Source organism: Gluconobacter roseus (assembly GCF_046058915.1).
GTDB classification, from domain to species: domain Bacteria; phylum Pseudomonadota; class Alphaproteobacteria; order Acetobacterales; family Acetobacteraceae; genus Gluconobacter; species Gluconobacter roseus_A.
This window is the reverse complement of sequence record NZ_CP175538.1, coordinates 1,030,316-1,086,482: the sequence shown is the minus strand read 5'-3', so window position 1 is coordinate 1,086,482 and position 56,167 is coordinate 1,030,316. Positions and strand designations below refer to the sequence as shown.

Sequence of the window (56,167 nt, the reverse complement as noted above, 5' to 3'; positions counted from 1 at the left end):
CTCCACTTCCAGCTTCCGTTCACCTTGAGGGACAGCAGGTCGTAGGTCAGCGGGGTCTTGAAGCCGAGTTCATTGGCCGCGTAGCCGGAGAAGGCGTTGCCATAGGCACGGCCGAAGCCGAACAGTGTCGGATCGGGGCTTTCGTCCAGACCGTCGGCCGCGGGGTCGGCGATGGACTGGGTGAAGTCGTACAGTCCGTACAGGCGGCCGTCGCGGGACATGATGTCATGCGAGCCGATGGCCGGGATGCCGTGCTGGCGGGCGATCACATCCTGCGGCAGGCCGGTCCGCTGGGCGATTTCGGCATAGAGCGCCTGACCTTCGGTGCCGGACGGGAGCTTGCCGGCGATTTTCGGCAAATAGGTGTTCAGGGACCACTGATAGGCGTCTTCGGCGGTTTTTTCCGTCACGTTCGGACTCTGATGCGACGTGATCAGGCTCGGCATCATGAGGGCGGCGGAGAGCGGGTTCTCGTCCGTGTCGAGCAGGGGCATCTCGATGGCCGGGGAGATCATCACGATGCCGTTGAGCAGGATGCCCTGTTCCATCTGCAGCGCATTGGCGACCTGGATGGAGCGGATGCCGCCATAGCTTTCGCCCACGAGATAGTGCGGCGAGGCTTCACGACCGTTTGCCGACGTCCACAGGCCGATGGCTTTGGCGAAGGCGCTGGCGTCCTGCTTGACGCCGTAGAACTGGTCTCCGGCCTTCGCCGTGTCGGCGGGGCGGGAATAGCCCGTGCCGACGGCGTCGATGAAGACCATGTCCGTGACGGGGAGCCAGCTGTCAGGGTTGTCACCCATCGTGGCATGCGTGCCGTCCGTCGGGTCCTTGGCGGGCATGGTCAGGGCCTTGGGGCCGGCAGCGCCTAGGTTCAGATAGGCCGTGGCCGCACCCGGACCGCCATTGAAGAAATACGAGACCGGGCGTGTGCCGGCCGGGACGCCGTCTTTGGTGTAGGACACGTAGAACATGCGGGCGGTGGGTTTGCCGTCATGGTCGCGCAGGATGAGCGTGCCGGCATGGGCGGTATAGGCGATGCCGCCAAGATGATGATGCGTAACGGAATCCGCGGGAAGGAGCGCTGCTTCGCCGGTCAGGGTATCGGACGGCTTGGCGGTTTCGGTCTTGGGAGCGTCGGCCGCCGCGGCCGTACAGACGGGGGAGAGGAGCGTTAAAGCGAGCAGGGCTGCGCGGCGGGTCATCATCTGACAGGCATCTCCGGGAAAAGAAACAGGAATATTCCGCCGTATCAGTCCTGAGACGCAACGGCTACCGCTGCTGCATGAAGTTTTCGTCATGCAGCAGCGTTTTATGGGCCGGAAGCGCGATCAGCCTTTGGGCGGCGTGATGTTGGGACGCAGCATCAGGCGCGGATCGGCGAAGTGGTCGTATTCTTCCGATGTCATGAAGCCGAGTTCCAGCGCGGCTTCACGCGGGCTCAGCCCCTTTTCCATGGCGTGATGCGCGACTTTCGAGGCGCGGTCATAGCCGATGGCGGGGGACAGGGCCGTGACGAGGACGAGCGAGCGTTCCAGATTTTGCTTCAGCTTGTCGGTATCGGCCTTTGTGCCTTCGACGAGGAAGCGGCGGAAGTTCTCCGATCCATCATGCAGAAGGGTGATGCCCTGCATGATGTTGTGGATCATGAGCGGCTTATAGACATTCATGTCCAGCATGCCGGCCGCACCGCCAAGGCCTACCGCGACATCGTTGCTCATGACCTGAAGAGCCAGCATGGCCAGCGCTTCCGCCTGCGTCGGATTGATCTTGCCCGGCATGATGGAGGAGCCTGGCTCGTTTTCCGGCAGGTGCAGTTCGCCCAGACCGGCGCGCGGGCCGCAGGCGAGCAGTCGGATGTCATTGGCGATCTTGAACAGGCTGCCCGCTGTCGTCCGCAGTGCGCCGGACAGATGCACGAGCGCGTCATGCGCGCCCTGAAGCGCGAACTTGTTCTCGCCTGCCGTAAAGCCGAGGCCGGTCAGGCGGGCGATTTCAGCGCAGGCACGGCGGTCGAAGCCTTCATCCGTACTGACGCCGGTGCCGAGTGCCGTACCACCGAGGGCGAGGGGGAAGAGGCCATCGCGGGCCTGTTCCAGCCGGGCGATATTGTCCGTCAGCATCCCGGCATAGCCGTGCCATTCCTGACCCAGCGTGATGGGAACGGCGTCCTGAAGATGCGTGCGACCCACTTTGACCAGATCGCGCCATTCCTCGGCCTTGGCCGCCATGGCGTCACGCAGACGCGTCAGGGCGGGGATGAGGCGGCGATGCGTGCCGAGAACGGCCGCGATGTGCATGGCGGTCGGGAAGTTGCAGTTGGTGGACTGCGACATGTTGACGTGATCGTTCGGGTGCAGCGGTGTCTTGCTGCCGAGCGGATTGCCAGTGATCTGGCAGCCGCGGTTCGCGATGACCTCGTTGACGTTCATGTTGAACTGCGTGCCCGAGCCCGTCATCCAGACATGAAGCGGGAACATCCGGTCATGCTCGCCCTTCGTGATTTCGTCACAGACGGTGTGGATCAGATCCGCGCGCTCCTGCGACAGGCGGCCGCTCGCGGCATTGGCCGTGGCACAGGCGCGCTTCATGATCGCATAGGCCTCGATCATTTCACGTGGCATCAGTTCGCGGCCAATGCTGAAATATTTCAGGGAGCGCTGGGTCTGCGCGCCCCACAGCACATCGTCAGCAACTTCGATCGGGCCCATGCCATCGGTTTCGGTACGGCTCATTGTCTGTTTTCGGCTTTCCTGCGGGTGATCCGGCTCATTCCACGGGGGAAATTATCGCACAATCGCCGCGGGACAAAGGAAGACAGCCATAGAAAATCCGGATGCCGTCACAGGGACAATGCCGTTCAAGATTCGACGGTCTGGGCGACGGGATGGCGTCCGTAGGTGTTGGTCAGGATCACGCCCGCCATCACGATCGCCCCGCCGAGCAGGGTGCGCAGGGACGGAACTTCACTGGTAAGGATATAGGCCAGAACCATTGTGACGGGCGGCAGAAGATAGAGCAGGGCGGCTCCTCGGGACGCGCCAAGATGTCCGATGACGAAGCCCCAGGCGGCATAGCCGAATGCGGCCGGGAAGATGCCGAGTTCGAGCACGGAAACCTGTCCCTGCCATGAGGCGTGCGCGAAGCTCTCCAGTCCCTGTGGAAGCCAGGGCGCAAGAAAGACCGCGCCTGAAATCAGGACATAGGCAATCGTGGGGAGTGCGCCGTAACGGTGGATCAGGCGTTTTTGCAGAATCGTGTAGAACGCCGCACAGACGGCGGCGCCGAAGACCAAGGTTGCACCCGAACCAAAGGCCAGGCCGCCGCTCTGTCCCATGGCGATCAGGGCAACTCCGCTGAAACTCAGGAGTGATCCGACCCAGCCCCAAGGCGACATACGCTCTCCGAGAAACACCATCGCCAGAAGCCCGGCCATCAATGGCGCGGCACTGATGACGAAGCTGGCAGCAGCGGAGGAAACAGTCATTTCGCCGCAGTTGAAAAGGATATTGTAGAGCGTGATCCCGAGGATGCCGCAGGCGAGGATCTGCGGAATATCCCGGGTCTGCGGTCGTTGCGGGCGTTTCCAGCACAGCCAGAGAGCTGCCATGACTGCTGCCACCGCGTAGCGCAGCGCTGCCAAGGGGATGGGCGCCAGATCATGCAGTGCAATCCGGACGACAGGGTAGGCGCTCGCCCATGACAGGATGGCCACGGCGACGAAGAACGGCAGGAAACGCCCGGAAGAATGTGTCATGATTGCCCATTATCAGGAATATTTCCCGAACGGGAGACGGAGTTTATGTGGGGCCTCAGAATGTATGTTCGAAGGCCAGCGTTCCGATGACCTGACGGGTTGTGTCGCGCCCTGAAAGGGTCAGACCGACACCGCCGAGAATGGAAGTACTGGCATTCCAGTTATATTCGATGGCCGGTGCGGCGAACCAGTCGTCTTCCGCGGGCGTGTTGAATGACAGGTTCTGGGCGGCTGGTGCTGTCTGGAGGGTCTGGTGTCCCTGCACATGGGAGCCGCTGGACCAGTCCCGGATCATGTCCAGAGCGAGGCCGAAATGGTCATTCAGGGAAAACTCGACGGATCCGCCGAAATTGCCGAATGCCTCGGCATGGGCGCGGCCGGAAAATCCCGTGCTGGTTCCGTAGACGCTCTGTCCGGTCAGGGATGCCGATGTGACGGGCTGGATTCCGGTGGCCCAGAGGCGGACGCGAAAGGGGCGCATGGAACCGAATTTGAATCCTGTCTGGTCGATCAGGCCATAGCGGAAGGAATAAACGCCCGATCCGCTGCCATCCTGTGGCCGCGACAGCCGGTCGTAGCTTCCTGTTGGAAAATTCATGCCGAGATCGACGGTCAGAGTCGTGTGCTGCCAGCTTCCAGGCCAGAGCCTGCTCTGACGATCCAGCGCCACGCCTTGCAGGACAAAGGGCAGATCCGTGAATTTCAGGCCGGATGGTGTTGCGGATCGCTGCCAGGAATACTGGACCTGCGGCGTGATGTAGACCGAGATGCGGTTGGTGATGCCGTATTTCAGGATGACGAGTGAACTGACGGAGCGCTGGACGCCGGGCAGGGGATGATAGTCTCCCTGTGAGCCGAACTGTCCGATGGGCGAGCCAACATAGAGATAAGGCTCGACATAGAACGCGCCGGCTTTTGGCAGTGGCGTGGGCGGCGAGAACAGGGAGCCTGAATAGGCCTGTTCATCTCCCGGAACGGCATGGGCACGGGACGTGGGAATCAATATGGCCGCGAGAATGGACAAACACGGGACAAGATCCAGCGGAAAGCGCACGGCTTCACAGACTTCCAGACAGTGAGGGATAAAACGGAAACGATCGTTTTCCCTTTCGGGTTCACGGAACCTGATCGTCTGTTTCTGTCTGGAAGTTTGTCTCAGCCCTTGATCCGGGGCTGACGGAAGGCTATTTTAGCCAGCGATCGCCGCTGAAACGGTTGTGGGAGAACAGGAAACCGGCCACGAGCCCGATGGCGGCGAACAGGATGGTCCACAGCGAGATCGGCAACAGCAGGGTCGAGATCGCTGCAAGCAGGACCATGCCGGCGAAGGCGCAGACGAAGGATTCAATGATCCGCGGGCCGTAATGACGTTCGGCGCCGCAGTTCGGGCATTTTTCCGATGTCGGACGCATGGGCTGGCGGCAGACGGGGCACAGCGCGATGGCGTTGGCTTCGGGTTTTCTCACTGGCCGTTATTCTCCTGATGTTCGCCAATGGCGATACGCGCTTCCACAGCCATGCGCCAGGGCGCGTCGGCTGGTGCCGCAGCCAGGGCACGGCGATAGAGGTCAAGGCTTTCACCAGAGATATGGCTGCCGTTCTGACTTTCAAGCTCGGCAAGGCGAATAGCAAGCTCAGGCTCGAAATGGGCGCTCAGGGCGGTCTTCCAGTCCCGGATCGCAGCATCCGTCATGCCGGATTTTGCTTCGACCTGTCCCAGCAGGAAATGTCCGGTCGCATAGGTCTGCGATCCGGGAGGGATGGTGGCCACTTCGGTCTGGAGCTTGTGGATCATCTGCAGGCCCTTCGCGTCCGGCCCGGCCTGACGCTGGCTCAGGGGCTGGGGCGGCAGAGACGGATGACCGTTGACGATATAGAGCGCAAAGGCGAGCACCGGGATACCAAGCCCAACGGCTGCGACCGGCAGAACGCGGTTGCGCTTTGGGGGCTCTGCGTTCAGATCCTCGACGGCGGCTTCGCCATCGGTTGCCAGCAGGCGGCGCTGAACTTCCAGACGGGCGGCCTTGTATTCTTCGTCGTTGATCAGAGCGAGGGCGTGGTCGCGCTCCAGATCGCCGAGCTGTCCACGATACAGGGTGAGGGCGGAGTCACGGGCGTTCACACGCCGACGGAGGGTGCGCAGCCCCAGAAATGCGGGACACAGGGCCACCGCCGCGATTATCAGGATTCCCAACCAGAACAAAAAGTCTACTCCCGGCCCGAAAGGGCATCCAGACGCGCGCGCTCGTCATCCGTGAGCGGCGCAGGCGTGACGACGGTGCGGCGTCTCGTCGCACGCCATGCAATGACAAGTCCGGCCACCAGAGCGAGCGCCGGCATCAGCCAGAGCAGGGCGGTGGACCATGAAAACTGTGGGGCCAGACGGATGAACTCGCCGTAGCGCTCGGTCATCCAGTTCATGATCTGCTGATCGGACTTGCCAGCCGAAACCTGCTCGCGCACGACCTTGCGCAGATCGCGCGCGAGGGGCGCGCTGCTGTCCTCGATGCTCTCGTTCTGACAGACAAGGCAGCGCAGATGCGCGCCGATGGCTTCGGCCCGCTTTTCCTGCGCCGGGTTCGGCAGCATCTCGGCGGGATCGTCCACGGCGAGGGCTACGCCGCCGCCGATCAGACCAGCGGCGAGCAGCAGGGCCGGAAAGCGTCTGGACGCCTTCATAGTCCGGCCAGCCTCGGGCGGATTTCTGCCTCGTAGATCTGGGGATCGAGGGCGGCGCTCCCGTGCCAGATGATCCGGCCACCCGGTGCAACCAGAAAGCTTTCGGGCACGCCGGTTACGCCCCAGTCGATCGCGACACGGCCGTGACGGTCAGAGGCGACGCGGGCATAGGGGGAGCCGTCACGTTGGATGAAGGCGCTGGCGTTCTCGGGCTTGTCCTCATAGGCGATGCCCCAGATCGGCATGTTGCGCGAAATGGCACGCAGGCCGGGCATTTCCGCCACGCAGGGGATGCACCATGAGGCAAAGAAATTGACCAGAACTGGCCGGTGCTGGGCCTTGAGTTCCGCATCGGTGAAGCCGTCGCCGAGGCCGGGGAGGCCCGGCATGGCAAAGCTCGGAATGGGCTTGCCAACATTGGGATTTTTGATGGCGCGCGGGTCGAAGGCGCCGCTGCGCATGTCGCTCAGCATCCGCCAGAAGCCGACGCCGAGGACGCCTGCGCCGATGATGGGAACGGCCGTGAGGATGCCGCGTCGTGTTGCGTTCATGTCCCTCTCTCCTCAGGCACGGGCCATGTTGCGGGCGGCGGCGCGCTTGGGGGCGCCGATCCGCATCCGGCGGTCAGACAGCGAGAACGCGCCGCCGATCGCCATGACCAGTCCGCCCAGCCACATCCAGGGCGCGAGCGGATTGCGGTGCAGGCGCAGAACATAGGTCGTGTCCTTGCCCGTGCCATGCCGGTCACCGACCACGCCGTACAGATCGGTGATGAAGTTGGTGTGGATGGCGACTTCGGTCGTGGTCTGGCTCTGCGTCGTGAAGTCGCGCTTTTCGGGATGCAGGATCGTCACGAGCTTGCCGTTGTGGCGGATGGCGATGTCGGCCTGCATGGCCTTGTAGTTCGGGCCGATATAGTCGTGCACGTCCAGCAGGGTCCAGTCGTCGCCGGCCAGCGAGCGCGTCTCGCCGATATGGACTTCGACGATGGCGTGCTGTGCCTGCGACATGCCGCACAGGCCGAGCACGGTGATGCCTGCGCCGATATGGGCGAGGGCCGCGCCCCAGCTTGAGCGCGGCAGGTGCTTCATGCGCTCCCACACGCCCTGTGCGGATGTGTGGCCAATGCCGATCCGGCGCAGAACGTCGGAAGCGGAAGCTGCGATGACCCAGATGGCCAGCGCGCCGCAGGCGATAGGCAGGACACCGGAAAGCTTCCAGAAGCACAGGACCAGACCGATCGCGGCGATGCCGGCAGCGGCATAGAGATGCGAGAAGGTCCGGGCGAGCTGCGCGCGTTTCCACGGAAGGGCGGTGCCAACGCCCATGGCCAGCAGGAGCGGCAGGGTCAGCGGGATCGTAGCGGCGTCGAAGAACGGCTTGCCAACGGAAATGGTGCGCCCGGCCAGAAGCTGCATGAAGGGCGGATACATCGTGCCCGTCACGACGACGGCGCAGATCGAGCACAACAGGATGTTGTTCAGGACCAGTGAGCCTTCACGCGAGATCGGCGAGAACAGGCCGGTCGAGGTGAGGGAGGGTGCGCGCCAAGCGAACAGGGCGAGCGAGCCGCCGATGACGATGGCAAGCAGGGCCAGAATGAACACGCCGCGGGCGGGATCGTTGGCGAAGGCGTGGACCGAATTCAGGATACCCGAGCGGACGAGGAACGTGCCGGACAGCGAGAACGAGAAGGTCGCGATGGCAAGCAGGACTGTCCAGATTTTCAGGCCTTCACGCTTTTCCACGACAATGGCGGAATGCACGAGCGCCGTGCCCGTCAGCCAGGGAATCAGGGAGGCGTTTTCCACTGGATCCCAGAACCAGTATCCGCCCCAGCCCAGCACGTAATAGGACCACCAGGAGCCCAGCGCGATGCCGCAGGTCAGGAAGCACCAGGCGGCCACGGCCCAGGGACGGACCCAGCGGCCCCATGCCGCATCGACGCGGCCTTCAATCAGGGCGGCGACGGCGAAGGCGAAGGGGACGGCGAAACCGACATAGCCGGTGTAGAGAATGGGGGGGTGGAAGGCGAGGCCCGGATCCTGAAGGAGCGGGTTCATGCCCTGACCGTCCATCGGAGCCGGAAAGACGCGGTCGAACGGGTCGGAGGTCAGGAGGCAGAACATCTGGAAGCCGGCCGAGACACCGCCAAGGATGGCCAGAACGCGTCCGCGCAGGATGTCCGGCAGGTTGCGGCCGAACAGCGAGACCGCACCGCCGCAGATGGCGAGAATCAGCGTCCAGAGCAGGACGGAGCCTTCATGGTTTCCCCAGACACCGGTGATCTTATACAGCAGCGGCTTGGAGACGGCGGAGTTCGCCGCGACGTTCTGGACCGAGAAATCGTCGCTGACGGCGCACATGACGAGGCACAGGAACGAATAGCCCAGTGCAATAAGCTGCGAGACCGCGAGATAGGGGGCAAGCCCCACGAGACGGGCATCGCGGCGGTTTGCACCCCAGAGCGGGACGGCGAACTGCACGAGGGCGAGCACGCAGGCGAGAGCCAGGGCGAAATGGCCCTGTTCAGGTCCGAACATCAGGCGGTCAGCCCCCTGCTTTCTTTGCGGTCATGGTGTCCCAGCTCGATGCGTCCGGAGCCTTGCCGAAGCGTGGGTCCCATTTGCCGGTGCGCTTGAGTTCGTCCGCGACTTCCTTGGGCATGTAGGTCTCGTCATGCTTGGCGAGGACTTCGCTGGCCGTGAAGCCGCCATTCTTCTGGACGGTGCCTAGGGCGACGACGCTCTGCCCTTCGCGGAACAGATCAGGGAGGATACCGGTGTAATGGACCTCGACCGCGGCCTGCCCGTCCGTGACTTCGAAGGCGTTCACGGGAGTGCCGTTCTCGTTGATGCGGTGCAGGCTGCCGGCCATGACCATGCCGCCGAGGCGAATGGTGCGGTCAGGCGAAGGCGGGTTGGCCTTCACCTGCGAGGGGGCCATGAAGAACACGATATTGGACGAGAACGCTCGCAGCGTCAGGGCGGCGGCGGAGCCGACACAGGCCAGACAGGCGATGACGATCCAGAGGCGACGGGTCTTGCGGGTCATGATGCTGACCTTTCACGACGGCGGGCATGGCCTTCAACGGCGGCCAGACGGGCCTTGGATTTCCGCAGACGCAGAGCCGCGCCGACACCAAGGACGAGCGAGCAGCCCAGCGTCAGGCCGTATGAGGCCGCGATGTAGGGCCAGTGGTTCGGGAGATGCATCATGCGACTTGGCTGTCCCTGCGGTCGAGGCGCGAACGGGCCAGAAGCTGGCGCGCGCGGCTTTCATGGATGGCGGCGCTGAGCCGGGTGAAGATGACGGCCGCGACACCGAGCGTGAAGCCGATCGTGCAGATCAGCAGCGGCCAGAGCATCATCATGGACATGGTGGGGGCGCCAGTCAGGGTGATGCTGTCGGGCTGGTGCAGGGTGTTCCACCACTGGACGCTGAACTTGATGATCGGCAGGTCGATCACGCCGGCCAGGGCAAGGATCGCGGCGGCGCGCTGGCCACGGGCGGGTTCATCGAAGGCGCGGATCAGGGCGATATGGCCCAAATACAGGAAGAACAGCACCAGCATGGAGGTCAGGCGGGCGTCCCACACCCACCATGTGCCCCACATCGGCTCACCCCAGAGCGAACCGGTGATGAGGCACAGGGCGGCGGCGCAGGCGCCGACCGGGCCGATCTCGATAGCGGCAAGATCCGCCAGCGGATGACGCCAGACCAGCGAGAGCACACCGCAGATCGCAAGGCCGAGGTAGCAGGACGAGGCCAGCCAGGCCATCGGGACATGGACATACATGATGCGGACGGTGTCGCCCTGCTGCCAGTCGGCCGGGGCGATGAACAGGCCCCAGATGACGCCGACGACCAGAAAAAGGATGGCGCCGCTGCTCAGCCAGGGCAGGAGCGCATGCGCCAGACGCAGGAACTGCCCCGGATTGGCATAGCGATGGAGCAGGTTGGGGGTAGGGCGCACAGGGACACGGACCTCGGCAGATTGGTAACGCGGCGATTAGTTCCCTATTGAAATAGTCCGAAGCAATCATATTCGGAAGAGGCGCGTTGTCCCATTGTTCCGATCACTGTTATCACGTTTCACGGAATTGAGCGTTAAATGCCCATGCGGCAGGAGTGGACCGTGGCGTACTGGCTGGTGAAATCGGAGCCCGAAGCGTTTTCGTGGGCGGAGCAGGTCCGGAACGGCGTCGAGCCCTGGACCGGGGTGCGCAACTATCAGGCGCGCAACAATCTCTCGGCCATGAAGACCGGCGATCTGGCGCTTTTCTACCATTCGGTGAGTGAGAAACGCATCGTGGGCGTGGTGGAGGTTGTGCGGGAAGCCTATCCGGACCCGACGGCGGACGATCCGCGCTGGGTCTGTGTGGATGTAAAGGCCAAGGGGGCGTTTGCCCATCCGGTGAGCCTTGCCGACATCAAGGCTGATCCGGCTCTGGCGGAAATGGCGCTGCTGAAACAGTCCCGACTGTCCGTGGCGCCGGTGACGAATGCGGAGTTCCGCCACCTGACAGGGATCGGGGGCTGGACGCGCGCCTGAAAACGCGTGTCGTCAGTGAATGGCGGAGGAGTCGCCGTTCACGAGCATGTTGGTCTGGCCGTTGACCGGATGGCCGGCATAGCTCGTCGGGGAGTCTTCGTCTTCATAGGGTGACTGGACCGGGGCGTTGAACTTCACCGGCATGCCGAAGATCGAGAAATGGGACGGCAGATTGTTGGGGCCGTTGGTTTTCTGCTGGGCGTTGGTGCCGGGCATGCCGACCGGGAGATGGGTGCGGACGCGGTCGCTGTAGCTGGCGAGGGCGGCTTCCGAGTCTTCCACTTCCGTATAGCCATGTGGCGGAGGCGGTGCGCCTTCGTCGGGCAGGGCTGCCTGTTGTGCCGGAGTCAGGGGTTTGGCGGGTGCGCCGACGATCTGACCTGCGCTCGGCCCCATCTGCGGAAGATTGGCCGTGCCATGCGATGCGTGATGGCGGGTATGGGTCGTGGCGGCATGGGCCGAAAAACCGGCCGGGATGAGGAGGCTGGCTGCCAGCGGAGCAGACAGGATCCAGCGCGATAATACGGTCATTGTTGTAATTCTCCTCACCCTACCAGTGGCCTCATGGAGCCGATATCCCCATGATGGCGCCATGTTAGGATATGAAACCTGCTATCCGGTAAACGGTTTCGGGTCTTACGAACAGGAGTTTTGATCGTCATGACCGCAGTGAATGACACGCAGCTTCCGACCAGCGAATTCGCTTCGATGGCGCTGGACGGGGATTCCCTTGCCCAGCTTCAGTCGGTTCTCGAAAAGGTGGAACAGGGCCGCGGCGTGCTCGTGCGTCTTGCAGACCTGATGGGCGGCGCCGTCGGACAGGCCACGCAACTCGGTATGCAGGGGCTGGGACTTGCGCCGTCGGTTCAGGAGAAGTTCCACAAGACGGCGGAAGTCGCGATCGAACGCGCTTTCAAGGTCGCCATTCTGGGGATCGATAATGATGCGCCTGCCGTCCGCGATCCGTTGCGCGAGAATATGGGGCAGGCTGCCGTGGCCGTCTCCGGTGCGCTGGGTGGCTTTGGAGGGATCTTCGGTCTGGCGCCGGATGTCGGCTTCACCACGCTGACGATCATGCGCGAAATTGCGCGCATTGCCCGTGAGGAAGGCGAGGACCTTCGGAACGAAGATACGCGTCGGGCCTGTCTGGAAGTCTTTGCGCTGCGCAGTTTCCCGGCACGTCAGAATGATGACGAGGGTGAACTCGGGTTCTTCTCGGCGCGGGCGCTGCTGCGGGGACGGCCGATCGTGATGCTGATGGCTGAAGTCGCCTCGCATTACGGGATCGGGCTGTCGCGCAAATTCGCGCTGCAAATGGTGCCGGTGGCGGGTGCGCTGTGTGGGGCGTCGCTCAATGCGGCGTTCCTTGCACATTATCGTGCGCTGGCGCGGGCACATTTCACGATCCGCCGTCTGGAACGCACGCATGGACTGGCCGTTAAGGAAGCGGCCGCCGACCTGCGTGCAGGGGGAACGGGCACATCTGAAACATTTTCCTGATTTTCAGGAACTTCCGGGGAAAAGCCCATGCCGATCGGTCTTGTCTGGCTTGGATGGACACTGGTGCTGGCAGTCGTCCAGCTTTTCCTGACCGCCGCGGCCTGCCGCCAGCAGGACGGTCTGCAATGGGCGAGCAGCAACCGCGACGGCGATCCGCCACGCTATACGGGAATGGCGGCGCGTCTGAAGCGTGCGCAGGCCAATCTGGCAGAGACGCTGCCGATCTTTATCGGCGCCGTGCTTCTGGCCTGGGTGTCGGGCCATTACAGCCCGCTGACAGGCTGGGGTGCGGGGATCTACTTCCTGGCCCGCGCCATCTATATTCCGGCCTATGCGTTCGGCTGGGGGCCCATCCGCAGCCTGATCTGGGGCATCTCGATGGCCGGGCTTCTGCTGGTGCTGATCAGTCTGCTGTAAACGAGGCCTCTGTCATGGAGGGGGGCTCGCTTCCTTCGCGCATCATCCACAGATCCACGAGTGCCGAGATCACGAGACAGGTGGCGCTGATCTTGGCCAGGATCATCAGCAGGCCATGTGCTTCCGGCATCGCAAGGCGCAGGACGCCAAGGATGGCGAGAATAATGACGTAAATGAAGGCTAGCGGCACTGGCGGTCTCCCTGTCGATGGTCCACGTCTATCATGTCCGCTGCCAGTGCGGCCATGTTTTCCCCTGCGGTTTCGCATCAGGCTCCACGTAAAGACTGTACCATCATGGACGAGATAACCCCGGATCTTCTGCTTCAGGCCTATGCCGCGGGGATCTTTCCCATGGCGCCCGATGCCGAAAGCACGGAGCTGGCCTGGTATCTGCCGGAAGAGCGCGGGATCATGCCGCTCGACGGGATGCATGTCCCGAAGAAGCTGATGCGGCTGGTCATGTCGGGGCGGATGACAGTGGCGGCGGACCAGGGTTTTGATGAGGTCATGCTGGCCTGTGCCGAGCCTGCGCCGGGTCGGGAGACGACCTGGATCAGCGAGCGGATCCGCAGGCTTTACGGCGCGCTTCACCGGCAGGGAAACGCCCATTCCATCGAGGTCCGGGAAGGCGGAAAGCTGGTTGGCGGGGTGTATGGCGTGTCCCTGCGGGGGGCTTTTTTCGGCGAGAGCATGTTTTCGCGCGAACGTGATGCTTCTAAGGTGGCGCTGGTCCATCTTGTCGCGGGGTTGCGCAAGGGACGGTACACGCTACTGGATACACAATACACGACGCCCCATCTGACGGGGCTGGGCGGTATCGGGATTCCGGCGGCGAACTATCAGTCCCTGCTTCATCAGGCGCTGACCGTGCGCGCGGTCTGGCCTGAGGATTTCAGCCTTCAGGCCCTGCGTGAGTCCATTGCGTCACTGCGCGCGCCTGCCGGAGATCCGCCATGACTGTTTTCTCGCGCCCCGCTTTCCTACATGCCGCGCTTGCCGCGCCACTGGCCGCGGGGCTGTGGGCGGGGGCTTTGCCGGAACAGGCTTATGCGGACGATCATCCGCGCCTGACGCCGACGCGGGATGTCACGGTTGTCTATCAGCTTTCTACACCGTCGAGCACGACCAAGGGTGGTCCCGATACGGTAAAGGTCGCGTTCTCGGGCGCGGGTGATCTGCTGCGGATCGACTCGCAGGATGGCAATGGCGTGACCATTCTCGATCGTCCGGCGCAGCAGGTGACGCTCGTGATGATGAAACGGCAGGTCTATACGCGTCTGCACCCCAACCACGGGCTGCACAATCCGTTCATGCTCGATCTGGACATGCAGTACACGGCGGCAGGTCATGAAACCGTGGCGGGCGTGGCCTGCGAACGCTGGAACATCGAGAGCAGCCATGGCAAGGCGACCGCCTGCGTGACGGATGACGGCGTCATTCTGGCAGAAAACGGGGTTGATGCGGATGGTGTCGAAGGCTCCATCAAGGCCGTTTCGGTGACCTATCAGGACATCCCGGCCTCAACGTTCGAGCCGCCGGCAGGCTTCCATGTGCTGGAGCCCAAAGGCCGTCCTGCGCATCAGAGCGAAGCAGGCAGTGCAACGCCGTCTCCGGTGCCGGAGGCTTCAAGCAGCGATACGAAGACGACAACGCCTGAGTCGACATCTCCTGACAATTCGGACTCCGATAATTCTGTCATCGGCAGTCACGACACGCCAGCACCCGAAACAGCAATGCCGGGTTCTGCCGCGCCTCTGCCGGGCCAGCCTGTGCAGCCCGATACGACGCAGCCTTCCGTTCCGAACAACTCTTCGGGCGATGGGTCTGTATCTGCCCCGGATCAGCCGCCCAGCGGCCCTGCGGATGGAAACCGGAAGTGAAGATGCCATCCGTGCGTGTCGTTGGTGGTGCGGTCTGTGTTCTGCTGGGCGCCGTCTGTGGATCCGCGGCGAAAGCGGACGTGCCGTCCGTGACGCCGCCTCCGGTCCAGGCTCCGCTCGTAACGCCACTGCATGACGCCGATATTGTCTATGTTCTGACGGGGCCGAACGGGCAGCATCTGCATCAGCGGATGCGCTGGACGTCTGCGCTGTGGCGTCAGCGGGTTGAGCCGGAGGGTTCGGCGACGATCATGCTGACGGATTATCGCACGCATACCCTTATGGTGCTGGACAGTACGAACCACACGGCGACCGTTACATCCGCACCGGGCAGCGACAGCTTCGCGACACCCGGCACACCTGCGGCCGGGTTCTGGCGCAATCTGGAGCAAGGCAGGATTGCGGGGGAGCCCTGCACGATCTGGGAAAGCGCGGACAGCGACAGCCAGACGACTGCTTTCTGTTACACGGATGACGGGCTGATGCTGGGTGCGACGCATGGTGGCCGACCGGTCCTGGAGGCAGTGTCCGTCAGCCGCGCGCCGCAGCCCGTCGAGATTTTCGATCCGCCGCCGGGCTATCACCGGGTCGATCCGCCACGCTGAAACCGGCGGGCAGGAGTGTTACAGGGCGCTGTTACAATTTGTCCGCCTCCTGCCATGATTGACGCCTCTTGCTGCCATTTTCAGCGGGCATGATCTTTCTCATGGACGAAGGGAGTTCCTGTTCGCGGGGGCTTTTGGTCCATGTGTTTTGAGGAGAAAGATGCCATGCGTCGCATCACACGTGCAGTTCTTATGGCCGCTCCCCTGCTGATCGGCTCCGCCATTGTCCCGAACGCGATTGTGCCGCAGGCACAGGCGCACTGGCATGGTGGCGGGCGTGGTCCGGGATATGGATATGGCGGTCCGCGCGGAGGCTGGCATGGTGGGTACCGCGATCATTCCGGCGCGATTGTCGGCGGGATTCTCGGTGGGCTGGCGCTCGGGGCCGTGGGCGGTGCGCTTCTGACGCAGCCTTATGGTCCTCCGCCGCCGCCTCCGCAGGTGGTTTATGCCCCGCCACCTGTTGTTTATGCCCCGCCACCTGTTGTTTATGCGCCCCAGCCGCGGGTCGTTTACGGCCCCCCGCAGCCGGTTCCGGCCTATCCGGGCATGTATCCGGGATATTGATCTCGGGATACTGAACGGTTTCCGTCCGGTTTGCCTTGATCGTGCCGGACGGGTCAGGCAATCATGCCGCTCATGACAGCCACTTCCCAGCCTTCCGGCCTTCAGCCGGGCGATCGCGCGCCAGATTTCACGCTTCCAGCTTCGGGTGGCCGCACTGTCAGCAGCGCGGGGCTGAGCGGAAAGCCCTATCTGCTGTATTTCTATCCGAAGGCAGATACGCCGGGCAGCACTTCCTGCAGGCCTGCGGGCTGCAGGAAGTGCTGCCGAAGTTCGAGGCTGAGGGTCTGGCCATTATCGGTGTCAGCCCCGATCCGGTGGCGAAGATCGAGAAATTCGCCACGAAATACGGTCTGGAGTTTCCGCTGGCTTCGGACGAGGATCATGCCGTGGCCGAGGCTTACGGAACATGGGTTGAGAAATCCATGTACGGGCGGACCTATATGGGCATGGAGCGCAGTTCGTTCCTGGTCGATGGCAAGGGGATCATCCGGCATGTGTGGCGCAAGGTGAAGCCTGCGACCCATGCCGAACTGGTGGCTGAAGCCTTCCGGGATCTCTCTTCAAAAGCCTGACGGCTTCATCTGAAAACTTTTTACGAGGGAGACTGGCCGGAAACGCGCCGATGACCGTCTATGGCCGTCCCCGACTTCCCGCGCCCTCCTCACAGGCGTTTCCGTCCGTTCCGGCCGGGGCCTCATATGCCCCGGCATTTCCATATCGCGCGCTGGGTTGCGCTGGTCTGCATGACGCCTGTTGCACTCGCGGCGGCTGCGGGCAGCGTGTTCCTGTGGGAGCTGGCGCATGGTCCGGTGGATATCACCCGCGTCTCCCGCCTTGTGGAGCCTGTGGCCATCGCGGCGGGCAAGCGTCCGGGGCATCCGGCCGGTCGGCTGAGCTGGGAGACGCTGCGCATCCAGTGGCAGCCTTCGGCCGGAGGCGTTCCTGCCGGACTGGTGCTGATGGCGCGCGGGCTGAAAGTCACCCGGTTTGATAACCTGATTGCAGAGCGGGCTGACGAGGCCGATGCTGTCCTGTCGCTGAGCGCCCTGTTCAAGGGCGTGATCGCGCCCCGGACCCTGCGGCTTGAGAATGCCACGCTGGCCCTGCGACGCCTGCCCGATGGCGATGTGGACATGGACCTGCCGGAGCAGAAGCGCGGTGGGCGTGGTGTTCCGACACGGCTCGATCGTCTCCGTGCCGTTGATGTTCATAACGTCGCCATCACGCTTGCCGGTCTGCCACAGGACCGGACTGCCGTGATTGGACCTGTGGAAATGCATGCGCGCCGCCTGCGTATGACGCCGCATGGGCAGGATTTCGTCTGGACCGGAACGGGGCAGGCCGGAATTATGCTCGACGGTTTCCAGACCACGCTGACGGCGCAGGCGCGGCAGGCCGGAAAACTCGGCGAGCTGCATCTGAACAGCACGCCGTTCGAGCCCGCACAGCTTGGCGCGTTCAATCCGCTGGCTGCGGACTGGCATGTTCCGGTGGCGCTCGACGCACGGGCGATATTCGTGCCCCAGGGTATGGATGAGCAGCCTTCGGACCTCGTGCTGAAGCTGTCGCTGGGTGAGGGGCAGGTTTTCCAGAAAACCGCCGATCCGATCCATCTGCATGCGGGGCAAGCGACCGTGCATCTGCGGATGGACCGTCCGGGCGTGCAGGGTGGTGCTACGGTCGAAGTACCGTCCGCCGGGCTTGATGTGGCCGATAGCGGGGGGGCGCTGACGCATGTTCATGCCTCGGCCAGTCTGAGGCTGGATGATCTGCAGAAGCCCAAGGTCATGGACGGGGATGCCGAGGCCGGGTTGGATGGCATCCGCTTTGCCACGTTGGGCTCCATCTGGCCGGCCGCCATCGTCAAGGGTGGCCGGCGCTGGATTTCGAAAAACATCACGGACGGGACCGGGCGCGATCTTGAGGTCAAGGCCCATCTGCACAGTGATAAGGGTCCGGATAAAATCATGCCGGTCTCGGTTCAGGGGCAGCTGAGCGGGCATGGCCTGACGGCGCACTGGCTGCGGCCCGTTCCACCTGCGACAGGGCTGGAGGCATCGCTGCATTTCGATGGGCCGGACACGCTGGTTATTGATCTTGGCAAGGGTGTGCAGTCCACGGGTGTGAAGGAAAACGTGCTGCTGCCGGATGGGGAGATCCGGATCGGGGATCTGTATGCCAAGGACCAGACCGGGGATATTTCCACGCATCTGACCGGACCGTTACAGGGGTTCATGTCTGCACTGGCCCATCCGCGGCTACATCTTCTGGCGCGGCATCCGCTGCCGTTTACGCAGCCTTCGGGGATGGTGGACGCGCATGTCCGCATGACGCTGCCACTGGTCGCCAATATTCCGGACGGTGCACTGCATGTCTGGACGCAGGCGGCGTTCTCAGGCGTGCATCTGGGGAATGTGCTGATGGGGCAGCCGGTGGATGGGGCGTCGGGGACGATGTCCGCCACCGAGGATGCGCTGGATCTGACGGGGGACGGGCGGCTTGCGGGGATTCCCACGCATGTCGTGTTGCATGAGAATTTCGAGGGCGGGGCGCCGTCGCGGGTGTTGCAGACGATTGATGCGCGCTCGGTTCTGGACCCGGTATCTGCTGCGAAAGCGCGGATTGCGCCGGGCGGTCTGTTTGACGGGCATGCGGTTCTGAATGCGCATTTCGTGCAGCAGGCCAATGAGACGTCCGATCTGAAGCTGTCGCTGGATATGGCCCAGGCGGCTCTGACCGTGCCGATCTGGGCCAAGCCGCTGGGTGAGCCTGCGACGGCCATGGCACATATCGGGTTTCAGAACGGCCGGATGGTGGTTCTGGACGGTTTGCAGGCGCATGGGACCGGGCTTTCGGTCGCGGGACGCGGCGTTACGCGCGCGGGCAAGCTGACGGGGATTGTGCTTGAAGGCTTCCGGATCGGCCGGACAGAGGGCGATGCGCGGATTGCCCTGCCGCAGAGTGTGGAGCAGCCGATCGGGGTGACGGTCGATGCCGATCCGCTGGATCTGGCGCCGATGTTCGCACCGCATCCCCAGACAGCGGCCACGCCTGCACCGCCGGGCGGTGCGAAGGCGAAAGGCGCGTCGATGGGAGACAACTGGTCCATCAGTCTGAATGCGCCGCATGTCTATTATGGTCCCAAGGCGCAGGTTGGGGGTGTCGTCTCGCAGATCGAACTGCGGAACGGGCATCTGACCTCGGGGCGGTTTGCACTCGATGCGCCAACAAGGGTCCGGGCAGTTCTGGCCGATACGGGACGCGAGCATCCGTTCGTGCTGGATATCGACAATCTGGGGACGCTGCTTGAGGGCCTGGGGCTGTATGACCGTATCCGGGGCGGGCAGACGCATCTGGACGGGGTGTTCACGCCGGACGAGACGACAGTGCGGAAAATTCCGGAAGGACGGAACACGAAATCGGCCGGTTTGTGGGGCGGGTTGCCGCCGTTCCGCGGACATGTGGAAATGGGGCCGTCGCAGTTCCTGCGGCCGCCGCTGAGCCTGACGGCGGTATCGGATCTGTCGCCGCTGCACTGGCTGACCAATCATCTGGACCGGTTCGAGATCGGTCATCTGGCGACACGTCTGAGCCTGGCGGGGAACCTGCTGGTGCTGCATGACGGGGTGATCGGCAATCAGGCGCTTGGGGCCACGATGGAAGGGCCGATTGATCTGACGACGTCCAAACTGAACCTGAACGGGACGATCGTCCCGCTGTTCGGGCTCAATGCGCTTCCCGGACGGCTGCCGGTGCTGGGGCATCTGCTGTCTCCCGAGAAGGGCGGCGGGCTGCTGGCGGCGACGTTTGAACTGCACGGGACGGTCGAGAAGCCGGATCTGTCGGTCAATCCGCTGCCGATGCTGCTGCCCGGTGTGCTGCGGCGCATCCTTCATTAAGGCAGCGGCCGGGGTTATGCTCCGGGAACGTAAAGCCGGGGATTTTCCTGACCGGCCGGGCTCCCTATCTTGGAAGGGCAGACCTTCTGATGATGGACCGGGGAGCGGGAGACGCCAGTGACCGACATGACAGATCTTTTCGGCGGTGCTCCTGAGGCGAACCGTGCTCCGGGACAGGCTTCAGGCCGTGGCCCGTCCCGCGCGCCAGAAAACATGCGGCAACAATGTCCAATCGAAGCGCCGCAGGTGCAGCGCCGTCCGCCGTCGCGGACACAGCCTCTGGCGGACCGTCTGAGGCCGAAGCGGCTGGAAGACGTGCGGGGGCAGGATCATCTGCTCGGGCCTGAAGGAACACTCACGCGGATGCTGGCGCGGGGCACGCTGTCCAGCCTGATTCTGTGGGGTGGTCCGGGATGTGGCAAGACGACGATCGCGCGGCTTCTGGCGGGACGTGCGGGGCTGTTTTACTCGCAGATTTCGGCTGTTTTTTCCGGCGTGGCGGATCTGCGGCGGGCGTTTGAGGAAGCGGACAAGAAGCAGGCCGCGACGGGCAAGGGGACGCTGCTGTTCGTGGACGAGATCCATCGTTTCAACCGGGCTCAGCAGGACGGATTTCTGCCCTATGTGGAGCGCGGGACGGTGGTTCTGGTGGGGGCGACCACGGAGAACCCGTCCTTTGCGCTGAACGCGGCGTTGCTCTCGCGGTGTCAGGTTATGGTGCTGAACCGGCTAGATGATGCGAGCCTTGAGAGCCTGCTCGTGCATGCGGAAGAGGAAGTCGGTCGTCCTCTCCCGCTCGATCCCGAAGCGCGGGCGAGTCTGCGGGCCATGGCGGATGGGGACGGACGGTATCTGCTGAACATGGTTGAGCAGCTTGTGGCGCTTGATCCATCGAAAGTTCTGACGCCCCGTGATCTGGCGGCAATCCTGTCGCGCCGGGCGATCCTGTATGACCGGGACCGGGAAGAGCACTACAATCTCATTTCCGCCCTGCACAAATCGCTGCGGGGGAGCGATCCGGATGCGGCTCTGTACTGGTTTGCGCGGATGCTGGAGGGCGGGGAAGACCCACGTTACATTGCCCGGCGCCTGACGCGGTTTGCGGCCGAGGATGTGGGGCAGGCCGATCCGTCTGCGCTGCCGATGGCCGTGGCGGGGTGGCAGACCTATGAACGTCTGGGTTCTCCGGAAGGTGAGCTGGCGCTGGCGCAGGTCGTGGTGCATCTGGCGACCGCGCCGAAATCCAATGCGGTCTATGCGGCCTATAAGGCGGCGCGCGCTCTGGCGCGCGATACCGGCAGTCTGATGCCGCCGTCGCATATCCTGAATGCGCCGACGTCCCTGATGAAGGATATCGGGTACGGCAAGGGCTATGAATATGACCACGACAGCGAGGACGCGTTTTCGGGTCAGAACTACTTTCCGGACGGGATGCCCAGAGCGTCCCTTTATCATCCCACGGACCGCGGACATGAGGGGCGTATCAGAAAACTTCTGGACATGCGGGCCGCCAAGAGGGCATCCCGCGAACCATGACAGTTACCAACCGCATCGTGACCGAGGATGAGGCCGATATTCGCCTCGACCGCTGGTTCAGACGTCACTACCCCAATCTGACGCAGGGCGCGCTCCAGAAACTGTGCCGCAAGGGACAGATCCGCGTGGAGGGAGGGCGTGTTCAGACCAATACGCGCCTGATCCCCGGACAGAGCGTCCGCATCCCGCCACTGCCGGACGTGGACAAGCCCGCACCCCTGCCGCCGCCGGATCCGATGCTGGCGCGCGAGATCAGGAAGATGGTGATCTACGAGGACGATCATCTGCTGGTTCTCGACAAGCCATCGGGCCTTGCGACGCAGGGCGGTCCGGGCATTACCAAGCACGTGGACATGATGCTCGATGGTCTGCGGACCGAGGGCGGGGACCGGCCGCGTCTGGTGCACCGGATCGACCGTGACACGTCCGGCATCCTGCTGATTGCGCGCACGCCGGGTGTGGCGGCGAAGCTTGCGGCAGCTTTCCGTGGGCGCGATGTGGAAAAGACGTACTGGGCCGTGGTCGTCGGGCGGCCCTCGCCGGAATCCGGCATTATCGATCAGCCTCTGGCGAAGATCGGTGCGGGTGGTGCGGCTCTGGTGATTGCAGCGTCGCGCGATGAGGAAGACGCGGCTTCGGCCAAGACGGAATATGAGACGCTCGATGCGGCGGGCAAGAAGCTGAGCTGGCTGAAACTGTCTCCGCTGACCGGGCGGACGCATCAGCTTCGCGTGCATACCGAATCCATCGGAACGCCGATCGTTGGTGATCCGCGCTATGGCGGGAAAGCCGCGCATCCGGAAGGGTTCATCGACCGGCTGCATCTGCATGCGCGCCAGCTTGATATTCCGCATCCCGCAGGCGGGCGCCTGATCGTGACGGCACCTTTGCCGCCGCATATGCGCGAGACGTTCCGCACGCTGGGCTTCGTGCCCGGTGAGACGCCGGCGCCCAAGCGTGTCCGGGGTGGGAGCAGCAGCAAGGGCCGGGGGCCTGCAAAATGAAGAAGCTGACCGGCGTTCTGATTGCCGTCATCGTTGCCATTGTGGGTGTGAGTGTGGCCACGCATGTCCTGATCGATCAGGACGCGCTGCGCGAGCGTGTGGCTGTGGCGCTGAAGCACCAGACGGGGCTTACGATGCAGGTCCGTCATTCGTCGGTACAGCTTCTGCCTTGGCCGGCCTTTGAAGCGTCCGACGTCGTGCTGACGCGCGATGGACAGGCGCCGGTTCTCAAGGCCCATACGATCCATGCCGGGATTGCCGTCTTTGCCCTGTTGCACCGTGAGGTCCGGTTTCAGGATTTCGTGGTCGAAGGGGCAACGGTCAATCTTGTTCGTGGTCTGGACGGGCAGGCGAACTGGTCTCTGACGCCGGATCGTGAGAACGAGGACGCCTCGCTTCCCGTGCGCGGGCGGAGCGGGCAGCGGATTCATGCGCACTGGGATCTGTCGCTGGACGGGCTGCATGTCGCGCAGGCGGCCGTGCTCTGGAACGACCGTCTGACCCATACGAGCGGGTCTTTCGGGGTGGACTCGCTGGATCTGGACGGGCTGCGCAGTCCGAGCCCGTGGATCAGCCTTCAGGGGCATCATGCGGGCACGCCGTTCACGCTCAAGGGGCATGTCGGCAACCTGTCGCAGATCCGGGGTACAGACCCCTGGGCGTTCAGCATCGGGACGACGCTGGGCGATGGCGAAAAGCGCGACTGGCTGAATCTGGACGGGCGGATCGGCAATCCCTCGCGGATGGAAAACGTGGTTCTGACGGCGCAGGGTGAGTGGCCCAACCTTCAGGACGCGCATCGCCTGTTCCCGCATGCCAATCTTCCGAATGTGCCGGCCCTTGGTGGAGATATTGCGGTTCAGGGCAGTCCCGGACCGCTGACGGGTCTGGATGGGAACGCGCTTCTGCAGCGGGTTCTGGGCAGCATGAATCCGACGCGGGTGCATCTGCATGCCGGCTATGTCGGGCTGCGTCAGGGTGCGTTGCGAAACCTGCATGTCGATGCGACCGGTCCGGATGCGGCCCTGACCGTGACGGCGGATACGCAGTGGCGGGACACGGCCTGGCATGTCGAAGGCGGGGCGGGGACGATGCAGCAGGCGCTTGCAGCCTGGCGCGACGGTTTGAAGACCGCTGTTCCGCTGACGGTGCAACTGCGGAGCCAGACGACGCTTTTGTCCGGTGCACCTTCGCTCAATGCGCAGGACAGTGCCCGTTTTGCCCTTTCGGGAACGATCGGCGCGGAAAACGGGCATCTCGTGGCGGAAGGAAGCAGCAAGACGCTCCATCTGCCGGGTGCGGTTCTGCATGACGTCAGCCTGCATGGCACGCTGGACGGGCATGACCGCGAGAACATGACGCTCGACGGGTTACAGTTCAGCAGTCAGGAAGTGGCGCTGGACGGCGCTCTGGCGCTGGTTCTGGGACATGACGTGCCGCCAATTGTGAGCGGAAAGCTGCATTCTGCGCGGATGGATCTTGATGCGCTCAAGGGGTTGTGGCTCCAGCCTGCACCATCTGCCGTGCCAGCTCCCACAGTGCCGGCGGCACTTCCGGGAGCGGGCATTGCCGCGCCAAAGACTGTGTCGCCGCAGGATGAAAGCGCCGTTCCGAGTGCGCCGGATCATTCGTCCGCCGCATCGGGGGCTGCCAGCACACCTGATCTGACACCGTCCTGGGTCCGGCGACTTCGGGCGCAGGATCTGAACCTGCATCTTTCGGCGGACAGGGTGGTCTATGCGGGTCGTGAATATACTGAGCTTGCGACGCGTCTGACGCTGTCGGGCGGGCATCTGCGTCTAGACCCGATTTCAGGGCAGGCACAGGGGCTGCCGCTTTCGGGCATGGCGGAGTTGGATGCCAGCGCGCTTCCGGTGACGGGCAGCGTGACGTTCCAGCCGCTGATGCTTCCGGCCGGGCTGCTGGAGAAACAACTGGGGATGCCGCAACTGCTTCAGGGGCCTGTGCAGATCGTGGGCCAGCTTTCAGCCAAGGGAAACAGTTCCGACGAGTTGCGCCGGTCACTGGACGGGCATCTGGGCGTGTCGCTCGTGGATGGTCAGATGCAGAGCGAATTGCTCGGGCAACTGGCCGGGTCTGCGGCGAGTGTGGTGCTGGGGAAGGGCGCGCGGTCGCTCCGCTGCCTTGGGCTGCATATGAATATTGCCGACGATGTGGCGCATCTCGATACGCTGGGGCTTCAGTCCGGCCGGTTCTCCACATCGGGGAGTGGCACGGTAGGGCTTGGGACGCAGGCTCTGGATCTGCACCTTCTGCCGGTGGTGGATTTTGAAGGCGCCGGGGCCTCCACGCCGGTTGTGGTCACGGGGACGCTGGATGCGCCGCATGTCGAACAGGATCGTGATGCGGGCGGGCGCTTTCATGTGACGATCGGCGGGGACAGCAATGCGGCCGATCCCTGCACCGCGCCACTGGCTGCGGCACGGGAAGGGCAGGCTGGTCCGGCTCCTGCGGCGGTCAAGGTTCATCATTCGAAGGCCGGGGATATCCTTCGGGCTCTGGGAGTTCTGCATTGAGCGGGCATAAACGTTTCTGGAAAGCGGTTTCGGTCGCGCAGGAAGACGGGCTGTTCGAGCCGCGTCTGGACGGGCGCCCGATCCGGCTGCCGCAGGGAAAGGTTCTTGCCGTGCGTTCCTCTGCGCTGGCCGAGGCCATTGCGGGAGAGTGGGGGCAGATTGCGGAAGGGGCGTCCTTCACGCCGGACTCGCTGCCTTTGACGCGGATGGCCGGGACGATGATCGAGCGGATTGCGCCTGATCCGCAGGCCACGCGGGATATGCTTCTCGGATTCGGGGTGGATGACGGTCTGTGCTACTGCGCGGACGGCGTCAGCCCGGTTGCGGAGCAGGTTTTTGCCTGGCTTTCGGGTTACGGGATCCACCCGAGTGTAACGGATGGTCTCATGCCGGTTGTGCAGCCTGAGGGCTATCTGGAGGCTCTAAGGCAGCTTCTGGCGACGCAGGGCGATCTGGAACTTGCGGTTCTGGGCGTTCTGGCGCAGGCGACGGGCAGTCTGCTTCTGTCGCTTGCGGTCGTGGGCGGGGCTGTCAGCCTCGTGGATGCGGTGCTCTGGGCCAATAATGATGAAAAATCCCAGCTTGCGACCTGGGGGCAGGACGATGAACTCGTCCGCACCATGGAAAACCGCGAGAAGGATATTCTCGATGCGGGCATGTTTCTGACACTGGGGCGGCAGGTTTCGATCTGAGAGGAAAATGCCCTGAATGGGGCATGATCTTGCCATATTCGGGGATCATTGAAGCTCCTGCCATGTGACAGAACGAGATGATTGGTGACTCGCCCCGGCCGGGGATCGGGCGCTATCTCCGGATCTGTCGAACACTGTCAGATTCGAGGAAGATATGTCCGTATCCGTTCGTAAGCCCCTGCTGCGTCACATGGGTACCCGTGTTGTGAAGACCTGCTCCATCGGAGCATGGCTCTTTCTGGCTGCAACACCGCTGATCGTGGTGGTCTGCGCCATTCACGGCTGAGCCTCGGCATCATCAGATGAAAAAAGCCCGGCCTCCTTTGGGAGTGCCGGGCTTTTTTTGTGTCTTCAGAGCTGGAATGTTCAGTTGTGAGGGCTGATTGCGGGTTCGGGAAGGATCGGGGTGGCCCGGTCCGGAGAGGTCAGCCAGTTCTGCCAGAGTTCGTAGGTCCGCTCTTCCGTGAGTTTCAGGCGACAGGACAGTTCCATGGATGTCCTGATCGTCACGTCTGACCAGCGGTCTGATACCGCCTTGCACTCTGCGTCACGGAAAGCCCACCAGGCTGATTCAGCTTTGTGGAAGTCCGCCTGTGTCCGGGCTGCGGTGCCCGGACCCTGCATCCGCCGCAGTGCCGCTTCCGTGTATCGCTTCAGTTGCGCCTCGGCCTGGGTCAGGCGGGAGTTGAAGCAGGACTGGATTTCTGGCGTCGTTTTGCCGGAGCAGACCGGCGCCGCCAGTGCCGGCTGGACCAGCAGTAGGGCTGTGACGCAACAGACGGGCAGATGGCGGATCCTCATGGCGGTGCTCCGTGTTTGGGCAGTGAAATGAAGGTCAGGCTTCTCCGGTATCCGGAACCATAATGCTCACTGTGGCGGTGGCGGCAATCCCTTCTTCGCGGCCCGTGAAGCCCAGACGCTCGGAGGTGGTGGCCTTGACCGAGATGCGGCTGACGCTGACCTTGAGAAGATCGGCGAGGCGGTTGCGCATGGCTTCGGCGTGCGGACCGATCTTGGGACGCTCGCAGATCAGCGTGACGTCGGCGTTCACGAGGAAGCCGCCGCGCTCGCGGATGCGTTCGCCGGCATGGACCAGGAAGCGGGCCGAATCCATGTCCTTCCATTCATTGTCGGAAGGCGGGAAATGGCGGCCGATATCGCCCTCGGCCAGTGCGCCGTAGATGGCGTCGCACAGCGTGTGGATGCCGACATCGGCGTCGGAATGTCCGGCGAGGCCTTTCGTATGGGGCACCTCGATGCCGCACAGGATCAGCTTGCGGCCTTCCTCGAAGGCATGGACGTCATAGCCCAGTCCGACGCGGGGCAGCAGGTTCCGGTCAATCACACCTTCAAGACGCATCAGGTCCTCCGCAACAGTCAGTTTGATATTGTCTTCCGACCCTTCGACGATCGCGACCGGATGGCCAGCCTGTTCAAGCAGGGCGGCATCATCGGTGCGGGCGTCACGATGGGTGCGGTGAAGTTCGAGCAGGGTGCCGACGCGGAAACCCTGCGGAGTCTGGGCGCGCCACAGCCCGTCCCGCGGAACGGTATCGACGATGATGCCGTCTTTGGCCTTCTTGATCGTGTCGATGACGGCCACGGCCGGGATCACGCCCTCATGGGTTTTCAGGGCGTTGATGACGTTCTGCACCACCTCGGCCGGGACGCAGGGACGGGCGCCGTCATGGACCAGCACCAAGTCGGGCGGTTCAGGCAGTTTGGCAAGGGCTTCGAGGCCGTTGCGCACGCTGTCATGGCGTTCCGCGCCACCGCTGACAGGGGGCAGGATGTCCAGTCCTTCGAGGCTGTCGGCCAGCAGGGGATCGTCCCCGACCGGCAGGAGCACGTCCACATGCGGCAGGAGGGCTTCGGCAGCGCGGCGGATGACGGGTTTGCCCCGCAGCATCCGGAACTGCTTGGAAGAATTTTCCCCGCTCTGCGAGGAGGCGTCAAAGCGCCGGCCACGACCGGCAGCAAGAAGAAGGGCAGCGATACGCATGGGGGAGGAATGGGCCGGGAAGGCGGGAACGTCAAGCTTGTGTGACTGTTCTACTGCCTGTCCGTGTGGCCCGCCCACGCCCGGTCAATGCACCAGTGTGCTGTCGTGGGGGCTGTCGAGGCTGAAGACCGGGATGCTGACGTCAAAGCGATGGCCCGAGCGTGGCTCGACCATGTGGTAGGTGCCGCGCATGAAGCCGGTCGGCGTCGTGAGCATGGCGCCGGATGTGTAGTCGAACTGTTCGTTAGGCGCGATCACGGGCTGTTCACCGACGACACCATCGCCGTGAACATGTTCCTTGCGTCCAAGCCCGTCCACGATTTCCCAAGAGCGCGAGAGAAGCTGGAACGTGTCTTTCCGCTCGTTCTCGATGCTGATGTGATAGGCCCAGGCGTATTGATGGTCTTCGGGATGGGACTGGTCGTCCAGCCAGAAGGTCCGGACCGTGACCGTCACGTCGTCCGTGGTTTCGCTGAAGCGGGGTGCGCTTTCCATGGCTTCGGCGAGTGCCGTCTCGGGATCGGCGTGCAGATGGGGGTGGGATGACTTGTCAGGCATGACGCCATTGTAAAGCCATCCCGGGCATTTGTCAGGAAAACTTATCCGAGGGCCGCGACAGCCGCCGCACCGCGCTTGAGATCGTCGATCAGGTCTGCCGGATCTTCCAGACCGACGGAGAGGCGGATGGCGCCATCGGTGATGCCGAGACGGGCGCGTTCCTCCTCGCTGACGCGCATATGCGTGGTCGTAGCCGGGTGGGTGGCCAGGCTGCGGGCGTCGCCGAGATTGTTGGAAATCGCGATAATTTTGAAGGCGTTCATGAAGGCGAACGCGCCCTCACGGCCCTTGTCCACCACGAACGCGACTATGGAGCCGCCATTGCTCATCTGCTTGCTCGCCAGCTCATGCTGCGGATGATCGGCGCGGCCCGGATAGCGGACCTGAACAATTCTCGGCAGCTCGGCCAGTGCGTCGGCTACAGCGGCGGCATTGCGGGCCATGGCGTCGGTGCGGAGCTGCAGCGTTTCCAGGCCCTTGAGCAGGACCCAGGCATTGAACGGTGACAGGGCGTTGCCGGTGTTGCGGGTGAAGGGCTGGAGCGTCTCGTTGATCCACTTGCTGGAGCCGAGCACCGCACCGCCAAGGACGCGACCCTGACCATCGATATGTTTCGTACAGGAATAGACGATCACATCCGCGCCAAGCTTGAGCGGAGACTGGCCGAGCGGGGTGGCGAAGACGTTGTCCACGATCAGCAGACCGCCGGCCTTGTGCGTCAGTTCGGCCACGCGGGCGATGTCGAGGACGTCGAGCATCGGGTTGGACGGGCTTTCGATCAGCACGGCGGCTGTCGGCTTGGACAGCGCGCGCTCCCAGGCGTCGTAATCCGTGCCGTCCACCAGTTCGGTTTCGATGCCGTAGCGGGGCAGGAGGTTAGTTACGATCCAGTAGCACGAACCAAAAATGGCGCGGGAGGCAACGACGCGGTCGCCAGCCTTCACAGATGACAGGATGGCTGAGGAGACGGCGCCCATGCCGGTGGCGGTGGCGACGCAGGCTTCGGCACCTTCGAGAAGGGCGAGGCGTTCCTGAAGCGTGTCCACGGTCGGGTTACCGAAGCGGGAATACTGGAAGTGCTGGACGTCGCCCGTGAAGGTGGCGGCGGCCTGTTCGGCGCTGTCATAGACGAAGCCGGAGGTCAGGAAGAGTGCCTCGGACGTTTCGCCGAACTCGGTGCGGTTTGGGGCTTCGTGCAGGAGACGGGTGGCTGTGCGCCAGTTTTCTGAAGACATGATGTGTCCCTCCATAAAACGCCCTGTTTGTGCAGGGCGCATGTGGCGGGCCGTGGAAGTCCTGGAAATCGTTCGATAACGACGCAGGGCCTCTTTAGCGCAGTTCTTTAGCCTCGCCGCAAGCCGGCCGCTCAAATCACGAGGGTCAGGCACGCCATGACGTTTCTGACGGGCAGGACTATGAGCCTTATTTCGGTTTTGCGTCAACACCTTGAAGGCGGATTGCGAAGGGATCGCAGAGCGGTTATGCTCAGGGCCGTTAGCGGGCGTAGTTCAATGGTAGAACGGCAGCTTCCCAAGCTGCATACGGGGGTTCGATTCCCCTCGCCCGCTCCAGACTTTCCTGAAAAATCAGTGGTTATTTGGGCATCGGCGGTGCGCTGAGCGTGTCCTGATATTCCTTGCCGTTCCAGACCCAGCGGTCGTTCGGGCTGACCAGCAGGTCATGCATGCCCTTATGACGCGTGGGCAGGACGGAAATATCGCCGTTCACGGAGTCCAGGACCGTGTTCCAGGTGTCGTTGTGCTTCAGATAGACGGAGGTCGTGCAGCCTGCGGAACCGCAGAGGCGTGCGGACTGGAGCTGTACGAACAGGGCTTCATCATTCTTGCCTGAGGACAGCGGGGCGGAGCCGACGAGCACGACCGGCTGGTCATGGTGCTTGGCCGCGTCCTGAAGATCGTCTTCGTTCAGTTTGCGGGCGTCTTCATCCAGCTTCGTGCCCGGATGGGCCGTGAGGATGACGGGGGCCGCACCAGCATTGGCCGACTGCGCCGTATGCCGCGTGTGATGGCGGGTCTTGCCTGTCGCGGCATCAGCACAGGACAGGGCTCCGGGGAGCATGAAGGACAGGGCCAGAACCGCCACGGGGCGGGAAAGAATCTGCTGGATCGACATGAGACCTGTCATAACACGAAATTGAAGAAGAACATCTGTGAAGCTTCGGGTGTCATTCGTGACGGAGCGTCACCACCAGCACGTCCCGATAGGCCGGCTGTGACGGATCGACGGGCTGGACGGCAGTGACGCCGTGATAGACGCGGTGATCGTCCACGATCGCGGCATCGAGCGGGTTGGTCAGCGTGAAGGAACCGAGCGGTTCCTTGCGCATGTCATGGATCGTGGTGACGCCCTGTTCCACGTTGTGGCGGGCGACCATCAGCACGAGAACCCAGTCCACACCGTCGCGATGCAGGCCTTCCGGCGTGGGGCGGCCTTCAGTGTCGGGCCGGGCCTCGATGCGGAACTGATGGACTTCCACATGCCAGACCGGTGGCTTTTCCTTGGGCGGCGTCAGGGAATCCGCGATCTGGCTGATCGTGCGGATTGCGGCTGTCATGGCCGGGTGTGTCGCAATGGAGTCAGTGACGGCCGGGAACCAGCGCTCGACGCCGCCATTGAGCAGGTTGTAATCCCGGCTCTGATAATGGGGCTGGTGTTTCTTGCGGGTAATGGTGTCGGCCGAGACAGCGAAGGTCGCATAACGGCGCCGGCGATAGCGGCCGCCATCCGCCATGTAGCGGTCAAGACCCAGATGGTTCCAGCTCTCGGCAAAGCCCTGCCAGTCGGTCAGGCCTTCATGTTCCAGGAGGGGACGCGTGACGTCGGCCTCAAGAAAAGAAAAACCCTTTTCCAGCAGCGTGTCTTCGATGCCGGTCAGAACCCTGTCAAAGGGGAGGGGGAGATCGGTAGGGCTCATGAGTTCTCGAACCAGAGGGCGCAGGATCCGGTGATGCTGCGTCCCTTATTTCCCTTTTGGCAAGGCTCTGAAACGGATTTCAGGCACCCAGATCGGGTTTGACCGGCGAAAGATGTTCGCGGAGCGTGCTGTAGGCTGTGGGTGCCACGCCAAGAATGCCCGCGAGATGCTGGCGATACAGGCCTTCATGGATCAGGCGCGCAGCCAGACCGGACAGAACACCGCCACCGAAGCTGCGCTTGGCGTCCAGCATGCCCCAGCCATTGTAGTCGCCAAGGGCCACAACAGCGCCGCGGTCGTTATAGGTGAACGGGGCAGGCGTCTTGCCAGCGATAATTTCCGGCAGGGCGCGGCCGATATACTGTCCCTGCTGACGCGCAGCCTGTGCCGTGGGGGCGATCGGGGCGGCGTCGATCCGGGAGCAGTCGCCGATGGCGAAAACGGTCGGGTCCTGCGTGGTCTGAAGTGTTGTGGTGACGCCAAGCTGGCCGGAGCGTCCACGCTCCAGACCCTCGAGAAGGTTTGTGGCATCGGAAGCACGCACACCAGCGGCCCAGACGCGGAGGCTGGCGGGAATGTGTTCGCCGGATTTGAGGTTGAAACCGGTCTCGTCCGCGCCGACCACCATGGCGCTGGTCCGTACCGAAACGCCGAGCTTTTCGAGTTGCTGTGTCGCAGCCGTCGAGACTGCTTCGGGGAAGGCGGGGAGGATGCGGGGGCCGGTTTCGATGAGGACGGCATCCAGCAGGGACTTGCGGACGGCCGGGCCCAGACCGCGGGCGTCATCAATCGACTTGCACAGCTCGGCAATCAGCTGAACGCCGGTTGCGCCGCCACCGACGATGCCAACGGACAGCTTCTGGCCAGCGGCACGGGCTTTCTGCACGGCGTCGCGGAATGTGGCGAACAGTGCATCGGCATCCTTGAGGCTGTCGATGAACATGCAGTGATCGACAATGCCCGGAATACCGAAATCATTCGCGCGGGAGCCCAGAGCGACCACAAGGTAATCGTAGGGGAGCGTCTTACCGTTCTCGAGCGAGACGGTCTTGGCTTCGCGATTGACGGCGACCGGGCTGGACTGGACGAAAGTGAAGCCGAATTTGGCGGCTGTATCGGTAAAGGGAATGCAGTTGCCCTGATGCTGCATGGTTCCTGCAGCGAACTCATGAAGGGACGGCTTCCAGTAATGGACGGGGCTGCGGTCAACGAGGGTCAGGGAAATGTTCTGGTGACGGCCCAGCGCGGCGGCAGCTTCGAGCCCTCCAACGCCACCGCCAAGAACAAGCACGCGAGCTGCAGCAGACATGGACTTTTTCCTCATATCAAGTGCGAAACGGCACCGTAGTTCTGCTAACGGCAGAGGCGGGGACGCACAAGCCCCGCTCTCGGTGACGTGTTGGGACGGTTAGCTGCGATAGGAGCCGTTGATGTCGATGTAGCCATGCGTCAGATCGCAGGTCCAGACACGGGCCTGTCCGTCACCCAGGCCGAGATCGACGGCAATTTCGATCTCCTGACCTTTCATGTGTGCGACTACGGGAGCTTCGTCGTAATTTTCGACGACACCGCCATCTTTCGCGATCCATGTGCCGCCAATGGCGACGGAAAGGCGGTCGCGGTCTGCGGGCTCGCCGCTTTTGCCAACCGCCATGACCACGCGGCCCCAGTTGGCGTCCTCGCCTGCGATCGCGGTTTTGACGAGCGGGGAGTTGGCGATGCACAGGGCGATGCGGTGTGCCGAGAAATTGGATTTAGCACCTGTCACGGCGATGCGGACAAGCTTTGTTGCACCCTCGCCATCACGGACCACCATCAGCGCGAGCTCCAGCAGGAGATCGTTCAGCGCCAGGGTAAACTCGGCGAGAGCGGGGTCGTTAACGTCGTCGATCTCGGGATTGTCAGCCAGACCGGTCGCGAAAATCATCAACATGTCCGAAGTGGACGTGTCCGAATCGACGGTGATGGAATTGAAACTCTGGGTGCAGCCGGAGGTCAGCAGGGACTGCAGGACGTTCTGGGGCAGCTTCGCGTCCGTTGCGACATAGGCCAGCATCGTGGCCATATCCGGAGCGACCATGCCCGATCCCTTGGCGATGCCCTGAATGCGGACCGGCTTGCCGCCGATCTTCACATCACGGCGAGCGGCCTTGGGGAAGGTGTCCGTTGTCATGATGGCGCAGGCTGCATTGGCCCAGCCATCTTCGCTCAGCCCGGCCTTTGCGGCGGGGAGGGCGGCGATGATCCGGTCCTGGGGCAGTTTTTCGCCAATCACGCCCGTGGAAGCGAGAAAGACATCCTGCGGGGGGCAGTCAAGAAGCTGTGCGGTGGCATCCGCGCAGTCTTCGCAGGCCTGCATTCCGGCGCGGCCGGTAAAGACGTTCGCGTTGCCTGCATTGACGAGCAGGGCGCAGGCATAGGGCGTTGTCAGCGCCTCGCGGCACCACAGCACCGGGGCGCCCGGGCAGGCGTTCTTTGTATAGACGCCTGCGGCAATCGTGCCGGGGACGAACTCCGCCAGCATCAGGTCCGTGCGGCCCTGATAGCGGATGCCCGCGGCAACGGCGGAAAGCCGCACGCCCGCAATCGTTGCAAGCTCCGGAAGCGGACGAGCGAGCGGAGAGACGGGGAGCGGCTTTGCCATGGACTTACTTCTTTGCAGGTGCGGCAGCCGGAGCTGCATTCGGGATGGCCTTGCCCTGTGCGTCGTAGTGAACGACCTTCACCTGGGACTCAGCGTTCTGAACGATGTCACGCACCTTGTCGCGGATCAGCTCCTGACGGACCTGGTCGTGGACCTGATCGAAGGTCGGGATCGGGGCCGTACGGGTCGCGAGGACCTGGATCACGTGCCAGCCATACTGGGTGTGAACCGGGGTCTGGGAGATCGTGTTCGGCTTCATGGCGAAAGCGGCTGCGGAGAAAGCCGGCAGCATGTCTTCCTTCTTGAACCAGCCGAGATCGCCACCGTTCGCACCGGCGGAACCCTTGTCCTTGGACAGCTGGGCAGCAAGCTTGCCGAAATCAGCGCCCTTGCCGAGCTGGGCAATGATGTCCTTGGCCTGTGCTTCGCTGTCCACGAGGATGTGGCGGGCGTGGATCTCTTCTTCCGGCTTCTTGTTCGCGTAATGCGACTGGTAGAAGTCATGCATTGCGGAATTGGTAACCAGCGGGCCGACCCTCTCTTCGAGATAGGCGTTCTGCAGGGCGTTTGCGGCGGCGGCGTCCATGGCAGCCTTCACTTCCGGCTTGCGGCTCAGGCCTTCCTTGTCGGCAGCGATCTGCACGGCCTTCTGGTCAACGAGCTGGTTGACGATCAGGGGGACCAGGACGGATGGCTGGATCTGGCGGGCCTGCGGCGGCAGGTTGCCGGCTGCGCGCTGCACGTCACCGAGGGTGATCTTCGCACCGTTGACGGTGGCGATCAGCATGTCCGGGTTGGGAGCGGCGGCCGGAGCGGCTGCACCGGGAGCTGCTGCGACAGGAGCCGCAGGGGCTGCAGCCGGAGCGGCGAAAGCCGTGGATGCTGCAACCGACGTACCGGCCAGAAGGGCGGCAAGAGCGAAAGTGGAGCGGGAAAGCCGCATGTGGGAACTACCTCGGATGTGACCTGAAAATAAGGATGGCCTGCACCATGACAAAGGCTGGTCCGCCCTGCAAGGGTGCGGTCCGTTACCATTCCGTCACGCAGGGCGGCCCAGGTCGGAAAGCGGGGCATGGATGTGACACCACGATGACAATGAGGACATTTCATCGGAGTTCGCGACGGGCTCTCCATTGACCCTTCGCGGCCCGGGTCCTATCTCCAGCAGACGTGAAAATCCTGACGGCCCGGTGTGGCGGGTCTTTCCGGTGGTGGAAAGAGCTGGCGCTTCGGGTTTTCGGCATCTCAAGGTTCAGCATGTTCGCACGCCTCGCCCGCGCCCTTTTCGGTTCTGCCAACGATCGCACGCTCAAGGCGTATCAGCGCCGTGTGCCCGAGATCAATGCACTGGAGCCTGCGGTCCAGGCCCTGTCTGACGAGCAGCTCCGGCACAAGACGACCGAGTTCAAGGAGCGGCTGGAAAAGGGCGAAACCCTCGACGGTATGCTGCCGGAAGCTTTCGCGGTCTGCCGCGAGGCATCGCGCCGGGTTCTGGGCAAGCGTCATTTTGATGTGCAGTTGATCGGCGGCATGGTTCTTCATGCCGGGCGGATCGCGGAAATGCGGACCGGTGAGGGCAAGACCCTTGTCGCGACGCTGGCGGTCTATCTGAATGCGCTGAGCGGCAAGGGTGTGCATGTCGTTACGGTGAATGACTATCTTGCGCGGCGTGACGCGGAAGAGATGTCCATCCTCTACAGCTTCCTCGGGCTGACGACCGGTGTGATCGTCCCGAACCTGTCGGACGGGGAACGTCGTGAAGCTTATGCCGCGGACATCACCTACGGCACGAACAACGAGTTCGGCTTCGATTACCTGCGCGACAACATGAAATATTCGCTCGCCGACATGGTGCAGCGTCCGTTCAACCACGCGATCGTGGATGAGGTGGACAGCATCCTGATCGACGAGGCGCGGACCCCGCTCATTATTTCCGGCCCCGCGGATGACAGCTCCGACCTGTATCGCTCTGTCGATGATGTGGTCGTAAAGCTCGTGCAGGAGCCGGATGTCTACGACAAGGACGAGAAGCTGCGCTCGGTCACGCTGACCGAGCATGGCTCCGATCGGATTGAGGCGCTTCTGGCTGAAGCCGGCGTGCTTCAGGAAGGCGGCCTGTACGACATTCATAACGTCGCCGTCGTTCATCACGTCCAGCAGTCCCTGCGGGCTCATACGCTGTTCACGCGGGACGTGGATTACATCGTGCGGGATGGCAAGGTCGTCATCATCGACGAGTTCACGGGCCGTATGATGGATGGGCGCCGGTATTCGGATGGTCTGCATCAGGCGCTGGAAGCCAAGGAGCATGTGGAGATCCAGCAGGAAAACCAGACGCTCGCCTCCATCACGTTCCAGAACTATTTCCGTCTCTATCCGAAGCTGTCCGGCATGACCGGTACGGCCATGACCGAGGCTGATGAATTCGCGGAAATCTATCATCTCGACGTGGTGGAAATTCCGACGAACCTGCCGGTCAAGCGGATCGATACGGACGACGAGGTCTATCTGACGGCGGCCGAGAAATTTAACGCCGTGGCTGATCTGATCCGGGACATTCACAAGACCGGCCAGCCCATTCTCGTGGGTACGACGTCGATCGAGAAGAGCGAATATCTCTCGCATATCCTCACGCAGCGCGGCATTCCGCATAACGTCCTGAATGCGCGCCAGCATGAGAAGGAAGCGATCATCGTGGCGCAGGCGGGTGCGCCGGGGGCTATTACGATCGCCACGAACATGGCGGGTCGCGGAACGGACATCAAACTTGGCGGCAATATCGAGATGCTGGTCAAGGCCAGCACCGAAGGCGTCGAGGACGAGGCGCAGCGTGAATCCGTTGAGCAGAACATCCGCGCGATTGTCGAAGAGCATCACGAGGAAGTTCACAAGGCTGGCGGTCTGTATGTGATCGGCACCGAGCGGCATGAAAGCCGCCGTGTGGACAACCAGCTGCGTGGGCGTTCGGGACGTCAGGGTGATCCGGGCAATTCGCGGTTCTTCCTGTCGCTTGAAGACGATCTGATCCGCATTTTCGCCAGCGACCGTATGGGCGCGATGATGCAGAAGATGGGGCTCAAGGAAGGTGAAGCGATTGTTCATCCCTGGCTGAACAAGGCTCTGGAAAAGGCGCAGAAGCGGGTCGAGGCGCGCAACTTCGACATGCGCAAGAACACGCTCAAATATGACGACGTCATGAATGACCAGCGCAAGGAGGTGTATGCCCAGCGCCGGGAATACATGGCGACGGACGACCTGTCGGGTGTGATCGCTGAGCTGCGCGAGCACACGATCGAGGATCTGGTGCATGCGCATATTCCTGAAAAATCCTTTGCCGAGGCCTGGGATACGGAAGGACTGACCAAAGAAGTCTCCCGCATCCTGAACCTGGATCTGCCGATTGCGGGCTGGGCCAAGGAAGACGGGATGGATTCCGAGAGCGTGATCGAGCGGATCGAGGCGGAAGCCGCCAAGGCGCAGGCAGCACGGACGGCCAATATGGGGCCCGAGCTGATGCGGCTGATCGAGAAGCAGGTCGTGCTGACGACGTTCGATGCAGTGTGGAAAGAACATCTGCACGGGCTGGACCAGCTGCGTCAGGGTATTGGTCTGCGGGCTTATGGTCAGCGTGATCCGCTGAACGAGTACAAGCAGGAAGCCTTCCAGATGTTCACGGCGATGCTGGATGACATGCGCATCCGCGTGACGGAGACGATGTGCCGCATCCAGGCCGTGTCCGAGCCGCCGCCGTTCCCGGTTATCAACACCGAGACGTCCGGTCCGTCCGAGGAGCCTGCGGGACTGTTCGCGCAGGGAACGACGGGGGGCGACATTCCGGCGCCGCAGCCGATGGCGGGTTTCCCGTCCGCTGCTCCGATGCCGCCGCGTCCGCAGCCCGTCCCGACAGGGGCGGAGCCTGATGCGGCGACGCTTCAGCGCTGGTATGCGGAAACGCCCCGCAATGCCCTTTGCCCGTGCGGATCGGGTCTGAAGTTCAAACACTGTCATGGCAGGCTCGCCTGAGCCTCTGACACGACGATAGAGGAAGGAGCGACCGATGGCCGGTCATTCACAGTTCAAGAACATCATGCACCGCAAGGGTGCGCAGGACGCCAAGCGCGCCAAACAGTTCGCCAAGGTCCTGCGTGAGATCACGGTTGCGACGCGCTCGGGTCTGCCTGACCCGGCGTCCAACCCGCGTCTGCGTGCCGCGATTTCCATGGCGCGTGAAGTCAACATGCCCAAGGACAATGTCGAGCGCGCCATCAAGAAGGCGTCCGGTGCTGCGGGTGGCGACGACTATGTGGAAGTCCGTTACGAGGGCTATGGCCCGGCCGGTGTTGCGCTGATCGTCGAAGGTTTGACGGACAACCGTAACCGGACGGCGGGTGAAGTCCGCGCGGCGTTTTCCAAGCATGGCGGGTCGCTGGGTGAGACGAACTCGGTGTCCTTCATGTTCCAGCGTCTGGGCGTGATCAGCTATCCGCTGGATGTGGCCTCCGAAGACGAAATGCTGGAAGCCGCGATCGAAGCCGGTGCGGACAATGCCGAGACGACCGAAGAAGGCCACGAAGTGACCTGCGCGATGGAGAACTTCTTCGCCGCGCGGGATGCGCTTGAGAGCCATTTTGGTGAGGCGCAGTCGTCCAAGCTCGACTGGCGTCCGGAAAACAGCGTGACGCTGGACGAGGACAAGGCGCGTTCGGTCATGAAGCTGATCGACGTGCTGGAAGACAGCGACGACATCCAGGCCGTCTATGCGAACTTCGATATTCCTGACGACGTGGCTGAGGCGCTGGCTGCTTGATCCGTCTGATGGGCATTGACCCCGGCCTGCGTTTCATGGGCTGGGGCATCATCGACGTGAACGGCAATCACCTGAAGCATGTGGCTTCGGGTGTGATCGGGACCGATGGGTCCGAATCCGTGCCGCTGCGTCTGTGCGAGTTGCATGGCGCTCTCAAGAAGCTGATCCGTGAATATGCTCCGGCCGAAGCGGCTGTCGAGGAGACTTACGTCAACCGCAACGGCTCTTCGACGCTCAAGCTCGGCTATGCGCGTGGGGTGGCTCTGCTGACGCCCGCCTATGAAGGGCTGCCGGTTGCGGAATACGGGGCGATGACGGTCAAGAAATCCGTGGTCGGGACCGGGTCTGCGACCAAGGAACAGGTGACGATGATGGTGAAGCGGCTTCTGCCGGGGGCGGAGATCCGCAAGGCCGATGCGTCCGATGCGCTGGCGGTTGCGATCTGTCATGCCCATCACCGGGCAAGTGCCGCGCATGTCGTGGCCGGAAAGCGCATGGCATGATCGGGCAGCTGACCGGACTTGTGGGGCAGATCGAGGGCGAGCGCTGCATCGTGGACGTCAACGGTGTGGGATATGTGGTTTCGGCCTCCACCCGCACGCTGGCCGCGCTGCCGCAGCCGCCTTCGGTGGCGCGCGTGTTGATCGAGACGATCGTGCGCGAGGATGCGATCCAGCTTTTCGGTTTTGCGACGACGGATGAGCGCGACTGGTTCCGGCTGCTGACGACCGTTCAGGGCGTGGGCGCGAAAGTGGCGCTGGCGATCCTGTCGGCGAACAGTCCCGGTGAGCTTCTGCTGGCGATCAATGCCGGGGACAAGGGCTCGCTGACCCGGGCGGCCGGTGTCGGGCCGCGTCTGGCGGACCGGATCCTGAGCGAGCTGCGCAACAAGGTCGCGAAAATGCCGGGCGGGGGCGGGACCGTATCTGCACCGGGGATCGTCTCGGGACCAAGTGTCGAGAACGATGCGCTGCTGGCGCTGGCGGGGCTTGGGTTCCGTCGGGCCGAGGCCTGGCCTGTTCTGAGCAAGGTGCTGGCCGAGAACGAGAATGCGACGCTTGATCTGGCGATCCGGCTGAGCCTGAAGGATCTCGCGCGATGAGCGACGATTACCGCGAAACCGATCCGGCCCGTCAGCCCGAGGATATGGGCGAGGGCAGTCTGCGGCCTGAAACGCTTGCGGATTTTACGGGTCAGAAGGCCAGCCGTGAAAATCTGGCGATCTTCATTGAGGCCGCCCGGGCTCGGAATGAAGCGCTGGATCATGTCCTGCTGCACGGGCCTCCGGGTCTGGGCAAGACGACGCTGGCGCAGATCGTGGCGCGTGAACTGGGTGTGGGATTTCGGGCGACGTCCGGGCCGGTCATTCAGCGTGCAGGCGATCTGGCGGCAATTCTGACAAATCTCCAGCCGCGTGACGTACTGTTCATTGACGAAATCCACCGCCTCCAGCCGGCGATCGAGGAAGTGCTCTATCCGGCGATGGAGGACTTCCAGCTTGATCTGATCATCGGCGAGGGGCCGGCTGCGCGGTCCGTGCGCATCGATCTGGCGCCCTTTACGCTTGTGGCTGCGACCACGCGGGCCGGTCTGCTGGCGACGCCTCTGCGGGACCGGTTCGGGATTCCGCTGCGGTTGGTGTTCTATACGCCGGAGGAACTGCGGGCGATTGTCTCGCGCGGGGCTCTGAAGCTTGGGATGCGCCTGACGGATGACGGGGCGGAAGAAATCGCCCGACGGTCCCGCGGGACGCCGCGTATTGCGGGGCGTCTGCTGCGCCGGGTGCGGGATTTTGCGCTCGTGTCGAAGCATGCGGTCGTGGACCGGGCGCTGGCGGATGCGGCTCTGGGGCGGCTTGAGGTCGATGAGCGCGGGCTGGATGCGATGGACCGGCGCTATCTCAAGCGGATTGCCGAGCATCATCATGGTGGGCCGGTCGGTGTGGAAACGCTGGCGGCGGGGCTTGCCGAAGCGCGCGATACGCTGGAAGACGTGATCGAGCCCTACCTGATCCAGGAAGGGCTGGTTCTGAGAACGGCCCGCGGGCGGATGCTGGGTGAGGCGGGATGGCGTCATCTCGGCCTGACGCCGCCGGCGAGCCAGGTGGATCTGCTCTCCTCGCTGGAGCAGGACAATTCCGCGCCCTGAAAGGCTCTGAACACGGTTCGGCGTCCGGGCGCACCATGACTGGAGAAACAGTATGGCCACGCACAAGATCAGGTTCCGGGTTTATTACGAAGACACCGATGCGGGCGGTATCGTCTATCACGCCCGCTATCTGGGCTTTGCCGAGCGTGCGCGCAGCGAAGCGATGCGGGATGCGGATGCGTCCGTCACCGAGCTTCTGAATGATTTCGGACTGGTCTTCGTCGTGCGTCAAGCCGCACTCCGGTACCGCTCGCCGCTCCAACTCGATGAGGAGATGGAAATCGAGACGGCATTAGAGGCCATGACTCCGACGCGGCTGAAACTTTGTCAGACTGTCCGGAATTATTCCGGGGGTGGCGAAACGGCTACGGTTATCGACGTTGAGCTGGCCTGTCTGAACGCTGCGGACATGAAACCTGCCAAAATTCCGCCCCGGTGGCGTGATGCAGTGAGAAAACTGGAGGCAGGAGAGGTCTGACCCACTTTCCTGTTTCGTCATGAAGTGCAATGGAGAGTCCTGACCCGCAAGGGACAGGATCTGTACAGGAGAGAACAGTGGATCATGAGGTAAGTTCGAGTGCGCTTGGGGCGGTCGGTGCGGCCGGTCTTTCGCCTCTGGACCTGTTCCTGCACGCCTCCATCGTTGTAAAGCTGGTGATGCTGGGTCTGCTGCTGTGCAGCGCCGGCGTATGGGCGATCATCGCGGAAAAAATCATTCTCATCCGTCGCGTCAACCGTGAGGCGACCGAGTTCGAAGACCGTTTCTGGTCGGGCGGATCGCTCGACGATCTCTACGAATCCGATGGGGCGCGTCCGACGCATCCGATGGCGGCCGTGTTTGGTGCGGCCATGGGTGAGTGGCGCCGTTCGGCTCGGATCGGCGGAATCGATCTGTCGCGGGGTGGCGTGCGTGAGCGCGTGGACCGCGCGATCGACATCACCATCATGCGTGAGAACGACCGTCTGACGCGCCGTCTGATCTTCCTTGCGACGATCGGCCCGGTGGCACCGTTCGTCGGTCTGTTCGGAACGGTCTGGGGTATTATGCATTCCTTCGCGTCCATCGCGCAGATGCATAACACGAACCTTTCGGTCGTGGCGCCTGGTATTTCCGAAGCCCTGTTCGCCACGGCGATCGGCCTCGTGACGGCCATTCCGGCCTATATCGCCTATAACGGTCTGAGCAATTTCTTCGAGAAATTCGCTGACCGCATGGAAGCCTTCGGCACCGAGTTCGCGGCCATCCTGTCGCGTCAGTCCGAGGAACGTGCGGATGATACGACCGGCGGGAAGGCCTGAACCATGGGAATGTCTGCGGGAGGACGGGCTGGAGGTGGCGGACGCCGTAAGCGTCGGCCCGCGTCGGAAATCAACGTCACGCCACTGGTGGACGTCATGCTGGTGCTGCTCATCATCTTCATGGTGACGGCGCCGATGCTGACCAGTGGTGTGAATGTGGATCTGCCGAAGACGGATGCCAGCCCGGTCAATTCGGATTCCAAGCCGATCACCGTGTCCCTGAAGACGGATGGATCGCTGTATCTGGGGGACCAGCCGGTCACGTCTGACCAACTGATCGACCAGCTCAAGGCACAGTCGCAGAACGATCCGACCCACCGTATTTTCGTCCGGGCCGATGCACATATCGACTACGGGCAGGTGATGCAGGTCATGGGACAGATCACGTCGGGTGGCTTCACGCATGTTGCGCTTCTCGCGCAGCAGCCCCAGAGCGGCCAGTAAGAGGCCGCTGCCGTGGTGCGTCCACGCCGCTCTGACAACAGGCGCTTTCGTCATGCGCTTTACGGATCAGCCGCCATTCATCTGGGGCTGATCGCGTATCTGCTTGTGCAGCTTCCACCCGAAAAACCGCCCGAGCCTCCTGAGCCTCCCACGGTTCAGATGGAATTCGAGCAGGCAGGACCGCCGACCCATCCGGTCAAGGGCGATCATCCGGCTCCTGCGCCCGCTCCGGCCCCCGCACCCGTGAAGAACGAGGCACCTCCCGCCCCGACGCCGCCGTTGAAGGCGCCGACGGAAGAGCCGCCTCCGCCACCACCGCCGCCTCAGCCCGTGCCGCCTCCGCCGGAGACGCCGCCGCAGAAGCTGCCGGACATCAAGCTGCCGCCGAAGATGACGGATGAGTCGCCCGAGCCTGTGCCGGCGTCGCCGCCCAAACCGTCACCGCCGTCCAAATCGACGATGGTTGCACCGCCGAGCCCGCAGACGCAGAAGGCCGACAAGCTGCCGGATATGCCGAAATTTTCGCATATGACGCAGCCGAATGCGGTCAAGAAAACCGAAGCGGACAGTCATTCCCTGCTGGCGACGCTGGATAATTTCCGGGCGGACCAGAAGCAGACCCATGCGCCGACCGCGAAGGCCAATCCGCCGCAGGGTGGGGCGCCGAACGGGGGCGGGGTGCCGAATGGTGACATCACCAAGTCCCTGTCCATGGCGGATCAGAAGGCCATCGGTGGGTCCGTGCGCCGCTGCTACACCGAAGACACCGAAGCGCGGAACTATGCGAGCTTTGTCGCGCATATGGTTGTAACCGTTGATGCGACCGGCGAGGCGCGGATTGTCAAATTTGCGCCTGAAACGGCTGCGAAGATGGCGTCCGACCCGTCCTATCGCGTTCTGGCGGAGCGGGCGCGGGATGCGGTGCTGAGCCCCACCTGTGCCCATCTGCCGATCCCCTCCAAGATGCTTGGTCAGACGCATGAGCTGCGTTTTGTCTTCAGGCCGTAATCCACGAGGAAGTCTCATGTCCTTCATTCCCGATACCGAAGCCGAGGCCCTGAGCGCGCTGTTCTCGCGCCGCTCCGTTCTGGGAGCCACCGCTGCGGGTGGTCTCCTGGCGACGCCTCTGGCGGCCTTTGCCCAGTCCGGTGCGGCTTCCGGCCCCGGTGAAGCCGAAATCACCGTCGATCAGGCCCGTCAGGAGCCGATCCCCATTGTCATCCCGAATTTTGGCGCGGGACTGGGTGAGCAGATTTCCGGCGTGATCACGTCCGATCTGAACGGAACCGGTCTGTTCAAGGTCATGAGCGGCAGTGTACCGCCGGGCTCCACGCCGGATTTCAGTGCGCTCAAGGCTCAGGGCGCCCGTGCGGCTGTGGCCGGTCAGGCGATTGGTTCGGGCAGTGTGCGCGTCGAGATGCGTCTGTGGGACGTACTTTCCGGCCAGCAGCTTCAGGGCACGGCCTACACGGCCTCGACGTCCAACTGGCGACGGATCGCGCATATTATTGCTGACGTGATCTATGAGCGGATGCTGGGCGAGAAGGGCTATTTTGACACCCGCATCGCCTATATCGCCCGAACCGGTCCGCGCCACCACCAGATTACCCGTCTGGCCCTGATGGATCAGGATGGCGCCAACGAGCGCATGCTGACGGGCGGGGAATGGCTGACGCTGACGCCGCGCTTCAACCCGGTGCGCGATCAGATCGCGTTCATGTCCTACGCCAATAACCGTCCGCGCGTGTATCTGTTTGATCTGGCCTCCGGCCGTCAGCAGATCCTGGGTGAGTTCGCGGGCATTTCCTTTGCGCCGCGCTTCTCGCCGACGGGTGGCTCGGTCGTGCTCTCCGCAACGCGTGGTGGCGGGTCTGACATTTTCGTTGTTGATCTGGCCTCGCGGGCGAAGCGGCAGTTGACCAACTCCAATGGCGCGATCGACACCAGCCCGTGCTTCAGCCCGGATGGCAGCCAGATCGTGTTCAACTCGGACCGTGGTGGCAGCCCGCAGCTTTACATCATGAGTGCGTCTGGCGGGGCGGCGAAGCGGATTTCCTATGGCAGCGGCCAGTATGGATCACCTGTCTGGTCGCCGCGTGGAGACCTGATCGCCTTCACCCGGATCGGTGGCGGTGGCTTCTCGCTGGGTGTCATGAATCCGGACGGCACGGGCGAGCGTATCCTCACGCAGGGCTTTACGGTAGATGGCGCGACGTTCTGCCCGAATGGTCGTGTGCTGGCGTTCTGCCGCCAGAGCGCATCGGGTGCGGGCGGTGCAGGCTTTGCGTCCGGCATCGGCACGATTGACATCACGGGCTTCAACGAGCGCCCGATCCGGATCTCGACGGGTGCGTCGGACCCGGCCTGGTCTCCGCGAAACGGCTGAGGTCATGGTCCGCGCTTCCGGTCCGGGAGCGCGGATTTGCAAAAGGGTGGGGAACCCTTTTTCCTGTAAGGCGTCGCAAGGACGGTTTTGACAGGAGAATTCCCCATGTCCCCTCAGGAGACACGGCAGTGGCGCCCGCTGCTGCACTACGCCCCGGCCCGGAACTGGATGAATGATCCGAACGGGCCGATCCTGATCGACGGGGTGTATCACCTCTTTTACCAGCACAATCCGGTTGAGCCCGTCATGGGCTATATTTCCTGGGGGCATGCTACCAGCCGCGACCTTCTGCACTGGGAAGAGCAGCCGATTGCCCTGCCGTCCACGCCTCAGGAACAGATCTATTCCGGCACGGTGATTTATGACCGTGACAATCGCAGCGGACTGGGAACACCGGAAAAGCCAGCGCTTCTGGCGCTTTATACCAGCGTGTTCCGCGATATGCCGGGCGAGCAGGAAGATGGGACGCAGGCGGTTTCGGTGGCCTTCAGTCTGGATGGCGGGGCGAACTGGGTCCGCTATGGGCATAACCCGGTTCTGACGCTTGATCCGGCCTCGCAGAATTTCCGTGATCCGGCGCTGTGCTGGTACGAAGAGGGTGGTTACTGGGTGCTGACGGCGGTTGAGGCCGAGCAGCAGGTGGTCAAGCTTTTCCGCTCCACCGATTTCCTGCAATGGGAGTTTCTGAGCGATTTCCATCCGCCCGGCTATCATACGCCGGATATGCTGTGGGAAGTGCCGGTTCTGGTGCGTCTGCCCATTGAAGGTGAGGACGGGCGTACCGGTTGGGTGACGATCGTCAGTGTCAATCCGGGCGGTCTCACGGGAGGGTCAGGCACGTTCTATTACGTGGGTGATTTTGACGGCACGGACTTCACGCCTGCTCATCAGCCTTCGGTGACGGATGATCCCTGGCAGTATCGCTGGATGGATTACGGGCCGGACAATTATGCGATTGTCTGCTTTGCGGGCACGCCCCAGCCGCTCAGCATCGGCTGGATGGGGAACTGGAACTACGCCAATCATGTGCCGACATCACCCTGGCGCGGACAAATGACCCTGCCGGCGCATCTGTCTCTGGCCCGGCAGTCGGATGGAACGCTTGTCGTGAGACAGCAGCCGATCAGTCTGGGCGCTCCGGAAGAAGTCTTTGCGGCCGGTGAAATCCGTCCCGAGGCGGGGAAACCCTGGGTTCTGCCTGATGGCGTCATGGACTGTACGGATTTCGCAAATGCTGTTCTTGACCTGCAACTGGTCATTGAGCCAGGGACGGATGTGGCGGTCCTGACTGTCGCGGCAACCGGGGAAGGCCGGTTTGGTACGGAAATTCTTTACGATCCGGGACGTCAGGAACTGGTCGTGGATCGCAGTCGTCCCGGTGTTCCAGTGCCTGACAAAACCTTCACGACGCGGCATGTCGCACCCCTTTCATTGGTGGACGGCCAGGTGCGTTTGAGGGTGATCGTGGATCGGAGTTCGGTCGAAGTTTTCGCCAGTGATGGCCTTGTGAGGATGACGGAGGTCATCTTTCCACCGTCGTATGCCACGACCGTGACGCTGGGCTGCTACGCAGGCAGCGCATGTTTCAAAGGTGTGAAAGCGCAATGGTTCCGATGATATGGCAGAATTCTGCCACATTCGTCAGGACATCTGTGACATTTATGCCGAAATTTCTGGTTCCGAATATGAATCGAACTTTTCGCGCCTGAGCGGCGTTAACACGACACTTGACCCATGATTTGAGTCATGAGTATGGGCGCTTATGGCCACTGTTTTTCAGGGGGTGCACCACAGGATCGCAACCAATTCCTGAGTGTTTCGATCTGGAAGGAAGTGGTCCGGAATAACGCGGCATTTTCCGCATTCGGTTCCAGTTGTGGGGCCGTTCTCAGGATTGAGACACATGAAGTTCAAGGTATTTGGCGCGCTCGGTCTGGCGCTTGTTCTCGCAGCCTGTTCCAACGGCAACACCAACAAGGGTGACAGCAACGGCGCGGGCGCCGTCGCTCGGGAAGCTGGCCCGACGCCCGGCAGCGAAGCCGATCTGGTTGCCAATGTCGGTGACCGCGTCTTCTACGAGCTGAACCAGTCCCAGCTCTCCGAAGAAGCCCGCGCAACGCTGGACAAGCAGGTTGCATGGCTCGCCAAGTACCCGCAGGTCAGCATCCAGGTTGCTGGCAACTGCGATGACCGCGGCACGGAAGAGTACAATATTGCTCTCGGCCAGCGTCGTGCGAACGCAGCCCGCGATTATCTGGTCGCCAAGGGCGTGAGCGCTTCGCGCATCACCACGATCTCTTACGGCAAGGACCGTCCGACCGCCGATGGCGATGACGAGCAGTCCTGGTCGCAGAACCGTAACGCCATCACGTCTGTTCGTTGAACCGACGTTTCGCCCGTACGGACTGAGATGATGAGCGGCCGGGGGATTATCCCCCGGCCGTTTCTGTTTTATGACTGGGCCATGTTGCGCGCAAAACCTGCCTGCGTGCCCGTGACTGCGAGTCTGTCTCAGGAGATCCGTTATGGTGCTGTCCCGTTCCCTGCGTGCCGTCTTTCTGGGCACGGTTCTTTCCGTTCTGTCGCCTGTCGTTTCGGTCATGGCTCAGGACGCGCCTGACAGCGGGGAAATTTCCTCACGCGAAGCCATCGCCCTGCAGGACCAGATCGCTTCCCTTCGTCAGCAGCTTTCGCAGGTCCAGAACGGGGCGGGCAATCTGGGCGCGCCGAGTGCAACGGCACTGCCTCAGGTTTCTGTCGGAGACGGCAACCTGACAGCGCAGCTTCTGGAACGTGTTTCGGCTTTGGAAGAGCAGAACCGCCAGATGCGTGGCGAACTGGATCAGCTCAGCAACTCGGTTCGCGACAACCAGGCCAGCGTGTCCAAGCAGATCTCGGACATGCAGTTTGCATCGCAGAATGGCGGCGGTTCGGCACCGGCACCGGCTGCGGCGGCCGCTCCGGCCAAGGCGGCGACACCGGACAAGGCTCCTGCCACTGCATCCGATACATCGGAACAACCAAAGACGGCTCTGGATGCTCTGAAGAGCGGAAACGCCGCTCTCAAATCCGGCAATTATACGGATGCAGAGAGCAATGCACGCTTTGCTGTCAAAACAGCGCATAGCGTGTCCGGCAAGATGGATGCCCAGTTCCTGCTGGCGCAGTCTCTGGCAGGGCAGAAGCAGTACCGTCAGTCAGCCGTTGCTTATTATGATGCCTATACGAAGGCTCCCAAATCCCTGAAGGCTCAGGATTCGCTTCTGGGTGTGGCCGCTTCGATGCTGGCGCTCGGGGACAAGGGCTCGGCCTGTCAGGCTCTGGATAAGCTCAAGACGGAATTTCCGACGCCGGCCCCGCGGGTCAAGACGGCCGAGACGACGTTCCGGAGCCGCGCTGCCTGTCATTGACGCCCGTTTCAGTAGGATCTGATCCTGCCTTGCCTGTGGAAGAACGGGAGTTCGCCGGGCTGATGACAGAGCTGGGGCCTTGGGCCCCGGATGTGGCGGAGGCGCCGGTTGGGCTGGCTGTCTCTGGTGGTGCCGATTCCATGGCGCTCGCGTTTCTGGCCCGACGCTGGCGGCGCAATGTCATAGCCTTCGTGGTCGATCATGCCTTGCGGCCTGAATCAGCCGACGAAGCCCGTCTGACAGTTGGGCGCCTTGTTGAAATGGGTGTGACAGCGCGGCTCCTGACGCTGGCACCTTTTCCCAAAGGGCGGTTGCAGGAGCGGGCGCGGCAAGCCCGGTTTGAGGCGCTGGAAGAGGCCTGTGTCGTCGCGGGATGTCTGGATCTGCTTGTCGCGCATCATGCCGGCGATCAGGATGAGACGGTATGGATGCGGAGCCTGCGTGCGAGCGGGCCGGCGGGTCTGAGCGGTATTCAGCCCGTTTGCGTGCGTGGACGGATCAGGCTTGTGCGACCGCTTTTGTCACTGTCCAAAGATCGGCTGCGTCAGACACTGAAAGCGGAAAACCTGCCCTGGATCGAGGACCCGTCGAACGCCAACCGGCGGTTCGAACGTGTGCGCTGGCGGCAGGATCTGACGTCTGGGCAGCGACGTGAGGCTGCGTTGCTGCGGACCAGCGCCATCCGAGAGCGCCAGCGGATTGAAGCGGAACTGGCCGTCAACCTTGCACGTCATGCCGTATGGCACTCTGAGGGCTGGGTTTTTCTGGAACGAGGCGGAGTTTGTGAAGAGACGCTGGCGGCGCTGATCCGTCTGGTTTCGGGCAGTTCCTATCGTCCGGCCCGCGACGCCCTGCTGCGGCTGATGGAACAGGGTGAGGGCACGTTGTCGGGGGTTCATGTACAGCCAGCGGGACGGTTCGGTGACGGGGTGATTCTGGTTCGTGAAGAAAAAGCGGTAACGGGGCCGGTCGCTGCTAGGGCAGGCGTGGTCTGGGACGGACGCTGGCGCCTGCTGACGCCGGATGTCCCTAGCGGAAGTCTGGTCGGGGCTCTTGGTAATGCGGTCCATGCGCTCGATCTTCGCAGGCTGGGAGTTCCATCTGCGGCGGCACGGTGTCTTCCGGGTGTGTGGCATGAGGGGCGGCTGATTTTGTGGCCCCGGATCGGAGAAAAGGCCGGCGGAGCCGGGTTTGTCTGGGCGGCCGGGGTGCCTGCGACCGGAGAAAATCGTTTGGGGACGTAAAAAGAGCCTCAAAAATGCAAGAAATGCGTTTTCCTGCCTGTGATGGGGTAGGATCGTGGACGCGGAAGCTTATGTTATGAAGTCAACGCAGAATGTGACCGGTCGGCCAGTTGTGACGGGGGACCCCGGACTGCATCTGACGGAACAGTCTGAAGGACGACAGAGAGCGAGATGAACAATTTAGGCCGTAACGTTGCGATCTGGGTGGTCATCATCGTGGTCGGAATGGCAGTGCTGACAGCCTTCCAGCCCGGTGGCGGCCAGCATGCAGCCCAGCAGATCGCCTATTCCGATTTCATTCATGACGTGGACCAGCATCAGGTCCGTTCGGTCATGATCCAGGAGCAGAACATCTCCGGGACTCTGACGAACGGGACGTCTTTCGACACCTATGCACCGCTTGATCCGAGTCTTCCGTCCCGTCTGACCGCTGCCGGCGTCGAAGTGACGGCCAAGCCGATGGAGAGCGGGGAAAGCCCAATTCTGCGTTACGTCGGGGCCTATCTGCCGGTTCTGATCCTGGTGGGTCTGTGCTTCATGGTTTTCCGCCAGATGCAGGGTGGCGGCGGCCGGGCCATGGGCTTTGGCAAGTCCCGTGCCAAGCTGCTGACGGAGAAGACCGGTCGCGTGACGTTTGAAGACGTTGCCGGTATCGACGAGGCGAAATCCGAACTTCAGGAAATCGTCGAATTCCTGCGTGATCCGCAGAAATTCACCCGTCTGGGCGGCAAAATCCCCAAGGGGGCGCTTCTGGTCGGACCTCCGGGTACCGGTAAGACGCTGCTGGCACGTGCCATCGCAGGCGAGGCCAACGTGCCGTTCTTCACGATTTCCGGTTCGGACTTCGTGGAAATGTTTGTCGGTGTCGGTGCGTCCCGTGTGCGTGACATGTTCGAGCAGGGCAAGAAGTCCGCACCCTGCATCATCTTCATTGACGAAATCGATGCCGTGGGTCGCCATCGTGGCGCCGGTCTTGGTGGCGGCAATGATGAGCGTGAGCAGACCCTGAACCAGATGCTGGTCGAGATGGACGGTTTCGAGAGCAACGAAGGTGTCATCCTGATTGCTGCGACCAACCGTCCGGACGTTCTGGATCCGGCACTGCTGCGTCCTGGCCGTTTCGACCGTCAGGTTGTCGTGCCGAACCCGGATGTGGCCGGTCGTGAGAAGATCCTGCGCGTTCACATGCGCAAGGTCCCTCTGTCGTCGGATGTTGATCCGAAGGTCATTGCACGGGGTACGCCGGGTTTCTCGGGTGCGGATCTGTCAAATCTCGTAAACGAGGCTGCACTGATGGCGGCCCGTCAGGGGCGGCGCACTGTGGGTATGGCGCAGTTCGAAGAGGCCAAGGACAAGGTCATGATGGGGGCGGAGCGTCGTTCCATGGTCATGACCGAGGACGAAAAGCGTTCGACGGCCTATCACGAGTCCGGACATGCCATCTGCGCGATCTTCACGCCGGGGAGCGATCCGATCCACAAGGCGACCATTGTGCCGCGTGGCCGGGCTCTTGGTCTGGTCATGACGCTGCCGGAGAAGGACAATATTTCTTACAGCCGCAAATGGTGCCTGGCCCGTCTGGTCATTGCCATGGGTGGTCGCGTTGCCGAAGAAATCATCTTCGGCCGCGAGGAAGTCAGTGCCGGTGCTTCGGGTGACATCAAGAGTGCGACCGATCTTGCGCGTCGGATGGTCACCGAATGGGGCATGAGCGACAAGCTCGGCATGATCGCTTACGGCGATAACGGGCAGGAAGTGTTCCTTGGTCACTCGGTCACGCAGAGCAAGAATATTTCCGAGGAAACCGCGCGGGAGATCGACAAGGAGGTCAAGGTCCTGATCGATACGGCCTACAAACAGGCTCATGATCTGTTGACGGAACATCTTGATGACCTGCATCGCCTGACAGCGGCACTTCTGGAATATGAGACTCTGACAGGTGACGATGTCGGTCGCATCATGCGCGGTGAGGCGATCGAGCGGACTTCGGACGATGAGCAGATGCCGGATAACCGTCGTGCCTCCGTTCCGACCACACGTCCTGGCGCGTTTGATCCGGCGCCTCAGGCAGGTTAATCAGGCAGCAAATCGCACCAGCGGGCGCGTCATTGAGGAGAACATCCTCGGTGTCGCGCCTTTTTCATTTCTGGCAGACAGGCAGGATTTTTCATTATGGCCAGCAAAAGGTCTCTGTTCGGTACTGATGGCATCAGGGGAACGGCCAATACCGCACCCATGACGGTCGAGGTTGCACAGAGACTGGGACAGGCGGCCGGGCTGTACTTCATGCGGAGCCAGAACCGTCGCCACAGTGTTGTTCTGGGCAAGGATACGCGTCTTTCGGGCTATATGCTGGAATGTGCGCTGGTTGCAGGATTCCTGTCCGCCGGAATGGACGTCATTCTGGTCGGACCACTTCCCACCCCGGCGATTGCCATGCTGACGCGGTCCCTGCGGGCCGATCTGGGTGTCATGGTTTCGGCCTCGCACAACCCCTTTACCGACAATGGCATCAAACTTTTTGGGCCGGACGGTTTCAAGCTCTCTGACGAAGTTGAAGGTGAGATTGAAGACCTGATGGCGCAGGATCTGTCCGGTCGTCTGGCTTCTCCGGCGCAGATTGGTCGGGCGTCGCGTCTGACGGATGCAGCCGGCCGGTATATCGAGAATGCGAAGGCGTCTTTTCCGCGTGGACTGCGTCTGGACGGCCTGAAGATCGTCATCGACTGCGCCAATGGCTCGGCCTATCGCGTGGCACCTACGGCGTTGTGGGAACTGGGTGCGGAAGTCATCAAGATCGGCTGTTCGCCTGATGGTCTGAACATCAATGACGGTGTGGGATCGACGCATCCTGAAACCCTGTGTGCGGCTGTCAGGGAGCATGGCGCGGATTTCGGCATTGCGCTGGATGGCGATGCGGACCGCGTTCTGATTGCGGACGAAAACGGCAATCTTGTCGATGGGGACCAGATTATTGGTCTGATCGCGGCCTTCTGGAAGCAGCATGACAGACTGCGTGGCAACACGGTGGTGACGACTGTCATGTCCAATATGGGGCTGGAAAAGGCTCTGGCCGAGAACGGGCTCGAACTTCAGCGGACGGCAGTCGGTGACCGTTATGTTGTCGAGCGGATGCGGGAAATCGGTGCCAATCTCGGAGGCGAGCAGTCGGGACATATGGTCCTGTCCGACTATGCCACCACGGGCGATGGCTTGATTGCGGCCTTGCAGGTTCTGGCCGTGTCTGTTGAGACCAAGCGGCCGGCCAGCGAAATCTGCCGTTTCTTCACGCCTTATCCGCAGCTTCTGAAAAATGTCCGCTATTCAGGGACCAGCCCGATGGGAAGTCCTGACCTTGCCGCAGCCAAGGCCTGGGCCGATGAACGTCTGGCCGGGAGTGGCCGTCTTGTCCTGCGTGCCAGCGGTACGGAGCCTCTGATCCGTGTCATGGCAGAGGCAGAGGATGAGGCGCTGGTGAATGAGGTTGTGGACCATGTCTGTGACGTCATTCGCGCTATTGCTCATGTCTGAACCTGTCTGACGACAGAAAAGGGTAAACATCCAGCGCAGGCAGGGATCTGCCTGATTGCAGAGAAATCAGGCAGTCGCAGCGGTGACCGGAGAGTTATGCTGGGGGGCGGTCTCCGGGAGAGGTGCTAAGGCCGGGCTGTCGTCTTCGCGCAGGATGTAGCCGCGGCCCCAGACCGTGGCGATCAGGTTGCCTGCACCGACATTCTGGAGCTTGCGACGCAGCTTGCAGATGAAAACGTCGATAATCTTCATTTCCGGCTCGTCGATGCCACCATAGAGGTGGTTAAGAAATGCATCCTTGGTCAGCACCGAGCCTTTGCGGATGACCAGAAGCTCAAGGATGGCATATTCCTTGCCCGTCAGATGCAGCGGCGCTCCATCGACGGTAACGTTCTTGCCGTTCAGATCCAGTTCCAGATTTCCGACGCGCAGCTTCGGTTCGGCAAAACCGCGGGAGCGGCGCATGACGGCCTGAAGACGGGCGATCAGTTCGCTAGCATCATAGGGCCTCGTCATATAGTCGTCTGCACCCATCGAGAATGCCCGGATCTTGGCCTGGGGCCGCAGCAGGGCAGACAGGACGAGAATAGGGGTCGTGATGCGGGCCGTCCGGACGCGCCGGATGACTTCATACCCTTCAAGGTCGTTCAGCATCAGTTCAAGCACAACCACGTCATAATCATAATGACGGAGCATCTCGATGGCCTCTTCACCAGACGGTGTGTGGTCCACGGTAAAGGATGCGGTCCGCAGGATCTGGGACAGGCTGGCGGCGGCGGACTGATCGCTATCGACAAGAAGAATACGCATGTTCTCAACTCCCGGCTTGGTGAACCAATGGTTACTACCCAAGGTTGTGTGTGTCGATAGACATAGATCAAAAATCGTAAATTTGTCATTATTTTTCCCGTCAAAGGGGAACATTAGGAATGTCTTAACGAGAAGGTTGTAGGTTCTAAAGATCGGATCAAACCGCAGAATACGGCGAGAAACTGGCACTATGAGCAAATACGACAGGCTTCTTGCAGCGCTTTCCGACATGACCTGCACCTGGGTGACGGGAAGTGTGAAAGACGTTGTGGGTCTGTGCGTGACTGTTATCGGACTCGAGGGTTTTGTTACGATTGGGGACCGAGTTGCCATCAGGTCACGGAACGGCCGGTCTGTACAATCCGAGGTTGTGGGATTCCAGGGAGACATGGCCCGTCTTATGTCCTTTGGTTCTCTGGAAGGGATTGGTCCGGGATGTGAGGCGAAGGTGCCGCTGAATCGCCGTGATGGCGGTCTGAATGTGAGCGATGGCTGGCTGGGACGGGTTGTCGATCCGCTGGGACAGCCGATTGACGGGAAGGGGCCGCTGCTGCCCTCATTCAAGCGGCAGCCGATTCAGTCGCCTCCACCCAATGCGGCCAGCCGTGCCCGTCTTGGCGAGCGTATCGACCTTGGGGTGCGTGCCCTGGATACGTTCACGACCTGCCGTCGTGGCCAGAGGCTCGGGCTTTTTGCCGGATCGGGCGTCGGGAAATCGACTTTGCTCTCCATGCTGGCAAAAGGCGCGGAATGTGACGTTGCAGTTATTTCGCTGGTTGGCGAGCGGGGACGTGAGGTCCGGGAGTTCATCGAGGACGATCTCGGGCCGGACGGGCTGGCCCGCAGTGTGCTGGTGATCGCCACCTCTGACTCACCGCCGCTGATGCGTCGTGAAGCCGCGTTGTCCGCCATGGCGATTGCGGAATATTTTCGGGACAGAGGCAAATCTGTTTTGCTGCTGATGGACAGCGTGACCCGCTTCTGCATGGCGCTGCGTGAAATCGGTCTGTCTGCCGGAGAACCGCCAGCGACCCGTGGTTATCCTCCCTCAGTCTTTGCCGAGCTTCCACGTCTTCTGGAAAGAGCGGGGCCAGGATATCCCGATCAGGGAATGATCACAGCACTCTTCACGGTTCTTGTGGAAGGTGATGATCAGAACGAGCCTGTCGCCGATGCCGTGCGAGGCATTCTGGACGGCCATATCATTCTTGACCGTAAGATCGGGGAACAGGGGCGTTATCCTGCGATTGATGTTCTGCGGTCCCTGTCGCGTGCCGTTCCACGGTGTAACTCGGCGGAAGAAAATGCCCTCACGCGACGGGCGCGTGCGGCCATGGCGACGTATCAGCGCATGGCGGACATGATCCGGCTTGGCGCCTATAAGGCCGGCACGGATCAGGAAGTGGATGAAGCCATTGCGCTGATGCCACGACTGAATGCGTTTCTGTCTCAGGATCGGGACGAACGCTCCACGCGTGCCGAGGCCTTCGAACAACTGGCTCAGATCATGCAGACTCTTCCACAGAACGCTCCCGTGAAGGCAGCGTAAAGGACATATCACGATGGAACGCTCGCCTCTCGATACACTGATCACCCTGCGGGAGCAGGAACTTGACGTTGTGGAACGAAGTTTTGCCGATGCGGTGGCGCGTGAGGCGGCTGCAGAAGAGAAACTGGCTTCTGCTCAGGAAGAGATCCTGAACGAGCAGCGGATCGCCTCCAGCCCCACAGCGGGGGATGGTGCTGTTGAAGCATTCAGTCGCTGGCTTCCACTGGGGCGAAAGGCGGTGGCGGAGGCTCAGGCGCGCTGCCGTGAGGCCGCGCTGGACCGCGAAACCGTGCGCTCGGCGCTGATCGCGGCCCGAGCGGCCATGGAGGCGGTCAAGACGTTGCGGGATGAGCAGAAAGAAGAGGAACGACAGGCTGATCTCAGGAAAGAACAGAATGTTCTGGACGAACTTGCGGTCCGTCAGTTCGGCCGGTCCTGAGGGGATCCGTGGCCGCGTAAGGCTGCTTCGATCTGGGCTGCCGTGCCGATCAGGGCGCAGGCGACAGGATGCGTATTGTCGCGGACGAAAGCCAGAACGAGGTCCGGATCGCTGGGAAAGAGATCACTCGGCATTGTGAGGACCGGTGTCATTTCACCATTGCGCGAAGCGGCTTCTGCGGCGTGTGACAGGATGCGTGCGACGGCTTTTTCAAGTGCCGGAAGAAGCACCGTATGGGAGGCATCGTGATGATCGGCATGTGTCGCCGTCAGTTCGTCCCAGCCGGCCCGGGTCACGAAGGCCGGGATGCCATCCGGCGGCGTTTCACGTTC

At 62.5% G+C, this 56,167-nt stretch carries 56 protein-coding genes, 1 tRNA gene, 1 pseudogene and 1 riboswitch (2 of these 59 cut by a window edge); of the genes and pseudogenes, 33 read left to right on the top strand and 25 right to left on the bottom strand.

Features of this window, described 5'->3' with window-relative positions:
• The 12 genes from ACJ2A4_RS05090 to ACJ2A4_RS05035 form a co-directional block, all read right to left on the bottom strand.
• A protein-coding gene (locus ACJ2A4_RS05090; RefSeq protein ID WP_408873865.1) for a S10 family peptidase crosses the window boundary here: on the bottom strand, positions 1-1,208 show its 5' portion. 277 nt of this gene lie to the left of the window's left edge; the window shows 1,208 of its 1,485 coding nt (coding positions 1-1,208); it begins with the start codon at positions 1,206-1,208; its stop codon lies off the left edge, out of view.
• A gap of 123 nt (positions 1,209-1,331) precedes the next feature.
• A complete protein-coding gene (locus ACJ2A4_RS05085) occupies positions 1,332-2,735 on the bottom strand; it encodes a class II fumarate hydratase (protein ID WP_408873864.1) in 1,404 nt (467 codons plus the stop codon).
• Between the two features lie 125 nt (positions 2,736-2,860).
• The gene (locus ACJ2A4_RS05080; protein ID WP_408873863.1) at positions 2,861-3,757 is read right to left on the bottom strand and encodes a DMT family transporter; all 897 of its coding nucleotides are present in this window, start codon (positions 3,755-3,757) and stop codon (positions 2,861-2,863) included.
• A gap of 55 nt (positions 3,758-3,812) precedes the next feature.
• Positions 3,813-4,781 (bottom strand): hypothetical protein, encoded by a 969-nt coding sequence (locus ACJ2A4_RS05075; protein ID WP_408873862.1) that lies wholly within the window; start codon positions 4,779-4,781, stop codon positions 3,813-3,815.
• Between the two features lie 160 nt (positions 4,782-4,941).
• Positions 4,942-5,223, bottom strand: coding sequence for a hypothetical protein (locus ACJ2A4_RS05070; protein WP_408873861.1), 282 nt, complete (start codon positions 5,221-5,223; stop codon positions 4,942-4,944).
• Positions 5,220-5,951, bottom strand: coding sequence for a c-type cytochrome biogenesis protein CcmI (gene ccmI, locus ACJ2A4_RS05065; protein WP_408874104.1), 732 nt, complete (start codon positions 5,949-5,951; stop codon positions 5,220-5,222). Before ccmI ends, ACJ2A4_RS05070 begins: the two co-directional genes overlap by 4 nt.
• A gap of 14 nt (positions 5,952-5,965) precedes the next feature.
• Complete coding sequence (locus tag ACJ2A4_RS05060; protein ID WP_408873860.1) at positions 5,966-6,436, bottom strand: cytochrome c-type biogenesis protein; 471 nt, start codon at positions 6,434-6,436, stop codon at positions 5,966-5,968.
• Positions 6,433-6,987: a DsbE family thiol:disulfide interchange protein gene (locus tag ACJ2A4_RS05055; protein ID WP_062507394.1), complete on the bottom strand. Its 555-nt coding sequence runs from the start codon at positions 6,985-6,987 to the stop codon at positions 6,433-6,435. The genes ACJ2A4_RS05060 and ACJ2A4_RS05055 overlap by 4 nt, the downstream gene beginning before the upstream one ends.
• A 12-nt stretch (positions 6,988-6,999) precedes the next feature.
• A complete protein-coding gene (locus ACJ2A4_RS05050) occupies positions 7,000-8,979 on the bottom strand; it encodes a heme lyase CcmF/NrfE family subunit (protein WP_408873859.1) in 1,980 nt (659 codons plus the stop codon).
• A gap of 7 nt (positions 8,980-8,986) precedes the next feature.
• Positions 8,987-9,490: a cytochrome c maturation protein CcmE gene (gene ccmE / locus ACJ2A4_RS05045; protein ID WP_062507398.1), complete on the bottom strand. Its 504-nt coding sequence runs from the start codon at positions 9,488-9,490 to the stop codon at positions 8,987-8,989.
• Positions 9,487-9,654 (bottom strand): hypothetical protein, encoded by a 168-nt coding sequence (locus tag ACJ2A4_RS05040; RefSeq protein ID WP_167494559.1) that lies wholly within the window; start codon positions 9,652-9,654, stop codon positions 9,487-9,489. Before ACJ2A4_RS05040 ends, ccmE begins: the two co-directional genes overlap by 4 nt.
• Positions 9,651-10,412 (bottom strand): heme ABC transporter permease, encoded by a 762-nt coding sequence (locus ACJ2A4_RS05035; RefSeq protein ID WP_325062835.1) that lies wholly within the window; start codon positions 10,410-10,412, stop codon positions 9,651-9,653. The genes ACJ2A4_RS05040 and ACJ2A4_RS05035 overlap by 4 nt, the downstream gene beginning before the upstream one ends.
• Before the next feature lie 162 nt (positions 10,413-10,574).
• Between ACJ2A4_RS05035 and ACJ2A4_RS05030 the strand changes: the two genes are divergently transcribed.
• Positions 10,575-10,991, top strand: coding sequence for an EVE domain-containing protein (locus ACJ2A4_RS05030; protein WP_408874103.1), 417 nt, complete (start codon positions 10,575-10,577; stop codon positions 10,989-10,991).
• 12 nt (positions 10,992-11,003) lie between these two features.
• Here ACJ2A4_RS05030 and ACJ2A4_RS05025 read toward each other — a convergent pair whose 3' ends face one another.
• Positions 11,004-11,522 carry a hypothetical protein gene (locus tag ACJ2A4_RS05025; protein WP_062507402.1) on the bottom strand — a complete coding sequence of 173 codons (519 nt, stop codon included), beginning with the start codon at positions 11,520-11,522 and terminating at the stop codon, positions 11,004-11,006.
• Positions 11,523-11,651: 129 nt separating this feature from the next.
• Between ACJ2A4_RS05025 and ACJ2A4_RS05020 the strand changes: the two genes are divergently transcribed.
• Both ACJ2A4_RS05020 and ACJ2A4_RS05015 read left to right on the top strand, forming a co-directional pair.
• Positions 11,652-12,491 (top strand): EcsC family protein, encoded by an 840-nt coding sequence (locus ACJ2A4_RS05020; protein ID WP_408873858.1) that lies wholly within the window; start codon positions 11,652-11,654, stop codon positions 12,489-12,491.
• Positions 12,492-12,518: 27 nt separating this feature from the next.
• Entirely contained in the window at positions 12,519-12,908 is a 390-nt protein-coding gene (locus tag ACJ2A4_RS05015) for an MAPEG family protein (RefSeq protein ID WP_194259194.1), read from the top strand.
• On the opposite strand, the gene ACJ2A4_RS05010 is transcribed toward ACJ2A4_RS05015, so the two are convergent.
• Positions 12,895-13,098, bottom strand: coding sequence for a hypothetical protein (locus ACJ2A4_RS05010; protein WP_194259193.1), 204 nt, complete (start codon positions 13,096-13,098; stop codon positions 12,895-12,897). The two genes, ACJ2A4_RS05015 and ACJ2A4_RS05010, sit on opposite strands and share 14 nt — an antisense overlap.
• Before the next feature lie 105 nt (positions 13,099-13,203).
• Between ACJ2A4_RS05010 and aat the strand changes: the two genes are divergently transcribed.
• The 11 genes and pseudogenes from aat (at position 13,204) to ACJ2A4_RS04955 (ending at position 25,915) form a co-directional block, all read left to right on the top strand.
• Entirely contained in the window at positions 13,204-13,866 is a 663-nt protein-coding gene (gene aat / locus ACJ2A4_RS05005; protein WP_408873857.1) for a leucyl/phenylalanyl-tRNA--protein transferase, read from the top strand.
• A complete protein-coding gene (locus ACJ2A4_RS05000; protein WP_408873856.1) occupies positions 13,863-14,789 on the top strand; it encodes a hypothetical protein in 927 nt (308 codons plus the stop codon). Before aat ends, ACJ2A4_RS05000 begins: the two co-directional genes overlap by 4 nt.
• Before the next feature lie 2 nt (positions 14,790-14,791).
• Complete coding sequence (locus ACJ2A4_RS04995; RefSeq protein ID WP_408874102.1) at positions 14,792-15,394, top strand: hypothetical protein; 603 nt, start codon at positions 14,792-14,794, stop codon at positions 15,392-15,394.
• Positions 15,395-15,559: 165 nt separating this feature from the next.
• A complete protein-coding gene (locus ACJ2A4_RS04990; RefSeq protein WP_408873855.1) occupies positions 15,560-15,961 on the top strand; it encodes a hypothetical protein in 402 nt (133 codons plus the stop codon).
• Between the two features lie 63 nt (positions 15,962-16,024).
• Positions 16,025-16,533 (top strand): annotated as a pseudogene (gene bcp / locus ACJ2A4_RS04985) (thioredoxin-dependent thiol peroxidase).
• Positions 16,534-16,659: 126 nt separating this feature from the next.
• A complete protein-coding gene (locus tag ACJ2A4_RS04980; RefSeq protein ID WP_408873854.1) occupies positions 16,660-19,860 on the top strand; it encodes an AsmA-like C-terminal region-containing protein in 3,201 nt (1,066 codons plus the stop codon).
• A 126-nt stretch (positions 19,861-19,986) separates the two neighbouring features.
• A complete protein-coding gene (locus ACJ2A4_RS04975) occupies positions 19,987-21,396 on the top strand; it encodes a replication-associated recombination protein A (protein WP_408873853.1) in 1,410 nt (469 codons plus the stop codon).
• Complete coding sequence (locus ACJ2A4_RS04970) at positions 21,393-22,400, top strand: RluA family pseudouridine synthase (protein ID WP_408873852.1); 1,008 nt, start codon at positions 21,393-21,395, stop codon at positions 22,398-22,400. The genes ACJ2A4_RS04975 and ACJ2A4_RS04970 overlap by 4 nt, the downstream gene beginning before the upstream one ends.
• Entirely contained in the window at positions 22,397-24,937 is a 2,541-nt protein-coding gene (locus ACJ2A4_RS04965) for an AsmA family protein (protein WP_408873851.1), read from the top strand. The genes ACJ2A4_RS04970 and ACJ2A4_RS04965 overlap by 4 nt, the downstream gene beginning before the upstream one ends.
• A complete protein-coding gene (locus ACJ2A4_RS04960) occupies positions 24,934-25,629 on the top strand; it encodes an ATP12 family protein (protein WP_408873850.1) in 696 nt (231 codons plus the stop codon). The genes ACJ2A4_RS04965 and ACJ2A4_RS04960 overlap by 4 nt, the downstream gene beginning before the upstream one ends.
• Before the next feature lie 154 nt (positions 25,630-25,783).
• Positions 25,784-25,915 carry a hypothetical protein gene (locus tag ACJ2A4_RS04955; RefSeq protein ID WP_265589045.1) on the top strand — a complete coding sequence of 44 codons (132 nt, stop codon included), beginning with the start codon at positions 25,784-25,786 and terminating at the stop codon, positions 25,913-25,915.
• An 80-nt stretch (positions 25,916-25,995) separates the two neighbouring features.
• Here ACJ2A4_RS04955 and ACJ2A4_RS04950 read toward each other — a convergent pair whose 3' ends face one another.
• From ACJ2A4_RS04950 to metZ, 4 genes are all read right to left on the bottom strand, one after another.
• Positions 25,996-26,430 carry a lysozyme inhibitor LprI family protein gene (locus ACJ2A4_RS04950; RefSeq protein WP_408873849.1) on the bottom strand — a complete coding sequence of 145 codons (435 nt, stop codon included), beginning with the start codon at positions 26,428-26,430 and terminating at the stop codon, positions 25,996-25,998.
• 34 nt (positions 26,431-26,464) lie between these two features.
• Positions 26,465-27,631: a bifunctional 2-C-methyl-D-erythritol 4-phosphate cytidylyltransferase/2-C-methyl-D-erythritol 2,4-cyclodiphosphate synthase gene (locus tag ACJ2A4_RS04945; RefSeq protein ID WP_408873848.1), complete on the bottom strand. Its 1,167-nt coding sequence runs from the start codon at positions 27,629-27,631 to the stop codon at positions 26,465-26,467.
• 84 nt (positions 27,632-27,715) lie between these two features.
• Entirely contained in the window at positions 27,716-28,189 is a 474-nt protein-coding gene (apaG, locus tag ACJ2A4_RS04940) for a Co2+/Mg2+ efflux protein ApaG (RefSeq protein WP_011253193.1), read from the bottom strand.
• A 41-nt stretch (positions 28,190-28,230) separates the two neighbouring features.
• On the bottom strand, positions 28,231-29,424 hold the full coding sequence (gene metZ, locus ACJ2A4_RS04935; RefSeq protein ID WP_408873847.1) for an O-succinylhomoserine sulfhydrylase: 1,194 nt from the start codon (positions 29,422-29,424) through the stop codon (positions 28,231-28,233).
• Positions 29,425-29,497: 73 nt separating this feature from the next.
• A riboswitch (SAM riboswitch) is annotated at positions 29,498-29,577 on the bottom strand.
• Positions 29,578-29,686: 109 nt separating this feature from the next.
• Between metZ and ACJ2A4_RS04930 the strand changes: the two genes are divergently transcribed.
• Positions 29,687-29,760, top strand: a tRNA-Gly gene (locus ACJ2A4_RS04930).
• Positions 29,761-29,782: 22 nt separating this feature from the next.
• Here ACJ2A4_RS04930 and ACJ2A4_RS04925 read toward each other — a convergent pair.
• From ACJ2A4_RS04925 to ACJ2A4_RS04905, 5 genes are all read right to left on the bottom strand, one after another.
• A complete protein-coding gene (locus tag ACJ2A4_RS04925; RefSeq protein WP_408873846.1) occupies positions 29,783-30,322 on the bottom strand; it encodes a hypothetical protein in 540 nt (179 codons plus the stop codon).
• 52 nt (positions 30,323-30,374) lie between these two features.
• On the bottom strand, positions 30,375-31,124 hold the full coding sequence (locus ACJ2A4_RS04920; RefSeq protein ID WP_408873845.1) for a 2OG-Fe dioxygenase family protein: 750 nt from the start codon (positions 31,122-31,124) through the stop codon (positions 30,375-30,377).
• Between the two features lie 79 nt (positions 31,125-31,203).
• Positions 31,204-32,433 (bottom strand): NAD(P)/FAD-dependent oxidoreductase, encoded by a 1,230-nt coding sequence (locus tag ACJ2A4_RS04915; protein WP_408873844.1) that lies wholly within the window; start codon positions 32,431-32,433, stop codon positions 31,204-31,206.
• 99 nt (positions 32,434-32,532) lie between these two features.
• Positions 32,533-33,768, bottom strand: a complete 1,236-nt coding sequence (argJ, locus tag ACJ2A4_RS04910; protein WP_408873843.1) for a bifunctional glutamate N-acetyltransferase/amino-acid acetyltransferase ArgJ — start codon at positions 33,766-33,768, stop codon at positions 32,533-32,535.
• A gap of 4 nt (positions 33,769-33,772) precedes the next feature.
• Positions 33,773-34,711, bottom strand: a complete 939-nt coding sequence (locus ACJ2A4_RS04905; RefSeq protein WP_408873842.1) for a peptidylprolyl isomerase — start codon at positions 34,709-34,711, stop codon at positions 33,773-33,775.
• Positions 34,712-35,025: 314 nt separating this feature from the next.
• Here ACJ2A4_RS04905 and secA point away from each other — a divergent pair, with 314 nt between their 5' ends.
• The 16 genes from secA to glmM all read left to right on the top strand — a co-directional run bounded on the left by secA (position 35,026) and on the right by glmM (position 53,037).
• A complete protein-coding gene (gene secA, locus ACJ2A4_RS04900; protein ID WP_408874101.1) occupies positions 35,026-37,791 on the top strand; it encodes a preprotein translocase subunit SecA in 2,766 nt (921 codons plus the stop codon).
• Positions 37,792-37,825: 34 nt separating this feature from the next.
• Positions 37,826-38,575, top strand: coding sequence for a YebC/PmpR family DNA-binding transcriptional regulator (locus tag ACJ2A4_RS04895; RefSeq protein WP_408873841.1), 750 nt, complete (start codon positions 37,826-37,828; stop codon positions 38,573-38,575).
• Positions 38,572-39,078 (top strand): crossover junction endodeoxyribonuclease RuvC, encoded by a 507-nt coding sequence (gene ruvC, locus ACJ2A4_RS04890; RefSeq protein WP_062507447.1) that lies wholly within the window; start codon positions 38,572-38,574, stop codon positions 39,076-39,078. The genes ACJ2A4_RS04895 and ruvC overlap by 4 nt, the downstream gene beginning before the upstream one ends.
• On the top strand, positions 39,075-39,677 hold the full coding sequence (gene ruvA, locus ACJ2A4_RS04885; protein ID WP_077802342.1) for a Holliday junction branch migration protein RuvA: 603 nt from the start codon (positions 39,075-39,077) through the stop codon (positions 39,675-39,677). The genes ruvC and ruvA overlap by 4 nt, the downstream gene beginning before the upstream one ends.
• Positions 39,674-40,723 carry a Holliday junction branch migration DNA helicase RuvB gene (gene ruvB, locus ACJ2A4_RS04880; RefSeq protein WP_408873840.1) on the top strand — a complete coding sequence of 350 codons (1,050 nt, stop codon included), beginning with the start codon at positions 39,674-39,676 and terminating at the stop codon, positions 40,721-40,723. The genes ruvA and ruvB overlap by 4 nt, the downstream gene beginning before the upstream one ends.
• 52 nt (positions 40,724-40,775) lie before the next feature.
• Entirely contained in the window at positions 40,776-41,201 is a 426-nt protein-coding gene (ybgC, locus tag ACJ2A4_RS04875) for a tol-pal system-associated acyl-CoA thioesterase (RefSeq protein ID WP_408873839.1), read from the top strand.
• A gap of 29 nt (positions 41,202-41,230) precedes the next feature.
• Complete coding sequence (gene tolQ / locus ACJ2A4_RS04870) at positions 41,231-42,022, top strand: protein TolQ (protein ID WP_408873838.1); 792 nt, start codon at positions 41,231-41,233, stop codon at positions 42,020-42,022.
• A 3-nt stretch (positions 42,023-42,025) separates the two neighbouring features.
• Positions 42,026-42,466, top strand: a complete 441-nt coding sequence (gene tolR / locus ACJ2A4_RS04865) for a protein TolR (RefSeq protein WP_062507451.1) — start codon at positions 42,026-42,028, stop codon at positions 42,464-42,466.
• 12 nt (positions 42,467-42,478) lie between these two features.
• Positions 42,479-43,474 (top strand): energy transducer TonB, encoded by a 996-nt coding sequence (locus tag ACJ2A4_RS04860; protein WP_408873837.1) that lies wholly within the window; start codon positions 42,479-42,481, stop codon positions 43,472-43,474.
• Between the two features lie 16 nt (positions 43,475-43,490).
• Positions 43,491-44,852 (top strand): Tol-Pal system beta propeller repeat protein TolB, encoded by a 1,362-nt coding sequence (tolB, locus tag ACJ2A4_RS04855; RefSeq protein WP_194259173.1) that lies wholly within the window; start codon positions 43,491-43,493, stop codon positions 44,850-44,852.
• A gap of 105 nt (positions 44,853-44,957) precedes the next feature.
• Positions 44,958-46,469, top strand: coding sequence for a glycoside hydrolase family 32 protein (locus tag ACJ2A4_RS04850; RefSeq protein WP_408873836.1), 1,512 nt, complete (start codon positions 44,958-44,960; stop codon positions 46,467-46,469).
• Between the two features lie 286 nt (positions 46,470-46,755).
• On the top strand, positions 46,756-47,235 hold the full coding sequence (gene pal / locus ACJ2A4_RS04845) for a peptidoglycan-associated lipoprotein Pal (protein ID WP_408873835.1): 480 nt from the start codon (positions 46,756-46,758) through the stop codon (positions 47,233-47,235).
• 142 nt (positions 47,236-47,377) lie between these two features.
• Positions 47,378-48,262, top strand: coding sequence for a tetratricopeptide repeat protein (locus tag ACJ2A4_RS04840; RefSeq protein ID WP_408873834.1), 885 nt, complete (start codon positions 47,378-47,380; stop codon positions 48,260-48,262).
• Between the two features lie 35 nt (positions 48,263-48,297).
• Positions 48,298-49,506: a tRNA lysidine(34) synthetase TilS gene (gene tilS, locus ACJ2A4_RS04835; protein WP_408874100.1), complete on the top strand. Its 1,209-nt coding sequence runs from the start codon at positions 48,298-48,300 to the stop codon at positions 49,504-49,506.
• Positions 49,507-49,677: 171 nt separating this feature from the next.
• Positions 49,678-51,582 carry an ATP-dependent zinc metalloprotease FtsH gene (gene ftsH / locus ACJ2A4_RS04830; protein ID WP_194259168.1) on the top strand — a complete coding sequence of 635 codons (1,905 nt, stop codon included), beginning with the start codon at positions 49,678-49,680 and terminating at the stop codon, positions 51,580-51,582.
• A gap of 96 nt (positions 51,583-51,678) precedes the next feature.
• Positions 51,679-53,037 (top strand): phosphoglucosamine mutase, encoded by a 1,359-nt coding sequence (gene glmM / locus ACJ2A4_RS04825; RefSeq protein ID WP_408873833.1) that lies wholly within the window; start codon positions 51,679-51,681, stop codon positions 53,035-53,037.
• 66 nt (positions 53,038-53,103) lie between these two features.
• Here glmM and ACJ2A4_RS04820 read toward each other — a convergent pair whose 3' ends face one another.
• A complete protein-coding gene (locus ACJ2A4_RS04820) occupies positions 53,104-53,847 on the bottom strand; it encodes a response regulator transcription factor (RefSeq protein WP_408873832.1) in 744 nt (247 codons plus the stop codon).
• Positions 53,848-54,037: 190 nt separating this feature from the next.
• On the opposite strand from ACJ2A4_RS04820, the gene fliI reads away from it, so the two are divergent.
• Both fliI and fliJ read left to right on the top strand, forming a co-directional pair.
• Positions 54,038-55,396 carry a flagellar protein export ATPase FliI gene (fliI, locus tag ACJ2A4_RS04815; RefSeq protein ID WP_408873831.1) on the top strand — a complete coding sequence of 453 codons (1,359 nt, stop codon included), beginning with the start codon at positions 54,038-54,040 and terminating at the stop codon, positions 55,394-55,396.
• 13 nt (positions 55,397-55,409) lie between these two features.
• A complete protein-coding gene (gene fliJ, locus ACJ2A4_RS04810) occupies positions 55,410-55,835 on the top strand; it encodes a flagellar export protein FliJ (protein ID WP_408873830.1) in 426 nt (141 codons plus the stop codon).
• Here the strand turns inward: fliJ and ACJ2A4_RS04805 are convergent.
• Positions 55,817-56,167, bottom strand: the 3' portion of a protein-coding gene (locus ACJ2A4_RS04805) for a hypothetical protein (protein ID WP_408873829.1). The gene runs 81 nt beyond the window's last position; 351 of the gene's 432 nt are visible here — the last part of the coding sequence; its start codon lies beyond the right edge, outside the window — the gene reads right to left on this strand; it ends in the stop codon at positions 55,817-55,819. The genes fliJ and ACJ2A4_RS04805 overlap by 19 nt on opposite strands.

Coding starts and splice junctions, on each gene's coding strand:
- ACJ2A4_RS04975 (WP_408873853.1), top strand. CDS start 19,987: ATGACAGATCTTTTCGGCGGTGCTCCTGAGGCGAACCGTGCTCCGGGA.
- ACJ2A4_RS04905 (WP_408873842.1), bottom strand. CDS start 34,711: ATGCGGCTTTCCCGCTCCACTTTCGCTCTTGCCGCCCTTCTGGCCGGT.
- tolR (WP_062507451.1), top strand. CDS start 42,026: ATGGGAATGTCTGCGGGAGGACGGGCTGGAGGTGGCGGACGCCGTAAG.
- glmM (WP_408873833.1), top strand. CDS start 51,679: ATGGCCAGCAAAAGGTCTCTGTTCGGTACTGATGGCATCAGGGGAACG.
- ACJ2A4_RS05020 (WP_408873858.1), top strand. CDS start 11,652: ATGACCGCAGTGAATGACACGCAGCTTCCGACCAGCGAATTCGCTTCG.
- ACJ2A4_RS05015 (WP_194259194.1), top strand. CDS start 12,519: ATGCCGATCGGTCTTGTCTGGCTTGGATGGACACTGGTGCTGGCAGTC.
- ACJ2A4_RS04920 (WP_408873845.1), bottom strand. CDS start 31,124: ATGAGCCCTACCGATCTCCCCCTCCCCTTTGACAGGGTTCTGACCGGC.
- ACJ2A4_RS05085 (WP_408873864.1), bottom strand. CDS start 2,735: ATGAGCCGTACCGAAACCGATGGCATGGGCCCGATCGAAGTTGCTGAC.
- ACJ2A4_RS04955 (WP_265589045.1), top strand. CDS start 25,784: ATGTCCGTATCCGTTCGTAAGCCCCTGCTGCGTCACATGGGTACCCGT.
- aat (WP_408873857.1), top strand. CDS start 13,204: ATGGACGAGATAACCCCGGATCTTCTGCTTCAGGCCTATGCCGCGGGG.
- ACJ2A4_RS04850 (WP_408873836.1), top strand. CDS start 44,958: ATGTCCCCTCAGGAGACACGGCAGTGGCGCCCGCTGCTGCACTACGCC.
- ACJ2A4_RS04980 (WP_408873854.1), top strand. CDS start 16,660: ATGCCCCGGCATTTCCATATCGCGCGCTGGGTTGCGCTGGTCTGCATG.
- tolQ (WP_408873838.1), top strand. CDS start 41,231: ATGGAGAGTCCTGACCCGCAAGGGACAGGATCTGTACAGGAGAGAACA.
- ACJ2A4_RS04945 (WP_408873848.1), bottom strand. CDS start 27,631: ATGCGTATCGCTGCCCTTCTTCTTGCTGCCGGTCGTGGCCGGCGCTTT.
- ybgC (WP_408873839.1), top strand. CDS start 40,776: ATGGCCACGCACAAGATCAGGTTCCGGGTTTATTACGAAGACACCGAT.
- fliJ (WP_408873830.1), top strand. CDS start 55,410: ATGGAACGCTCGCCTCTCGATACACTGATCACCCTGCGGGAGCAGGAA.
- ACJ2A4_RS04990 (WP_408873855.1), top strand. CDS start 15,560: ATGCGTCGCATCACACGTGCAGTTCTTATGGCCGCTCCCCTGCTGATC.
- metZ (WP_408873847.1), bottom strand. CDS start 29,424: ATGTCTTCAGAAAACTGGCGCACAGCCACCCGTCTCCTGCACGAAGCC.
- ACJ2A4_RS04950 (WP_408873849.1), bottom strand. CDS start 26,430: ATGAGGATCCGCCATCTGCCCGTCTGTTGCGTCACAGCCCTACTGCTG.
- apaG (WP_011253193.1), bottom strand. CDS start 28,189: ATGCCTGACAAGTCATCCCACCCCCATCTGCACGCCGATCCCGAGACG.
- tolB (WP_194259173.1), top strand. CDS start 43,491: ATGTCCTTCATTCCCGATACCGAAGCCGAGGCCCTGAGCGCGCTGTTC.
- ACJ2A4_RS05055 (WP_062507394.1), bottom strand. CDS start 6,987: ATGAACGCAACACGACGCGGCATCCTCACGGCCGTTCCCATCATCGGC.
- ACJ2A4_RS05040 (WP_167494559.1), bottom strand. CDS start 9,654: ATGATGCATCTCCCGAACCACTGGCCCTACATCGCGGCCTCATACGGC.
- ACJ2A4_RS04925 (WP_408873846.1), bottom strand. CDS start 30,322: ATGTCGATCCAGCAGATTCTTTCCCGCCCCGTGGCGGTTCTGGCCCTG.
- ACJ2A4_RS04965 (WP_408873851.1), top strand. CDS start 22,397: ATGAAGAAGCTGACCGGCGTTCTGATTGCCGTCATCGTTGCCATTGTG.
- ACJ2A4_RS04995 (WP_408874102.1), top strand. CDS start 14,792: ATGCCATCCGTGCGTGTCGTTGGTGGTGCGGTCTGTGTTCTGCTGGGC.
- ACJ2A4_RS04895 (WP_408873841.1), top strand. CDS start 37,826: ATGGCCGGTCATTCACAGTTCAAGAACATCATGCACCGCAAGGGTGCG.
- ACJ2A4_RS04840 (WP_408873834.1), top strand. CDS start 47,378: ATGGTGCTGTCCCGTTCCCTGCGTGCCGTCTTTCTGGGCACGGTTCTT.
- ruvB (WP_408873840.1), top strand. CDS start 39,674: ATGAGCGACGATTACCGCGAAACCGATCCGGCCCGTCAGCCCGAGGAT.
- ACJ2A4_RS04970 (WP_408873852.1), top strand. CDS start 21,393: ATGACAGTTACCAACCGCATCGTGACCGAGGATGAGGCCGATATTCGC.
- fliI (WP_408873831.1), top strand. CDS start 54,038: ATGAGCAAATACGACAGGCTTCTTGCAGCGCTTTCCGACATGACCTGC.
- ACJ2A4_RS05050 (WP_408873859.1), bottom strand. CDS start 8,979: ATGTTCGGACCTGAACAGGGCCATTTCGCCCTGGCTCTCGCCTGCGTG.
- ACJ2A4_RS05000 (WP_408873856.1), top strand. CDS start 13,863: ATGACTGTTTTCTCGCGCCCCGCTTTCCTACATGCCGCGCTTGCCGCG.
- ruvA (WP_077802342.1), top strand. CDS start 39,075: ATGATCGGGCAGCTGACCGGACTTGTGGGGCAGATCGAGGGCGAGCGC.
- argJ (WP_408873843.1), bottom strand. CDS start 33,768: ATGGCAAAGCCGCTCCCCGTCTCTCCGCTCGCTCGTCCGCTTCCGGAG.
- ACJ2A4_RS05080 (WP_408873863.1), bottom strand. CDS start 3,757: ATGACACATTCTTCCGGGCGTTTCCTGCCGTTCTTCGTCGCCGTGGCC.
- ccmE (WP_062507398.1), bottom strand. CDS start 9,490: ATGACCCGCAAGACCCGTCGCCTCTGGATCGTCATCGCCTGTCTGGCC.
- ACJ2A4_RS04915 (WP_408873844.1), bottom strand. CDS start 32,433: ATGTCTGCTGCAGCTCGCGTGCTTGTTCTTGGCGGTGGCGTTGGAGGG.
- ftsH (WP_194259168.1), top strand. CDS start 49,678: ATGAACAATTTAGGCCGTAACGTTGCGATCTGGGTGGTCATCATCGTG.
- secA (WP_408874101.1), top strand. CDS start 35,026: ATGTTCGCACGCCTCGCCCGCGCCCTTTTCGGTTCTGCCAACGATCGC.
- ACJ2A4_RS05060 (WP_408873860.1), bottom strand. CDS start 6,436: ATGAAGGCGTCCAGACGCTTTCCGGCCCTGCTGCTCGCCGCTGGTCTG.
- ACJ2A4_RS05025 (WP_062507402.1), bottom strand. CDS start 11,522: ATGACCGTATTATCGCGCTGGATCCTGTCTGCTCCGCTGGCAGCCAGC.
- pal (WP_408873835.1), top strand. CDS start 46,756: ATGAAGTTCAAGGTATTTGGCGCGCTCGGTCTGGCGCTTGTTCTCGCA.
- ACJ2A4_RS04820 (WP_408873832.1), bottom strand. CDS start 53,847: ATGCGTATTCTTCTTGTCGATAGCGATCAGTCCGCCGCCGCCAGCCTG.